Source organism: Sphingopyxis sp. GC21 (assembly GCF_025727575.1).
Taxonomy (GTDB): Bacteria; Pseudomonadota; Alphaproteobacteria; order Sphingomonadales; family Sphingomonadaceae; genus Sphingopyxis; species Sphingopyxis terrae_A.
On sequence record NZ_CP095845.1, the window covers coordinates 3,361,410 to 3,415,754 of the forward strand.

Consider the following 54,345-nt stretch of genomic DNA (forward strand, 5'->3'; position numbering starts at 1 on the left):
CCGCGACAGCAGCGACCGCCCCGAAATCTGGCTGATATAATGGACATCCTCGTCGATCTGCGATTCTTCACGCAACCGGTCGCCGAGATAGGAGATGCCCGGATTTTCGATACCCGCGGTAAAATCGAGCAGCACCGCATTAGGCCCGAAATCGGCGCCGTCGAGGTCGAGATCCTCGACCGACGGATAGGCGCGGTCGGCAAGCAGCGATGCCCAATGATTATAGGCGCGCACCTGCATCCGCCGTTCGTCGACACCGACAGCCGGCGGCGCATCGATCGCGCCATCGTCCTGATCGTGGCTGCCCGAAAGCAGTCCGCGCATGCTGTCCATCATTTGTCCCCAGTCGCAAACATCGGGGATGTCATGCACCGACAGTGGTAAAAGTGGCGTAAACGATGCGCTCCGCAGGCACCGCGCGCCGCGCCGTCAGGCGAGCATGGTGGCGATCGGCAGCCCGGCCTTAAGCGTCAGCGTGACCGGCGTGCGCTCGGCAATGTCGGCCATGCGCACGCGTTGTTCGTTGTCGAGCCCGACGATCGCCAGCGTGCGGTCGATCCGCTTCTCCTCGCGCCCCGACAGGCGCAGGCCGACCTCGACCGATTCGAGCGGCCAGCCCTTGCGGTCGGCATACATGCGCAGCGTGATCGCGGTGCACGCGCCCAGGCTCGCGAGCAGCAGATCGTAAGGCGCGGGTCCAACCCCGCCGCCGCCGAGCGCGGGCGGCTCGTCGGCGATCAGCGCATGGCCGCCGACATCGATCTCGGTGCGATAGCGGTCCTTGCCGATTCGCGCGCTGCCCTGCGCCATGCCACCCTCCTGCATCCTGCGTCGCGCGCAGCCTATCAGATGCACCGCCCGTTGCCAGCCACCATGCGCGGCTGGCATAGACGGCCCCGCAGGGGAGGCGAGGATGCAGACAAGAATGGGAGCAGGACCGCTGCTCGACGCGCGCGGGCAGCTCGCCGAAACGGGCTGGGCGACCGCCGAGGTGCGCCGCTACGACCGTGTGCGGATCGCGGCCGGCAAGCTGCGGATCAAGGAGTGGGACTATTATTGCATCCTCACCGACGCCTTCGGGATCGCGCTGACCGTCGCTGACAATGGCTATCTGGGCTTCCTCGGCGTGTCGTGGATGGATCTGGCGGCTCGAACCGCGATCAACGACGGCGCGGTGATCCCCTGGCCGATGGGCCGCATGCGGCTGCCCGAAAGCGCCGATGCGGGCGATATCGAACAGCGCCGCGGCGGCATGCTGCTGCGCTTCCGGCACGAACCGGGCGGCCGGCGGCTGACGGTCGAGGCCCCGAACTTCGGCGGCGGACAGGGCCTCGCGGGCGAATTATGGCTCGCGCAGCCGCCGATGGACCGCATGGTAATCGCCACGCCTTTCTCGGGGGCGCCACGGGCCTTCTATTATAATCAGAAGATCAATTGCCTCGCCGCCGAGGGCGAGATTCGGGTGGGGAACACCCTCCATTGCTTCAGCCCCGACCGCGCCTCTGGCGTGCTCGACTGGGGGCGCGGCGTCTGGACCTACGACAATGTCTGGTATTGGGGATCGGCCTCGGGAATGGCGGACGGACGCCGCATCGGCTTCAACATCGGCTACGGCTTCGGCGACACGGCGGCGGCATCCGAGAATATGGTGTTCGTCGACGGCACCGCGCACAAGCTCGACCGCATCGCCTTTCATATGCCGGCGGGAGGACCCGACGCAGGGCCGTGGCGCTTCACGAGCAACGACGGCCGGTTCGAAATGACGATGGACCCGATCGTCAATCGCCACCACAGCACCAACCTCGGCCTGTTCAGGACGGTGCAGGATCAGGTTTTCGGCCGCTTTTCAGGGCGCATCATCCTCGACGACGGCAGCGCGCTCGACATTGCCGGGCTCACGGGCTTTGCCGAAGAAGTGCGCAACCGCTGGTAGTCGGTGCTGTGCGCCTGCGCACAGCAATCCACACCCTTGCGCCCTATCCCCGAATGCGAGACTATCGCGGTCCATCGGGGGAGACATCCGGGGTCGCGGTTCAGCCATTGGGTGGAGACCGACTATGACAGGGAATGACCAGCAGCCGCGCTCGATTATCGATCGCGTGAAGAATATCTTGCTCCAGCCCGCGCGCGAGTGGGAGGTAATCGACGGCGAAGCCGAAACGATCGGCGGCCTTTATCGCCGCTATATCATCCCGCTGGCGGCGATTCCCGCTGTGGCGGGGCTGATCGGCATGCTCGCCTTCGGCTTTTCGGTAATGGGCTTCACCTATCGCCCCTCGGTCGGCTCGGCCGTCGCATCGGCCGTCGTGCAATATGCAACGACCTTGATCGGGGTCTTCATCCTCGCGCTCATCATCGACGCGCTCGCCCCCAGCTTCGGTGCGACACAGAACCGCGTCCAGGCGTTCAAGGTCGCGGCCTATTCGGGCACCGCGAGCTGGGTCGCGGGCATCTTCGCGATCCTGCCCGCACTTTCCTGGCTGTCGCTGCTCGGCCTCTACGGCCTCTATCTCCTTTACCTCGGCCTGCCCCGCCTGATGCGCGCGCCGCAGGAAAAGGCGATGACCTACACGATCCTGATCGTCGTCGCGGCGATCGTCGTCGCACTCGTCATCGGCGCGATTACCGCCCCGATCACCGCGACCTTCATGCGGGGGTTCTAGGCAAGAAGGCGGACCGGCGAGGGCGGGGGCGGTGCGATCGCCGCCTCCCGCCGTCAGTCCGCCAGTTGCTCGAGCGCCCATCGCGCGGCGTCGGCGACCATCGGCGATGCGTCGCTTGCCAGCGCCATCAGGCGCGGCCGCAAACTGCGATCGCCGCTGTTGCCCGCCGCAATCGCGGCGTTGCGTACCATGCGGCCCCGCCCGATCCGCTTGATCGGCGAGCCTGAAAAGACCTGCCGGAACCCCGTATCGTCGAGCGCGAGCAGATCGGCGAGCGCCGGCGCCGCCAGTTCGCCGCGCGGCAGAAACGCCTGGTGCCGCGCCGCGGTGTCGGCAAACTTGTTCCACGGACACACCGCCAGACAATCGTCGCAGCCATAAACGCGGTTGCCGATTGCGCGCCGGAATTCGGTCGGGATCGGTCCATCATGCTCGATCGTCAGATAGGAGATGCAGCGGCGGGCATCGACGCGATAGGGCGCGGGAAAGGCCGCGGTCGGGCATGCCTGCTGACAGGCGGTGCAACTGCCGCACCGGTCGCGTCCGGGAACCGAAGGCACGAGATCGAGCGTGGTGTAGATCGCGCCCAGAAACAGCCAGCTGCCATGCTCGCGGCTGACCATATTGCTGTGCTTGCCCTGCCAGCCGAGCCCGGCAGCGGCGGCGAGCGGCTTTTCCATCACCGGCGCGGTGTCGACAAAGACCTTCACCTCGGCGCCCGGCGCCTCGGCGACGAGCCAGCGCGCGACATGCTTCAGCGCCTTTTTGACGACGTCATGATAGTCGGCTCCCTGCGCATAGACCGAGATGCGGCCGCGGTCGGATGCCCCAGCGAGCGCCAGCGGATCGGTGCCGGGGGCATAGCTCATGCCGAGCGCGATCACCGACCGCACCTCGGGCCACAGCCCTTGCGGCGATCCGCGCTGTTCGGCGCGGCTTTCCATCCAGATCATGTCGCCGTGGCATCCGTCGGCGAGCCATTGCGCCAGCCGCGCCGCGGTTTGCGGCGCCGCGTCGGCGCGCGCGATGCCGAACGCCGCGAAGCCATGCGCGCGCGCGGTGGCCGCGAGCCGCTCTTCGATCGGGGGCAAGGCATTGGAAAGCATTGCGCCCCTATACGACAGGCGGCGGGCCGTGCCATAGAGCGATGATACAGTGATGATATGCAGGCCGATTCAGCGAGCGGGGACCAGCGTTTGACCGATTATTGCGTGGAGGCGCGCGGCCTCACCAAATATTTCGACGAATTCAAGGCAGTCGACCATGTCGACCTCGAGGTACCGGTCGGCAGCATCTATGGCGTTCTCGGTCCCAATGGCGCCGGCAAGACCACCAGCCTGCGCATGACGCTGGGCATCATCGATCCCGACGAGGGGACGAGCCGCCTCTTTGGCAGCCACAAGCCGCAATCGGTGCGCCACCGCATCGGCTATCTGCCCGAAGAACGCGGCCTCTATCCCGGTATGAAGGCGCGCGAGGCGATCGCCTTCATGGGGGCGCTGCGCGGGCTCGACTGGGGCGAAGGTCGCCGCCGCGCCGCGACCTTCATGGCCGAACTCGGGCTCGAACGCGTCATCGACGAAAAGATCCGCAAGATGTCGAAGGGCATGGCCCAGATGGTTCAGCTCATCGGCTCGATCGTCCATGCTCCCGACCTGATCGTACTCGACGAACCCTTTTCGGGACTCGACCCGGTCAATCAGGAGCGGCTTGAAACGCTCGTGCGGCGCGAACGCGATCGCGGCGCGACGATCCTTTTCTCCACCCATGTGATGGCGCATGCCGAGCGACTATGCGACCGGCTCGCGATCATCGCGCGGTCGCAACGCCGCTTCGAGGGCACGGTCGACGAGGCGCGCGCGCTGCTGCCGATGCAGGTGCGCTACGCACCGCGCACCGGCGCCGACGATGACGTGATCGCGGCGCTGCTGCCCGCCGATGCGCAGCGGCGCGGCGACGCTTGGCATTTTGCGATCGACGACGCGGGGGTTGAACCGCTGCTCGCGCGGATCACCGCCAGCGGGCATGGCGTCGCCGGCCTGTCGATCGCCCGCCCCGGCTTGCACGATGCCTTCGTCCATATCGTGCGCCAGGTCGACGCGGGCTTCGCCGCCGACGCCGCCGAAGAAGCCGCTGCGGAGGCAAGCGCATGACTCCCTTTCTGAAAAATATGGCTGTCGTCGCGCGCCGCGACTTTCTTGCGATCGTGGCGACGCCGACCTTTCTCCTCTTCCTGCTCGCACCGCTGTTCATGCTCGGCATGAGCCTGGTCGGCGGCCTCGGTGCATCGCAGCTCGCCGACAGCGCGCGCGGCGCAGGGCGGATCGTCGTTGTCGCCGACGCCGGCGATGTCGCGGCGCTGCGCAGCGCCGACACACGCTTGCGCGACGCGCTGGGCGGCCGCGGTCCCGCGACGCTCGACGTGCGGATCGCCTCGCCGAAGGGCGATGATCCGCTGGTCATCGCGCAGGAAAAGGGCGCCGACACCTATGCGGTGATGGTCGGCCCGCTCGCCGCGCCGCGCATCGTCGAACGCGAGGAGGGTAGCCGCTCGGGCCGCTATCTCGCGCTGCTCGCGGAAGAGGTGTTGCGCGACCGCGCCGCCGGCGCGGTGCCGCCGGTCGCACCGCATTTCGAATCGATCCGCAGCGGCGGGACGAGCATCGCCGTGCAGCAGTCGATGGGCTTCGGCGCGGTCTTTGCGATCTTCCTGATGACGCTGCTGCTCGCGGGGCAGACCGTCAGTTCGCTGGCAGAGGAAAAGGGCAACAAGGTCATCGAAATCCTCGCCGCCGCGGTGCCGCTCGAAAGCGTCTTTCTCGGCAAGTTGCTCGGCATGCTCGGCGTCGCGGTGCTGTTTATCGCCTTCTGGCTTGCGATTGCGGCAGGAGGCGGGTTGATCGCGGCAACCCAGATCGACCCGGCCACGCTCTCGGCGGCAGGCGCGGGCAAGCCGGTCGCGGCGATGCTCGCGGTGCCGGCTACCGGCTGGGGCTTTTTCGTCGGCATCTGCTTCGTCTATTTCATCATGGCTTTCCTGCTGCTCGGCGCGGTGTTCCTCGGTGTCGGCGCGCAGGCAGGAACGGTGCGCGAAATCCAGATGCTCAGCCTGCCGATCACCATCTTTCAGGTCGGCATGTTCAGCCTCTCTTCGGCCGCCGCGAGCGCGCCGGGCAGCCCGCTCGCGCGCTTCGCCGAAATCTTTCCCTTTTCGTCGCCCTTCGCGATGGCGGCGCGCGCCGCGACCGACGATGCGAAGGCGGTCCATCTGCTTGCGCTCGGCTGGCAGCTGCTCTGGGTCGCGCTCGTCATCTTCCTCTCGGTCCGGATGTTCCGCGCCGGGGTGCTGAGCGGCAAGGCGGGCTGGAAATTCTGGAAACGGCGGCAACCCGCGTGACCTCGGGCGACCGTTGCCATTTCTAGGGTGATCGCCCCAAAGCCTCATTGACAAAACTGTAAATAGTGGCATTCTGCAACCCAATCGGCCGCGCCCGACGGCCTTGAGAGGAGTTGCCCCCAATGGCCACCCAGATTCGCGTCGAACCCGAAACCGTCAATCCGCTCGACGTCAGCCGCGCCGACATGTGGCGCGAGGATCGCTGGCAGCAGCCGATGGCGCAGCTGCGCGCCGAATCGCCGATCTATTATTGCGACGATTCGAAATTCGGTCCCTATTGGTCGGTGACGACCTACAAGCCGATCCAGCATATCGAGGCGCTGCCCAAGATATTCTCCTCCTCGTGGGAATATGGCGGCATCACCGTCGCAGGCGACGGCATCGAACATCTGCAGGAGGGCGAAATCCCGATGCCGATGTTCATCGCGATGGACCCGCCGCAGCACACGGCGCAGCGCCGCACCGTCGCCCCGGCCTTCGGCCCCTCCGAAATCGAACGGATGCGCGCCGACACGCTGCGCCGGACAAGCGAAGTGCTCGATTCGCTGCCGATCGGCGAAACATTCGACTGGGTCGAAAAACTGTCGATCGAACTGACGACGCAGATGCTCGCCATCCTGTTCGACTTTCCCTTTGAAGAACGCCACAAGCTGACTGCCTGGTCCGACGCGCTCGGCGACATCGAAAGTTTCAATACCCTCGAAGAACGCCAGGCCCGTCTCGCGATCGCATTCGAAATGGGCGCCGCGTTCAAGGAATTGTGGGACCGCAAGGCGCAGAATCCCGGTACGCACGACCTGATTTCGATCATGCTCCAGTCGGATGCGATGAGCCACATGAGCCATGAAGAATTCATGGGCAACCTCATCCTGCTGATCGTCGGAGGCAATGACACGACGCGCAATTCGATGTCGGCCTACGCCTACGGCCTCCATCTTTTCCCCGAGGAGCGCGCGAAGCTGGAGGCAAATCACGATCCCGAACTCGCGGTCAACGCGATGCACGAGATCATCCGCTGGCAGACCCCGCTGGCCCACATGCGCCGCACCGCGACCGAAGACACCGAATTGTTCGGGCACCAGATCAAGAAGCGCGACAAGATCGCGCTGTGGTACGCGTCGGCGAACCGTGACGAGAGCATCTTCCCCGACGGCGACCGGATCATCGTCGACCGCGAAAATGCGCGGCGCCACCTCGCCTTCGGTTACGGCATCCACCGCTGCGTCGGCGCACGCGTCGCTGAGCTTCAGCTTACCGCGCTGATCTCCGAAATGCAGCGGCGGCGGCTGCGCGTGAATGTGGTCGGGGAACCCGACCGGGTGAACGCCTGCTTCGTCCACGGCTATCGCCACCTGCCCGTGGTGCTCGAGAAATATTGACGCGGCGTTGAAACCGGGAGCAGACCGGCATCGTATCTAGAAGGCAGAGGAGCCTGCCATGATCGAACGTCGTTATCTGCTTTCCGGCCTCGCCTTGGGCGGCGCGATGATTGCCGCGCCGATGCTCTTCGCCAAGCCCGGCAAGCGCCCGCTGGCACAGTCGGGCTGGCGCCTCACCGATGCCGAGTGGAAAAAGCGCCTCTCCGCGACGCAATATGCGGTGCTGCGGGAGGCCGCGACCGAGCGCCCCTACACCAGCCCGCTCAACAAGGAGCATCGCGCCGGCACCTTTGCCTGCGCGGGCTGCGCGCTGCCGCTGTATTCGAGCAAGACCAAATATGACAGCGGCACCGGCTGGCCGAGTTTCTGGGCGCCGCTGCCGGGCGCGATCGCAACGTCGGTCGATCATGAGCTAGGCTATCCGCGGACCGAGGTGCATTGCCGGCGCTGCGGCGGCCACCTGGGTCATGTCTTCGACGACGGCCCGAAGCCGACCGGCAAGCGCTATTGCATGAACGGCGCCGCGCTCCTCTTCATTCCCGCCTGACCACGCGCCGATTGGTGCACGCTCCAAACGAAAAGGCCCGGCGGATCGCTCCGCCGGGCCTTTGCCGTTCCGATGCGCCGCCGCTTAGTCGCGGCTGCCCATCAGGTTGAGCAGGAAGGTGAACATGTTCACGAAGTCGAGGTAGAGCGTCAGCGCGCCCATCACCACCGACTTGCCGACGAAGTCGGTACCGCGGACATAGAAATACATGCTCTTGATCTTCTGCGTGTCATAGGCGGTGAGGCCGGCGAACAGCAGCACGCCAATCACGCTGATCGCGAGGTTGAGCGCGGTCGACTGCACGAAGAGGTTGATCAACATCGCAACGAGGATGCCGACGACGCCCATGATCAGGAAAGTGCCGAAACCCGACAGATCCTTCTTGGTCGTGTAGCCATAGAGGCTGAGACCGAGAAAAGCCGCTGCGGTCGCGAAGAAGGTCGTCGCGATCGAGGTCTGGGTGAAGGCGAGGAAGATCGTCGACATCGACAGACCCATGATCGCCGCATAGCCCCAGAACAGCGCCTGCGCCGCGCCGGTCGACAGCTTGTTGATCCCGAAGCTGAGCACCATCACGAAAGCGAGCGGTGCGAGCATGACAACCCACATCAGCGGGCTGCCGATCAGCGACAGGGTGAACCCCGTCGAATAGGCGAGCATCGCGACGATGCCGGTAAGCAGCACGCCCGAACCCATATAGTTATAGACCGACAGCATGTACGACCGCAGGCCGGCATCGACGGCCTGATCCATCGCGCTCGCGCTGCCAGGAAAGCCGGACGCCGCCATATTGGGGTCGTTCCAATTAGCCATTTTCAAATCTCCATCACCGGCCAGCCCATACCGGCCGTACTCCCAATATCAGTATTTTCGCCCTCCGTTTCAAGCGAAACCGGTCCGGGCGCCTTCGGCGCTGTCGCGCGCGGTGCAAAAGCCCTATGACGGGGCGCACCATGTCCACGCACCGCCTGTTCGTCGCCCTGCGCCCGCCGCGGCCGATTCGCGCCCGGCTGATCGCTGCAATGCATGGCATTTCGGGCGCACGCTGGCAGGATGACGATCAACTTCACCTGACCTTGCGCTTCATCGGTGAAGTCGATCACCACCGGGCCGAGGATGTCGCCGCGGCGCTCGGCGCGTTGCACGCCCCCGCCATCGCCGCACGCATCGCGGGGGTCAGCCTGTTCGAGCGTCATGGGCGGCCGCACATGGTGTGGGCGGGGGTTGAGCCCGCCGAACCGGTCGCGGCGCTGCACCGCAAGGTCGACCAATTGCTGATGCGCGTCGGGATCGAGAGGGAGACGCGCGCCTTTCTGCCGCATGTCACGCTGGCGCGGCTCAATCGCGGATCGGGGCCCGTCGCACCCTTTCTTGCCCTGAACGGCGATCTGGCGACGCCCGACTTCGTCTTCGGTCATGTCACCCTTTATGAGAGCGAGCTTGGCCATGGCGGGTCGCGCTATCATCCGATCGCGCGCTATCCGCTCGACGGCCCGGTCGCGGCAACCAGCGCGGCGGCAACCGCGCTGACATCGGCCCAGGTTTCGGCAAAGCCATCGTCGGCGCCATAATAGGGATCGGTCACGCTCTCGCCCGCCCGTCCGGGTACGAGATCGAGCATCAGCATCAGCCGCGCCGTCGCGTCCGCCGGGGCGAGCGCATGCGCGGTCCGCAGATTGTCGGCGTCGGCAGCCAGGATCAGATCGAAGCGGTGAAAGTCGCCGCGCACGAGCTGGCGCGCGCGCAGATCGCCGATATCGACGTCATGCCGCCGCGCCTCCGCCTGCGCGCGGGCGTCGGGCGGGTAACCGACATGCCAGTCGCCAGTCCCCGCGGAATCGAGCCGCACCGCGATTCCGGCGTCGGCAAAGGCGGCACGCGCCGCGCCCTCCGCCAGCGGCGAGCGACAGATATTGCCAAGGCAGAGAAAAAGGATGGCTGGCGCATCGCCCCGGTCGTCGGTCATGTCATGTCCTTCTTCACAAAGTTGAACCGGTTTTCAACTTGCGCTGCCCGGCGGCTCTGCTAGCCATGGCGGCCAACGATAATGACTGAGGGAGCGCGGTGCCAGATGGCTGAGACGAGCAACGATCCGGGGACAGGCTTCGAAAGTGCGGAGACCGAACCGCGCGCTACGGGATACAGCTGGTATGTCCTCGGCGTCCTCGTCGTCGTTTATATCCTCAACTTCATCGACCGCCAGATCGTCAGCATCCTTGCGGTCGACATCAAAGCCGACCTCGGCCTGACCGACGCCGACATGGGCTTCCTCGGCGGTGCCGCCTTCGCGGTCTTCTATGCGCTGTTCGGCATCCCGCTCGGACGCCTCGCCGATAATTGGAACCGCGTGAAGCTGCTGTCGATCGGCCTCGCACTCTGGTCGACGATGACCGCCCTGTCGGGGTTCGCACGCAATCAGGTAACGCTGACCTTTGCGCGCATGGGCGTCGGCGTCGGCGAAGCGACCGCCAGCCCGACCGCCTATTCGCTGATCTCAGACTATTTCCCCAAGCGGCAGAAGGCGACCGCGCTCGCCATCTATTCGTCGGGGCTTTACCTTGGCGGCGGCGTGTCGCTGTTCATCGGCGCCTCGATCGTCGAGGCGTGGAACCGCACCTGGCCGAACGGTGGGCCGATGGGGCTGGTCGGCTGGCACGGCGCCTTTCTGGCTGTCGGCATTCCCGGCCTGCTCGTCGCGCTGTGGGTCGCAACGCTGCGCGAACCCGCGCGCGGCGCGATGGACGGAGTCGCGAGCCACAGTTCGCCCCATCCTTTCCGCGAGTTCTTTCGCGACCTGTCAACGATCGTTCCGCCCTTCACCCTTTTCGGCGCCGCACAGCGCGGCCGGACCGCACTGGCGGTAAACATCGGCTTCGCCGCCGCCATCGCCGCCTTTGCGTGGTGGATGATTCGCCTGACGGGCAATTTCCCGCAATGGTCGGCGGTCGGGCTTGGCTATTACGCCGTCTTTTCATGGGCCTCGACGCTGCGCGCGCGCGATCCTGCGACTTTCCGTCTGATCTGGGGCACGCCCGCCTTCATCTGCACGACGCTGGGTTACGGGCTGGTGAGCCTTGCCGCCTATGCTCTCGCCTTCTGGTCACCGCCCTATGCCGAGCTTGTGCTGAAGCTCCCCAAGCAGGAACTGGCATTCATTCTCGGCGCCAATGGTGCGCTTGCAGGGTTCGTCGGGGTAATTCTGGGCGGCCGCATCGCCGACGCGCTGCGCGCCCGCAATCCGGCGGGCCGCATTCTGACGATCATATTCGGCGTCGTCGCGCCGATCATCCCGATCTGGATCGGCTACACGACCGAAAGCAGCTTCATCTTCTATGCGATGAACTTCCTTGCCGGCATGTTCGGTGCCGCAGCGCTGGGCGCGGCCGCCGCAACCACGCAGGATCTGGTATTGCCGCGCATGCGCGGGACGGCGACCGCCGCCTTCTTCCTCGGCACGACACTGGTCGGCCTGTCGTTTGGTCCCTACATGGTCGGGCAGATTTCGGACCTCGCCGGCACGATAGTCGATGGCAAGCCCGTGGGTGACCTACGGACGGGCATTTTGTCGCTGATCGGCGTCGCGCCGATCGCGCTGGCGCTGCTGATCTATGCTTATCGCACGGTGCCGCAGGCCGAAGCGACGATTTCCGAGCGCGCGGCGAACGCGGCCGCCTGACCGCGCCCGCGCACCGCCGATATACCGCTGCTTATCCGGCCGTGATCACGCCGCAGGCAACACGGCCGCCGCTGTTACCGCTCGGATCCGTCTTGTAATCATCGGGACCGGCGTGGATGACGAACGCCGCGCCGTCGGCATCGAGCAGCCCGCCCTCGCCGGTCAGGCGCGAGCCGACGACCTGCAGCGTCGCGCGGCCGATCGTTCCCGATTCGACGACGAGGTTGGGCAGATCGCCGTGATGCGCGCCCATCGGGTTGTCACGTCCATGCTGGGCATGGGTCGGGTTCCAGTGCGGGCCGGCGCTGGTGAAATCGGGCGGGGTGCATTGGCCGACGGCGTGCAGATGCATGCCATATGTGCCAGGTGCAAAGCCGCGCGCGACCAGTTCGAGGCGCAAGCCCGTTCCGTCCTTGTAGATATCGACGCGCCCACGGTCGGCGCCCGAGGCGTCGTAAAGCTGGGCATGGGCGTCGGATGGGGGCATCGTCGTCGTCGGCCCCTTTGATCCGCTGGCGCAGCCGCCAAGGGCGAGCAGCGACGCTACGCACAGCGCGGCGGTCATCGTCGGGCGAAAAGTGGCGGCAGGCTTCATGGATTGGCTCCCCATCATTGGCGCCGTGCGGCGCGTGCGAAAATCCTACGCCGCAGCGCGGCTTTCGTTCCCAGGCCCGCAGGATGCCCCGTCGAAGCTGCCGCGCCAAGCGCTTTCACGCCCGGCAAAGCAAAAGGGCCGCGGATCGCTCCGCGGCCCTTCAATGGCGCATCGCTGATCTAGCGATCAGAAAACGCGCCCATATTGCTCGTTACCGACAAAACCGAGCTTGCCGACGCCGCTACGCTTCACGACCGCCATTACGCGATCGACCACGATATAGCGGGCGTAGGGGTCCGGCTGGATCTGCAGTTCGGGTTCGACCGGCAGCGCCTTCGTCTGCTCGAGATAATCCGAAAGCTGCGCCAGATCGACCGGAACGCCGTTCCACGTGACCGTCCCCGCGGGGTCGATCATGATCTTGTTCTTTTCCGGGTCGACATTGTTCTTCGAATCGGTCGGAACCGGCAGGTCGATCTTCACCGCGTGGGTTTGGACCGGAATGGTGATGATGAACATGATGAGCAAAACGAGCATGACGTCGATCAGCGGCGTCGTGTTCATTTCCATCATCGGTTCATTATCGTCCCGATCCCCAACAGCCATAGCCATGAGACTATTCCTTCATTCCTTCGCGGACCGCCTTAGAGGCGGCCCAGCGTTGCCGAACCAGGGGCAGGTTCCGAAATGAACCCGATCTTCTGGAAACCGGCATATTGCATCGTGTAGATCACACCGCCGATGCACTGGTACGGCGTATTGATGTCGCCGCGGATATGCACTTCGGGGAAGTTCTCTTCGGTGATATTCTGGGGCCCGCCGATATCGTTGAGAAGCTTTTCAAGCTTGTCTTGACCGCGCTTGAGCAATTCGCGCGAATCGACCGGAGACTGGCCCCAATATACTTCGCAGCTACCGGGGGTTGCGCCCGCTCGAACCGAGATGTTCACATTCTCGGGCTTCGTCGTCGTCGGCTCAAAAGCGACGTCGGGCAGCTTGAGCTCCACCGTCTCCAACACCACGGGAACCGTGATGAGGAAGATGATGAGAAGCACAAGCATGATATCCACGAGCGGCGTCGTGTTGATGTCGGACATCGGGGCATCTTCGCCCTTTGCGCCTGCACTCATCGCCATAGGATTAGCATCCTGTCACAAAATTACTGTCATGGACCTGCGAAAAGCCTGCCGAAGCGCGCCTGTCGCTGTCCAGCGGCCCCGCCGATCGCCTGAGCGGCCGACGGGGCGCGAGAGTCTTAGGCCTTCTTCGGCGCAGCGGCGGGAGCAGCCTTGGCGGGCGCAGCGGCAATCGCCGGCTTCACCTGGCCACCCGACATGATCGAGCCGAGCACGTCGTTCGAGAAGGTCGACAGACGGCGAGCAATCGCCTTGTTGCGGCTCTGGAGCCAGTTGAAGGCGAGAACCGCGGGAACCGCGACGATCAGACCGATGGCGGTCATGATGAGCGCTTCACCGACCGGGCCGGCGACGGTGTCGATCGAGGCCTGGCCCGATGCACCGATCTTCACGAGGGCGCGAAGAATACCGATAACCGTACCGAACAGACCGACGAACGGCGCGGTCGAACCGACGGTCGCGAGGAAGGCGAGGCCGCCGTTGAGCTTCGAGTTGATGTGGTTCTGCGAACGCTCGAGCGTGCCGTGCATCCAGTCATGCGCTTCGACCGGGTCGGTCAGCTTGTTATGCTCTTCGTTGGCGCGCAGACCGTCTTCGACGACCTGACGATAGGCGCTGTTCTTTTCAAGCTTGTTCATACCTTCAGCGAGGGTCGGCGCACGCCAGAAGTTCGCGTCGACTGCCTTGCCCTGGTTGATCACCTTATTCTGTTCGAACAGCTTGGTGAACAGGATGTACAGCGTGCCGATGAACATGATCAGCAGGACGAGGAAGGTGATCTGCGACACGATACCGCCTTCGCACAGCGCCGGGACGAGACCATAGGGGTTCTCGCCCTCTTTCTTGACGCACATCGACGCGGGCATGAGGCTCATCCCGACATCATGGGCACCAGCCGCAGCAGCGGCGTTCGCAATCAGATTGAACATTTCGATATTCCCTCTCAAAAAATCTAAACCGGGGGTCGGCATTGCTGCCGGAAAATTCAGGAAAAACGGCGCTTAGCGGTCGATCTTCCAGGTAAAGCGGCTCGACCAGCTACCCGTCGTGGGATTGCCGTTCCGATCGACGGCCGGAGCGAATTTCGCGCGGCGCATCAGCAGCTTGCACGCTGCATCGTCGAGGTCGGAGTGACCGCTGGACGAAGTGACCGAACAGCCGGTGGGCTTGCCGTCAGTGCCAATGGTCAGACGGAAACCGGTCGTCCCTTCGCGTTCCTGACGCTGCGCGCTCGGCGGATAGTCGTCGTTCGTCACCCAGCGGCCCGGAGACCCCTTCGGCGACGCCCCCTTCGACATGTCGGGGGTCGGCGGCGGAGCCGGCGGCGCGGGCGGCGTATAGACCTGCGGCGGCGGCGCCGGCGGCGGCGTCGGAACCGACTGGATCTGGTTCGCGGTGCTCGGCGGCGGGATCGGCGACGGAGGCGTCACGACCGGCGGCGGCGGCGGCAGCTTGTTATCCGGCGGCGGCGGCGGCGGCGGCTCCTCCGGCGGCGGCGGCTCTTCGACGTCCACCACGTCCAATTTTTCGGCAATTTTCTTGACGATGCTGATATTCAGGCCGTTCACCAGGCCGTAGCCCAGCACTGCCGTCAGCAAGCCCACCAAGACAATTGCCACTACCCTGTTTTTAGGGTCGACATTATCACCATAAGCCATTCAGGGACGACGCTCCTTGCTAGATCATCCTGACACCAAATCCGCACCATCGGGTTCGGTTGCCAATTGCCCGGATATTTTCCGATGCGCTCCGCAGACCCGATGGCTTAGCAACCGGCTTGTTCTGTTTATGCCGGACGCTTCACCGCTCGTCCTATCGCGGTGGCGAGAAGTTCGCAAACCCTTTATCAGCGGTTAATGTGCACTTGTCCATGATGGGCAATTGGCCGCCTTTCGAGGCAGGATAGAACAGAAGGTGGATCGAATATGCGCGCCCTCGCCCTGGCTACCGTGGCCGGCATTGCTTTGTTTACTAATTGTTTTTCAAATGCTTACGCCCAAACTCCGACACCCGCCGCAGGTACCGAAAGTCCCTGGAGCTATGCCGATCTCGCCGATCTGGCGACAGTTGCCCCGATGGTGATTGAGGCGCGTGTCTACAGCACGGCGCTGCTTAAGGCCGAACGGGCACCGGGGCTCGCGGCGGGCTTTGCGCGATTCTATGTCGAGGCCGATGTGGTCAGCCTGATTCGCGGATCGGGGCCGCTGGCGGCGCGGATCAGCTATCTTGTCGACCTTCCGCTCGACGCAAAAGGCAAGCCGCCGAAGCTCAAAAAGAAGCAGCCCGTGCTGCTTTTCGCCCGCCCGGTCGCGGGCGCGGCAGCGGGGAGCAGCAGCACCGGTAGCGTCCAGCTGATCGCGCCCGACGCCCAATTGCCTTGGGACGCTGCGACCGAATCGCGGCTGCGCGCGATCCTGACCGAGCTGGTCAAGCCCGGCGCCCCGCCCGCGATTACCGGAATCGCCAACGGTTTCCACGTCCCCGGCACACTGCCCGGCGAGGGCGAGACGCAGCTGTTCCTCGACACCAAGACCGGCGAACCGGTGTCGATCACCGTCCTGACCGCCGCCGACGGGTCGCGCCGCTGGTCGGCCGCCTTCGGCGAGATCGTCGACGAAAGCGCGCCGATTCCGCGCCAGAACACGCTCGGCTGGTATCGCCTGGCCTGCGGTTTGCCGCGAAGCCTGCCGCTCAGCAAACTCGGCGGCGCCGCTCCCGAAGACCGCAAGAAAGCGGCCGCCGATTATGCCGTCGTCCTTGGCGCGCTCGGTCAATGCACGCGCACCCGCACACCGCCGCCAGGCCTCTGACCCAGCCAAACTGCCGGGCCTGCGGCAACGGGGGGCCTTGTTTCCGGGCGAAAAGCCGATAGGGGCGCAGGCGAATGCGGGCTCCGGCCCGCCCTGCCAAGGAGTTCCTGCATGTCGCCTCAGCCCGCCCCCGCCACCCCGCGCCCGCCGCTGCGTGTCGCGCTCGCCGGTATCGGCGTCGTCGGCGGCGGTGTCGTCCGGTTGCTCGAGGCCAATCGCGACCTGATCGCGCGCCGCGCCGGCCGCGCGGTCGAGATCGTCGCCGTCTCCGCGCGCGACCGCCAGAAGGATCGCGGCGTCGATCTGTCGCCCTATCGCTGGGAAGACGATATGGCGGCGCTGGTCGAGGCCGAGGATGTCGACGTCGTGGTCGAGATGGTCGGCGGCGCCGACGGCCCTGCGCTGACGCTCGCCCGCCAGGCGCTGGGCGCGGGCAAGGCGCTCGTCACCGCGAACAAGGCGATGATCGCGCATCATGGGCTCGATCTGGCGCAGATCGCCGAGGCGCAGGACACGCCGCTCAAATATGAAGCCGCTGTCGCGGGCGGCATCCCGGTCATCAAGGCGATCCGCGAAGGCGCCTCGGCGAACCAGATCGCCCGCGTCTATGGCATTTTAAACGGCACCTGCAATTATATCCTGACGCTGATGGAGCGCGAGGGCGCGAGCTTCGCCGACGCCCTCGCCGCGGCCCAGGCCGAAGGCTATGCCGAGGCCGACCCGACCTTCGACGTCGACGGGATCGACGCCGCACACAAATTGTCGATCCTCGCCGCGCTCTGCTTCGGCACCCGGCTCGACATCGACACGGTGACCGCCGAGGGCATCCGCGGCCTTATCGCCGCCGACATTCGCGAGGCCGCCGCGCTCGGCCACCGCGTCCGCCTGATCGGTATGGCCGAACGCGACGAAAGCGGTCTCTATCAGCATGTCCAGCCGTGCCTCGTCCCCGCCGACCATCCGCTCGCCTATGTCCCCGGCGCGCTCAATGCCGTCGTCGCCGAGGGCAATTTCGTCGGCCGACTCTTTTTCGAAGGCGCGGGCGCGGGCGCGGGGCCGACGGCATCGGCGATCGTCGCCGACATCATCGACATCGCGCGCGACGAATATGGCCCCGCCTTCGCGATGCCGGTCGATGCGCTTGATGCAGCCCCCGCCGCCGATGCGGGCGCGCGCGTCGGCAAACATTATGTCCGCCTGATCGTCGAGGACCGGATCGGCGTCCTTGCCGAGATCGCGACCGCTATGCGCGACGCCGGCGTTTCGATCGAAAGCTTCATCCAGCGCGGCGACGATGCCGAGGGCGGCGTGCTGATCGCGCTCGTCACGCACGAAGGTCCGGGCCGCGCCGTCGCCGCGGCGCTCGCGGCGCTCGCAGCATCGGATCATGTCATCGGTACGCCAATGCATATGCCGATCCTGGCGCTCTGACCCCGCTTGCATTCGCAAATCCCCCTGTTAGCTCTCGCTGAGGGGGTGGGGGGACAGACATGGATATAGCGATCCGGGAGGGATTGGCCGAAGCACGCGCGCTGGCCCGGCAGTATTGGCAAGCGCTGCTGACCTATGTCGGCCTCGGCGTCGTGCTGCCCTTTCTGCTGCTGTCGAGCGAGCCGATCTTCGATCTGCGCACCCTCGTCGCCATCGCTGCCGATCCCTGGACCTATCGCGTCAGCGGATCGATCACCGGGCCGCTCTATCTTCTTGGCATCGTCAGCCTGATCGTAAGCGGCGCGCTGCTTGCGGCCTGGAATGCGCTGCTCGCCGAGATCCGCGAGGGCTATATTTCGGAGATCATGTACGGGCTCGTCGCCGGCGCGGCCTATCTGGTGGTCAATATGATCCTCTATTTCGGCGTCGGAATCATCCTGTCGCTACCGATCCTGCTGCTCGCGGCATTTCAGTCTGTTCAGAGCTATGGAATCGCCCTTGTGATCTTCCGCTATATCGTTTCAGCGCTGCTCGGCTCGTGGATTTATGCGCGATTCTGTCTCGTCGGACCGGTGATGGCGGCGGGCGGGCGGCTCGAGCCGGTATCGGCCTTTGCCGAATCCTGGCGCCGCACGCGAACGGCATGGCCGCGTCTCCTCGGGCTCTATCTTGCCATCTACGTCCTGTCCGGCCTGCTGACGCTGGCGCTGCTCGCACCGCATCTTTTCATTCTGTTCAACAGCGCGCCCGGCAATTTCGCCGAAACGGCGATGAGTATCGGGTGGCTGCTGTTCTGGGCGGCCTATTTCCTGATGCTGCTGCTCGTTCCCGCAGGTCTCTACCGCGCCTCCGAAGATCGCACCACGGTCGAGGTGTTTGCCTAGGGCTCCTCGGGCAGCGCGGGGATTCCCGCTTCGGGATCGGTCGCGCGCTTCGCCATCTCGTAAAGCGGGTTATATTCGGGGCCGGGCTTGTACCGCCCACCGATCGGCATCCAGTTATAGGGCAGCTTGTCGAGGCTCATCGCCTTCGCCTCGGCCCGCGGGATTTGCGGCGATGCATCCTGACCCACCCCGGCGATGGCGCGCAGTTCGGGCGACAGGCGATTGCGGTCGGTATCGGAGCCGCACACCAGAATCTCGCCAGCCTTGATCGGACCGCAGCGGCGCACGGGGTCGGGCAGCACCCGGCTGCGCGCGATCGCACCCTCGGCGTCCTGCGCGGGCGGCGGCGACGCATCCTGAGCGGCGAGCGGCGGCGCTGTCATGCCAATGACGCACGTCAGCGCAATCACGCCCCCGAATCGGGCGAAGCGATCTCGACAAGCGGGGCGCACGACCATATGGCGCCCAGCATGCCGATGGGGCGGAGCAAGTAAAGACGGAGATGTGAGCCGATGGCAAAAAGTGACGGTAGCAACCTCGACCGGGTCCTGGTGCTCGAAATGGTGCGCGTCACCGAAGCCGCGGCGATCGCTGCCGCCAAGCTGATCGGCCGCGGCGACGAAAAGGCGGCCGATGCCGCCGCCGTAGAGGCGATGCGCAACGCTTTCAACACGCTCTATATGGACGGCACGATCGTGATCGGCGAAGGCGAACGCGACGAAGCACCGATGCTCTTTATCGGCGAAAAGGTCGGCAATGCGCCTGGCAAGGGCCCGAAGATCGACATTGCGGTCGACCCGCTCGAAGGCACCACGATCACCGCCAAGGCCGGCCCCAACGCGCTCGCAGTGCTCGCGATCGCCGAAGAAGGCTGCCTGCTCAACGCCCCCGACGTCTATATGGACAAGCTTGCGGTCGGTCCCGGCTATTCGCCCGGGATCGTTAATTTCGACAATAGCGTGCGCGAAAATGTCGAAGCGGTGGCCCGCGAAAAAGGGTGCGCGCCGGCCGACATCATCGTCTGCGTCCTCGACCGCCCCCGCCATGAAGCGATCATCGCCGAACTGCGCGCGATCGGCTGCGGCGTCGCGCTGATCCCGGACGGCGACGTCGCGGGCGTGATCGCTACGACCAATCCCGAAACCAATGTCGATATCTATATGGGATCGGGCGGCGCGCCCGAAGGTGTGCTCGCCGCGGCGGCGCTGCGCTGCGTCGGTGGCCAGTTCAAGGGCCGCCTGCTTTTCCGCAACGACGACGAGCGGCTGCGCGCGAAAAAATGGGGAATCGAAGATCTCGACCGCGTCTACGACCTCGAAGATCTGGCCAAGGGCGATGTAATCTTCGCCGCAACCGGCGTCACCGACGGCTCGCTTCTGCGCGGCGTCAAGCATCGCCGCGGCGGCATTTTGACCACTGAAACCGTGGTGATGCGCGCATCGTCGGGCACCGTGCGCTGGGTGAAGGGCGAACATCGCCTCGGCTGAGGACGCCCCGTCACCCCCAAAGCAGGATCAGGACTTTAGCCGCCGCTTGCTTTCGCGTCGTCGGGCGGTGCCCGCGCGCCGCCCTGTCCCCCGCCGGCGGCGTCCCCGCCCGCCAGCGCGCGCGCCAGCGGCTTCAGCGCCAGCGTTCCGAGCCGAACGCGCGGCGTCTGCTTGCCCGGGACCGCGGATAGCGCAAATGCGGCATCGAGCCGCAGAGCGGCCGCCGATGCTTTCGCTATCCGCACCGTGTAGCGGCCGTAAGCCACGCTTTCAAAAAGGAAATATCCGTCGAACTCGGTCAGAGTGGTTGCGCGCACCCGTCCTTCTGCATCGACCAGCTCTAGCTGCAATCCCTCGATCGCATTGCCGCCGTCGCGCATCGCGACGCCTTCGATTTCGCCGGCCGCGGTCAGCGGCAGCGCAACATGCGTCGCGACGCCGGGCCGCGGCGTGACGACCACACCGGGCAGTGCGGGCTGGATATAGGGGTCGGGCAGGCTTCCGGCATCGATGCCGATCATCACCGGACGAAAGGGTTCGAGACCGTCGATCGTGGCACGGCCATCCTTCGCGGTTGCGCGATCGACAAAGCCATTGCCCGCGGTCAGCGGGACATCGGCGACCGCCGCCTCGCCCGGCTGGCGGATGCCGTCGCCATTATCGTCCATCCACACTTCGGCGAGCACCTGGCCGCGGCTCGCCAGTTTTTCGCTCGACACGCGCCAGCCCCCGCCGCCGCCATCGGCCCGGCTGCGCGGTCCGAAACTGAAGGCAAGCGACAGCGACGCCGCGACCGATCCGTCGCTCGCCACTTCGCCGAAGCCCGAAAGCTGAAACTTGTCGAAACGCCGCGTGTAGCCAATCCCGGCGCGCGCGCGGTCGAGCCCCTTGTCATAGCCCAGTTCGGCGCGCCATTCGGCGTCGCGCTTGCCCGACCATTCGGCAATCGCGGTCAGGCGCGAATCGGCGTTCGATCCCGCCAGCGCAAAGCGCGCCTCACCGCGCAGACGGACGCGCCCGATGCGCGCATTGGCGAGCAGCGTGGCGGTCAGATTGTCAGGCGGGTCGGCGCCATAGGGCACATCCGATCGCGACCAGTCGATCTGCCCGGTCAGCGTCATGGTGCGGAAACTCGCCGAGGCGCGTCCCGAGGCCTCGATGCTCGAAACGCCCGAGGTCCGGTCGATCTTCGCCACATCGACGTGCAACGGCAGCACCGTCTGTCCCAATTTTACCGACTGGTCGATCGACACCGAATAGAGGCCGTTGATATTGTTGATGAAACGGTCCGAAACAAAACCGCCCCCACCGCGCATCGCGTCGGCACGGATATAGGTTTCGCCAAAGCCGGCGAGCCAGCTTGCCCGCAGCGCGTGGCCGCCGTCGTCGGCATAGGCAGCGCCGAACTCGAGCAAGGTCGGGCCGATCGAACGGCGCAGCGCCGCTTCGCCATAGTTGCGGCGGACATTCTCGATCAGCAGGCTGTGGAAATAGGCGGCGATCGAGGTGCGCGTATCGAGGCCGCGCTCGACCCCCGCCGAACCGCGCCAGCCGCGCCGGAAGGCGCCGCCGCGCGGCCCGCCGAACTCGATCAGGTCGGTATCGTCCTGGGCAATCCCGGCCCAATACCAGGTCTTTTGCGGCGGAATCGAATCGAGCCCGACCTGCAACTGCCGGATTTCACGCCGCACTTGCCCCTGCGGACCATAAAGGACGATCTCGAACCGGTTCGATCCATATTGCAGCGGCACGCCCAGAAATTCGTAGCGGCCGTCGCCATTGGGGCTGGTAAAGGCCAGCAACTGCCCGTTGCGATAGAGTTCGGCGTCCCATCCGGCGGGTAGATCGCCGCGGAAATCGGTCTTGTCGAACGCGTCGGGGCGTTCGACGGGGCGATTGGTCAGCACCGCGCCGCGGCCGGGTACCGACTGGGCGACGATCCCTGTCGACAACAGGCTGACATCGCCGACCGCATAATGCGTCGCGTGGAGCGGGCCGAGAAGCTGGCCGGTGGGATCGGTGCGATAGAGCCGCAGGCGCAGGCTGTCGGGGACGCCCTTGTCGTCGGACGACAAGCGCGCATCAAAGCTCTGCTTCAGCAATTCGCCGGCGGCGAAGATTTCGTAACGCGCCTGCGTCGAAGATCCGCCCTGCTTGTCGGACACCACGCCTGCCGAAGCGACAACGTCGAGCGACGGCGTGCTCCACATCCGGTAGGGGCGCGGCGCTTGCGGCAGGCTGGCGAGGTCGAAGCGCGTCTGCGGACGAATCGTCGCAGCGCGCGCGCGGCGCTCGGCGGCGACCTGGAACGGCAGCTTTTCTCTCGAATCGATGCGCAGAACAGCATTCGACAGGTCGGCGCTGATCGGCACCCCGATCCATTTCGACAGGCTGGCAAGGTCGACGCACCACCCCGCCGCCGTGTCGCGGATCATATTCGCGCCGATCCGGAAGCGCTCGCTGCCCGCGCGCACTTCGCCCGCGTCGCGGTCGATCAGGAAGGTGCGGCGCTCGTCGAGCACCCAGCCGGTTGCGCGGCGCAACTTGCGGTCGACGCGCACCGCGAGATCGAGCGCGAGCACGACATCGGCAAGATCGACGCACAGCCCCTGCGGCGTCTGATAACCCCGCACACCGTCGCCGAGCCGATATTGGCCCGAGCGCAGGTCGAACAACCATCGGTCGTCTTCGTTAGGTTTCCAGCTGTCACTAGTAGTTTGATATGTATACGTTTTTTCAGCGGCGTGGGCGCCGGAGGGCAGCAAGCCCACCAGCGCCATCCCGGCGGCGAGCGCCGGCAGCAGGCGTTTCAGGAGGGCGCCGAGCATCGCCGCCTCCGTCCGGTTCCGCGCGCCGTCCGGCTATTTCACCACCCGGTCGGCCTGATCGATCGTCGCACCGCCGACTTCGCGATCCTCCGAATAGCGGATCTGCACCGGCCCCTTCAGCTTCGCCGCGACCTCGGCCGGCACGCGCAGCGAAACGGTGCGATCGCCGACCTCCGGATAAACGGCGATGCCGCGCGCCAGCAGCAGCGGCTCAGCCACACCGGGACGCGTCACTGCGATATCGCCATAGACCGACCGGTTGCCGGTGCGCGTGAGGTGGAAATTGAAGGCAGGTCCGTCGCGCGTATTCTCAACCCAAGCCTCCCCGATCTTTGCGGTCGCGGCAAGGTCGCCGACGCGCACGATGATCGGGATAGTGATGCCATAGATGGGGGTGAGCGCGATCGACACACCGTCGCCCGTCGGCTTGGCAGGATCGGCGACGGGCGGTGCCGCATCGGGAACTGCGCGGAACAGCATATGCGCGCGATACTCACCCGGCGCGAGCCCCTCAGGGATACGCACGCCGATGCGGATCACCTGCGGCTGGTTCGGCGGCAGCGTCACGCGGCGCGGGCTGAAGGCGATCATGTCGAGCGCGGCGCGTTCGGCAGCGTTCGCGTTCGCCTCGTCAATCTCGTCGAGCCCGCCCTCGGCGGTCATCCGCTTGATCTCCAGGCTAACGCGGTAGGTTGCGGGTTCGGCCCCGATATTGTTGAGCACCACCTCGGTGCCGCGCGATCCGTCGAGAATCACGCGCGTCGGCGCTACGAGCAGATCGCCCGCGGCGTGCGCGGACGGCGCGGTGCTGCTGCACGCAGCCGCCGCGAGCAGGCAAAAGCCCTTGAAAAAGCGAAACATAGATACGATCCCCACAATCGTTCGGGGGCCGCGGTCGCCGCCCCCAGGTTGGTCGCCTCCCTGTTGCGCCATCATGGTTGATATTTCGCTAACCATAGCTGGGCACGCGCGCATCGCCCTGCGCCGCGCATACGAAAAAGGGCCGCCGGAGCTGGTATCCGGCGACCCCTTTCGATGGCCGGCACGCCCACAGGCGCGCCGATCCCCCCCACCTGATAATCAGAGTTTACTGGTAGTTGGCAGTGACGTTGAACGTGCCGCTGTAATCGCCAGCCGTCTGGTTGGCGCCAACGCTGAGCGTGCCGCCGACCTGAAAGCTGCCGCCGGTCGCACCGAGCGTGACGTTCGTCGCCGAATAGCTGAGCGTCGAGTTCATCGTGCCGCCAAGCGATCCGTTGAGCGTGACATTCGCGTCGCCACCGACCACGACAACCGCACCATTGGTGCCGGTGATGTCGAAATTGGCCGCCGTCGTGGTGCCGGTGCAGGTCAGTCCGGTACCGCAGGTCACGCCGCCCGCGGTCGACACCGCGACCGTCGAGGCGGTCGCGCCGCTGATGACGGTCGCGAACTGCAGATCGCTGGTGTTGGAGAGCGTGATCTGGCGAAGGATCTTCGCCTTCGCCGTACCCGTGGCCGTCGCCGCATGCGCCGCGGGGGCGTTCATGGCGAGAGCAGCAATCGCGGCGCCGATGAGGGCGCGCTTCATTCCAATGGTGCGCATAAGTTGGTCCCTTGAACAGTCGATAATCGAATGGAAATCCCACCCCATTCGCCGCCCCCTTTAGCGGGCGACCGGTTCAGCTTTTGCCCAACAAGCATGGTTAACAGCGCATATAGAATTGGCCCGCCTTGCAGGATGCAAGCGAGCAAAAACAAGGCATTAAGCCAGTTTTCGGCCAATCCTGGGGATTGCCGTCACCCCTTTAACGGCCCGCAGCGGGACAGATTAAGCGCATCGGACAGAAAAATATCGGCGGCGAATCGCCATGGCCCGGCGCGCGCCGATCAGATCGATTCGCCCGACAGCCGCTGGCAGATCATGTCGAGCTGGTCGAGCGACGCGAATTTCAGGGTCAACGCGCCCTTGCCGCCGCCCGCATAGTGAATCGCAACGCCAATTCCGAGCAGCTCAGACAGATGCCGTTCGACCGCGACGATGTCGGGATCGCGCCCGCCGCCAGCCACGCTCGGGCTTTCGGCGGGCGCCTTGCGGCCGCCCCCCTTCGCCTCGCGCACCAGCGCCTCGACCGTACGCACCGACAAGCCTTCCTGGACGACCCTGCGCGCGATCGCCTCGGCGCCGTCGGCCCCGATCAGCGCGCGCGCATGACCCATCGACAGCGATCCGTCACCGACCAGATCCTGCACTTCGAGAGGAAGGTCGAGCAGGCGCATAAGATTCGCAACATGGCTGCGCGACTTGCCGACCAGCTTTGCCAGCGCTTCCTGGCTGTGACCGAAATCCTCGATCAGCTTGCGATAGGCGCTCGCCTCTTCGATCGCGTTCAGATCCTGGCGCTGGATATTCTCGACCAGCGCAATCTCATAGGTCGCAGCGTCGTCGAGTTCGCGCACCAGCGCCGGGATCTGGTGCAGCCCCGCGCGCTGCGCTGCGCGCCAGCGGCGTTCGCCGGCGACCAACTGGTACCCCTCGCCTCCCGGCGCGCGCCGGACGATGATCGGCTGCAACAGGCCGCGCGTCCCGATCGAATCGGCAAGCTCGGCAATCGCATTTTCATCGAAGTGGCGGCGCGGCTGGCCGGGAAGCGGGCGAATCGCGCCCACCGCGATATGCTGCACCGAATCGCCAGCAGGTGCCGTCGTCGCCGGGCGGGCGGCACCGGGACTCGCGAGTACCGGAGCTTCTGCCGCCACGTCGCCGAACAGCGCGTTCAGCCCGCGGCCGAGTCCCGACGGGCGTTTGCGCGGCGCAGATGGTCCAGTTTCGTCTTTATTATCAGCCATTTATGCAGCCTTGCGAACATTGGGCAGGCGGTCAATCAATTCGCGCGCGAGCGCGATATAGGCGGCCGATCCAGCGCAGCGATGATCATAGATCAGCGCCGGAAGACCGTGGCTCGGCGCTTCCGACAGTCGCACGTTGCGCGGAATGACGGTCTGAAAGACCACCGGCCCCAGCACTTCGCGGACATCGTCCGAAACCTGGTCTGTCAGCCGGTTGCGGCGATCGAACATCGTCAGCGCGACGCCCAGAATCGACAATTTCTGGTTGAAGCGACCGCGCACGCGCTCGACCGTAGTGAGCAGCTGGCTCAAACCCTCGAGCGCAAAAAATTCGCACTGCAACGGCACGATCAGCGATTCGGCGGCAATCAGCGCGTTGAGCGTCAGCATGCCGAGCGACGGCGGACAATCGATCAGGCAGATATCCCACTGCCCCGCCTCGGCACTCGTCAACGCCTGCTCAAGGCGATGGAGCCGATCGGCAAATTCGATCAGTTCGATCTCGGCGCCCGACAAATCGACCGTCGCCGGGACAATATCAAGCCGCGGCACTGCCGTCGGGACGGCACAATCGGCCAGCTGTGCATCGCCGCGCAGCAATTCATAACTCGAAAATTCGCGCTGCGACTGCGCGATTCCGAGCCCCGTCGAGGCGTTGCCCTGCGGATCGAGGTCGATGATCAGCGTGCGCCAGCCCGTCGCCGCAAGCGCGGTCGCCAGATTGATCGCGGTCGTCGTCTTGCCGACTCCGCCCTTCTGGTTCGCCACGGCGATACGGATCATCGCTTTCCTCGCTGCTTTCCACCGATCGTCCCCACGCCCACCAATATCTGGCTGTCGGCGTCGGTCCGGCTCTGTTCCACGTGAAACATTCTCTGCCATGGCTGCGGCAGAGATGCCAGTTCCTTAACTGCGTTTCGCCCCTTTGGCAGCAGCCACCGCGTCGATTCGGTGGAAAAACGCGTGGATAAGGCGATCAGCTTGTCGAGCGGCGCAAAGGCTCGCGCGCTGATCGTCGCGGCGGGGCGCGTCGCGATGCGTTCGAGCGGCGCTTCGACAACCTCGACATGCGCAAGGTTAAGTTCACCCGCGACCGCCCGCAAAAAATCGCAGCGCCGCCGCCGCGATTCGACAAGCAGCATCGGTCGGGGCGACAGGATAGCGATGACCAATCCTGGCAACCCTGGTCCACTGCCCAGATCGATCCAGAGCCCCTCGCCCGCATCGTCGAGCCCCAGCAACTGCGCGCTGTCGGCGATATGCCGAACCCACAAGGTCGGTATTGTCGATGCAGCAATCAGATTCTGCTGGGCGTTCTCCTCCACCAGCATCGCGGCAAAGCGATCAAGCTGCGCCCATTGTTGGTCGGTTGGCGCGAAGGCCGCCCCGATCCAACTGCGTGCTTCCGCTTCGCTTGTCAGCAATTCAACCGTCATGCGTAAATTGTCCTGTCGATCAATGGCCGTCGACCTCACCCCGCCCTGGTGCCTTGCGAGCGGTATTCGAGTCCCGCGGCGCGGGCGCGAGGCCTTTCACACGGACCTGGTTCATTGCCAGCCAGCTGGGGGAAGCGCCGAGAAGCATCCGTCACCTGACCGATCACCCCTGGGAGAATTGTCGGCTACGCACACCTCACGCCGCCCGTCGCCGACTATGCACCATGATCGCAGTCAGTGCAGCGGGGGTCACGCCGTCGATGCGACCCGCCTGGCCCAGCGTTTCCGGCCGCGCTTTGGTAAGCCGCTCGACCATTTCTCGCGACAAGCCGCCGATCGCAGCATAGTCGAGCGCGGGGTCAAGCAGGATGGCCTCATTCGCCGCGAGCGCACGCAGTTCAGCCTCTTGCCGCGCAATGTAGGGCGCATAGTGGGCGTCCTCAGCCAGTTCGGCGAGCAGGGTCGGGTCGATGTTGGCAAGCTCCGGCGCGAGCACCGCAAGGTCGCTGATCGCGACTCCCGAATAGCGCAACAGGTCAATTCGCGTCCGCGGCGCCCCGTCGCCCGGCAATGCCAGGCCGATAGCGGCATAATCGGAGCTCGTTACCGGCGCTGACAACAGCTCCGTTGCTCTCGCGCGTTCCGCCATGCGCGCTTCGAACTGCACCGCCGTCGCGGGTCGCACCAGCCCCAACGCGATTCCCTTCGGCGTCAACCGCGTCGCGGCGTTGTCGGCCCGCAGCCGGAGACGATATTCGGCGCGCGCGGTGAGCATGCGATAGGGCTCGGTGACACCCTGCAAAACCAGATCGTCGACCATCACACCAATATAGGATTCGGACCGATCGAGGATGAGCGGCTCGCGGCCCTGCACCGCAAGCGCGGCATTCGCACCCGCAACCAGACCCTGTGCCGCCGCTTCCTCATATCCGGTGGTGCCGTTTATCTGGCCCGCGCACCACAGACCGGCAATTGCACGCACCTGCAGACTGCGATCGAGCGCCCGCGGATCGATATGGTCATATTCGACCGCATAGCCGGGCACCGTCATCTCGACGCGTTCCAGACCCTCCATCGTGCGCAGCATCGCGAGCTGGACATCGGCAGGTAGCGAGGTCGAAATGCCGTTCGGATAGACGAGCGGCGAATCGAGCCCCTCGGGTTCGAGAAACACCTGATGCCCCTCGCGGTCGGCGAAGCGGTGGATCTTGTCCTCGATCGACGGACAGTAACGCGGCCCAGCCGCCCCGATCGCACCGGTGAACAGCGGCGAGCGGTGGAGATTGTCGGCGATGATGCGGTGCGATTCGGCATTGGTGCGCGTAATCGCGCAGAAAATCTGCGACACTGTCCGCTCGCTGTTCCACGTGGAACAGGTCCAACGCGCGCCTTCAGTGCTGTCCGAGGGTTGCTCCTCGAGCCGCGCCCAATCAATTGTGCGCGCGTCGAGCCGCGGCGGGGTTCCGGTCTTGAGCCGCGCCATCGGCAAAGCCGCGGCACGCAATTGCTCGGCTAGCCGATGTGCGCCGGCTTCGTCGACCCGCCCGCCCACCATGCGCTCCTCGCCCCGAAACAGGCGTCCGCCGAGGAAGGTGCCCGTCGCAAGCACCACAGCCGGCGCGACGAGCCGCGTCCCATCGCCCAGTTCAATGCCTTCGACACGGGCACCGCCTTCGCGAAGCACCAGCGACGCGGCCTCGCCGGCCACGACGCAAATCGCCTCCTCCGCTGCAAGCAACGCCTGGATCGCATCGCGATAGAGTTTCCGGTCGGCCTGGATACGCGGGCCTTGCACCGCAGCGCCCTTCGACGCATTGAGCATCCGATAGTGAATCGCGGCGGAATCGGCGGCGCGCGCCATCCAGCCATCGAGCGCGTCCACCTCGCGCATCAGATGGCCCTTGCCGAGTCCGCCGATCGCAGGGTTGCACGACATTGTCCCGATCAGCGCCGGGTCGAAACTGACGAGCGCAACGCGCGCGCCGAGCCGTGCAGCGGCCCCCGCGGCTTCGGTCCCGGCGTGTCCCCCGCCGACGACAATCACGTCGAAAATCTTGCTGCTGTCCATGATTGCCGCGCCTTTAGCCGATTCGGCGGGGTCGGTCTACGGCGCCCGCACGCATGCCGGCTGCACGAGCTGTTCCACGTGGAACATCATTTGCCGATGCAGAAGCGTCCGAACAATGCATCGAGCATATCCTCGACGCCAGCACGCCCGGTGATCCGGTCGAGCACACCTGCGGCAAGCCGCAGGCGCTCGGCAATAAGAATGAGGTCGCCCGCCTCGCGCGAGAGCGGGTCGATGCCAAGCCATTGTTTCGCGTCGGCGATTGCAGCGCGTTGACGCTGGCGTAGCGCCGCTTCGCCTTCGCGGGGCAGCAGCGTTCGCGCCATGTCGACGATCATGCCATGCAACGCCTCCATCCCTTCGCCCGTCGCCGCCGACAGGATCAGGTCGCAGCGCGCCGCATCGGCTTCGGCAGCGGCGTCGCCGCGCCAGCGGTCGGCTTGCGCCGCAATCAGGATACAGCGGGGATGGTCGGGGGCGTCACGCGGCGGGCCGAGCCACAGGACGATGTCTGCGGCCTCCACCGCGGCGCGTGCGCGATTGATACCGATCGCTTCGACGACATCGGCGCCTTCGCCGCGCAATCCCGCGGTGTCCGAAAAGCGCATCGCAATGCCATCGAGCGCCAGCGGGGTTTCGATGACGTCGCGGGTCGTCCCAGCGACGGGCGATACGATTGCCAACTCACGCTGCGCCAATGCGTTGATAAGTGTAGACTTTCCGGCGTTCGGCGGCCCGGCGATCACCACCGACAGTCCGTCTGCAATCACTTCGGCCGCCGGTCGCGCCAGCCACTCGCCCAACTCGGCCGCCAGCGCCGCCATTCCCGCAACCAACCGTGGGGCAGCGCCTTCGTAAACATCGACGTCATCCTCGTCGGCAAAGTTCAACTCGGCCTCGGCCGCCGCCATCAACGCCAGCAAGCGTTCCTGCCACGCGGCCACCGCGCGCGACACATGGCCGCTGGCTAGCCCGAGCGCCTGCACCCGCTGGCTTTCGGTTTCGGCGGCAAGCAAATCGGCAAGCCCCTCGGCCTCGGAGAGATCGATCCGGCCATTCAGAAAAGCGCGCCGTGTGAACTCGCCGCCCTCGGCGCGGCGCAGCCCAGGAAGCGCTGTCAGCGCCGCTTCGACCGCTGCGACGACTGCACGGCCGCCATGCAGATGAAACTCGGCCAGATCTTCGCCCGTCGCCGTATTCGGTCCCGGAAACCAGAGGATGAGCGCCCGATCGAGCGGCGCTCCCGTTGCATCCTTGAGATCGGCAAGCGACGCATGCCGCGGCGGCGGCAGACGCCCCGCTAACGCCCGCACGGCATCGGCGGCGTGCACACCGCTGACCCGCACAACCGCGATCGCGGCCGGCGGCATCCCGCTCGACAGGGCAAAAATTGTTTCGCTTGCCGGCGTGTTGATCAGCGCTTGCTTCCCCGCGCCGGCTTGTCCTCGTCATCCTTGGCCGCGGGCTTCGCCGCCGCCCCCATCAGCCCGCCACCGAATTGACCGAGCAGCGACTGAACCAGGTTCAATCCACTCTCGCCCATCGGGACCCAGCTCTTGACCATCGACTGGACCATGTCGGGCGTGATCCCCTTCGCCATCAGTTCCTTGACGCGGCTGAGGTAGATGTCGTGCAGCGGCTCGAGGTCGGGAAGTCCGAACAAGCGCCGCGCCTCTTCGGGCGTGCAATCGACCTCGATGTTGAACTTCATTGTTTTCCGCCCTTTCCGCGCTTGAGCGTCGCCCTGTCGGCGGCTAGCTTCGCGCTTTCACAGCCAATAAGCAAGAGTCAGGAGAGCCCCTCATGTCGCCAACCAACAGCGAAATCGCCGCACTCGACGGCGAAGGCCGGATTCCCGCCTATGTCGCGCGGCCCGATGCCGACACGACGCGCGCCATCATCGTAATCCCGGAGATCTTCGGCGTGAACGAAGGCATCCGCAAAAAGGCCGACGACTGGGCGGCGCTCGGTTATCTGGCCATCGCCCCCGACATTTTCTGGCGGTTCGCGCCCGGTGTCGAACTCAGCCCCGATATCGAGGCCGAATTTCAGGAAGCGCTTGGCTATTTCGGCCAATATGATGCCGACCTGGGCGTCAAGGATATCGAGGCCGCGATCCGCTGGCTGCACAGCCAGGGCGCGACCAAGGTCGGCTGCGTCGGCTTCTGCCTTGGCGGACGGCTGGCCTATATGGCGGCGACGCGAACCGATATCGACGCTTCGGTCGGCTATTATGGCGTCATGATCGACACGATGCTGAACGAGGCGCACGCGATTGCCAAGCCGCTGATGCTCCACATTCCGACCGAGGATCATTTCGTCGATCATGCCGCGCAGGCAAAGATCCACGAAGCGCTCGATCCCAATCCCAAAGTTACGCTCCACGATTATCCCGGCCTAGACCATGGCTTCGCAGCAACGATGGGCAATCGCCGCAACGACGATGGCGCGCAGCTTGCCGATAGCCGGACGCGCGATTTCTTCGCCGAGGCTCTTGCATGATCGCCGGGTCCGGCGTCCATCCCGGACTTGCCGCCTGGCACGCCTATATGGCGGCGGGCGGCGATCCGGAAGCCTTGCGCGCGATGCTGGCTGACGACGCGGTATTCCATTCGCCCGTCGTTCACTCGCCGCAAGAAGGCCGCGACAAGGTGTTCGCCTATCTGCACGCCGCGAGTCATGTGCTCGGCGGTGAAAATTTTCGCTATCTGCGCGAAATCGCCGACGGCAACCAGGCTTGCCTCGAATTTTCAACCGAACTTGAGGGAATCCACATCAACGGCATCGATATAATTCGCTGGAACGACGACGGAAAGATACAGGATTTCAAGGTTATGGTTCGCCCGCTCAAGGCGATCAACAAGGTTTGGGAGAAAATGGCGGCGATGCTTGCAGCGCAGGCGGGCTGACCGCGTTTCCCTGTCATGCGCCGATGGATCGTCATTCCCGGCCTGATCGCTGCGATTGCGCTGGCGCTATGGTGGGCGCCCGCGCGCTGGAGCTTGCTGATCTGGACGCCGTTGCTGCTCGTGGCGCTTTACGACGTCATGCAGTCGCATCATTCGCTGCGCCGCAACTATCCACTGATCGCGCGCATCCGCTGGCTGTTCGAGGCATTGCGGCCTTTTCTTTACGCTTATGTCGTCGAAAGCCCGCTCGACGGCCGTCCCTTCGCGCGCAACGAACGCGATCTGGTCTATGCCCGCGCCAAGGGGCAGCTCGACAGCCATCCCTTCGGAACCGAACTCGACGTCTATTCGGACGAATATGAATGGATGAGCCACAGCATTGCGCCCGCAGAAGCGCATGACCGGACGCGGCGGGTCCGCGTGGGAACCGCACAATGCGCACGGCCTTATGATGCAGCGCTCCTCAATATTTCGGCCATGAGCTTTGGGTCGCTCGGCGCCAAGGCGATCGAGGCGCTCAATCTTGGCGCCAAGGCAGGCGATTTCTACCACGATACCGGCGAAGGCGGCTTCAGCCCCTATCACCGTGTCCACGGCGGCGACATCGTCTGGGAATTGGGCAGCGGCTATTTTGGTTGCCGCGATGATGAAGGTCGTTTCGACCCCGATCGCTTTCGCGATGCCGCGCAACATGATCAGGTCAAGATGATCGAAATCAAGCTCAGCCAAGGCGCGAAGCCGGGGCATGGCGGCGTCTTGCCAGGCCCGAAGGTGAGCGCCGAGATCGCTGCGACGCGCGGCGTTCCCGAAGGCAAGGATTGCGTGTCGCCGGCCGCGCATTCCGCTTTCTCGACGCCGATAGAAATGGTCGAATGGGCGGCGAAGCTGCGCGATCTCACCGGCGGAAAGCCGGTCGGGATCAAGCTCTGCGTCGGCCAGCCGCACGAAATCTATGCCGTCATGAAGGCCATGCTCGAGACGGGAATCCGCCTCGACTATATCGTTGTCGACGGCGCCGAAGGCGGCACCGGCGCTGCTCCGGTTGAATTTTCGAACCGCGTCGGCATGCCGCTTCGCGAAGGCTTGATCTTCGTCCGCAACGCGCTTGTCGGCTGCGGGCTCAAGGAAGAAATCCGTCTCGCCGCCTCGGGCAAGGTGCATTCGGGCGCCGGGCTCGCGGTCAATTGCGCCCTCGGCGCCGACTGGTCCAACGCGGCGCGCGCTTTCATGTTCAGTCTCGGCTGCGTCCAGTCGCTCAAATGCCACACCGACGAATGTCCGACGGGAGTGGCAACGCAGGATGCCGGACGCCAACGCGGTCTGGTCGTCGAGGACAAGGCCGAACGGGTCCGCCGGTTCCAGGCGTCCACCGTGTCGGCGCTATGGGATATCAGCTGCGCAATGGGGCTCGACGATCCATGGCAGATAAGGCCGCACCATCTCCACGAGCGGCTGAATTCGGCACGCTCGGATTCGATCGACCGCATCTACAGCTTCTACCCGCGTTCCATTCTGCTCGACGATCCGGGATCGGTCGCCAGCGCGCGCTATTGGGCCATGGCGCGTGCCGACAGCTTTCGCGCCGCGATCGAAGGCACGCCCGGTGAGCGCTAGATCAGGCTGATCGCCGCCAATTCGCGATAGAGCTCGGGCGGCAGATCGCCGATTCCGCTCGCGCCATCCGCAGTCTTGGGCGCATCGGCCTCGCTCAGATAACGCCAGCCCTGGTGCGCACGCTTGGGCTGCGGATGAACGGGTTCGAGCCTGGCCGCACACACAATATCGACCCGCCCATCATCCCGATCGTCAAAAGCCAGGATTTCGACGCGCCCGACGATCATGTGACGAATGATGAAATGCAATCTTCCGCCGATCAATTCGTCCGCACGTTTCGGCTTGAACCGCGTCATGAACCGCACTTCGCCCTGCTCTGCACGTGCGGCAATCCGCGCATCCAGCGACGGATAGTCGGGACAACCCACAGCAACACGGGTGAGATGGAGCTTTGCCATATCCTCCAAATGGGGATTCCGCCGCTAAAAGAAAAGCCGGCCTCTCACGAGACCGGCTTTTGTTCAGCCGAACAATGTTCCTAGCCCGACCGCGGGGTCGATCCAGCCTTCGTGGATCATCTTGACCGCGACATAGAGGATGACGGCAAGGCCGACATAGGCGATCCAGCGATAGCGCTCGATATATTTGGCGATGATATTCGCCGCGATACCCATCAGTGCGACCGCGAAGATCAGCCCGACGATCAGGATGCCCGGATGCTCGCGCGCCGCGCCGGCAACCGCAAGCACATTGTCGAGACTCATGCTGACGTCGGCGATCGCGACCGCCCAGGCGGCGGCGGCAAAGCTTTTGGCAGGCTTCAACCCCGAATGTTCGTCGCCCTCAATCTCGGGTGATCCGGCCGAATGCGCGCCTTCGCGCAGTTCGCGCCACATCTTCCAGGCGACCCAGATCAGCAGCAGACCGCCGACGAAGATCAGACCGACGATCTGCATCAACTGCGTGACGACAAGGGCAAAGGCAATGCGCAGGACGAGCGCCGCCAGAACGCCGATCAGGATCACCTTCTTGCGCTGATCGGCGGGCAGACCTGCGGCGAGCGCGCCGACGACGATGGCATTGTCGCCGGCCAGCACGATGTCGATCATCAGCACCTGCACGAAGGCAGCGAGCGCGGCGGGTTCAGTGATGTTCGAAAAATCGGCGACGATGTGCGACCAGATTTCGCCGAACCCACCGGGCCCGGCAGTGGCCGCCGCCTGCGTCAACATGTCCAAAATCACACAGCGTCTCCGAAATAGCTCACCCCCGGCACGGGGTCGTAAAAGCGATGCAGCAGCGCCCGCCACCGTTCATAGCGGCCGGATCGACGAAAACCATCGCGATGATCCGCGACCGTTCGCCATTCTGCCAACAACAGATAGGGCTGTCCGGTTCCCAACGGCCGACGAAGGGTCAGCGAAATGAAGCCGGGCGAGGCTTCGATCAGTGGCCGCGCTTTGGCGATGGCCGCTTCGAATTCCACTTCCATTCCAGGCCGGACCGGCAGCAAGGCATGCTCGATCACGGCCATCGCGGCTTACTGGTTCATGCTGTCGAAGAAATCTTCGTTGGTCTTGGAATCCTTGATCTTGTCGAGCAGGAATTCCATCGCATCGACCGTGCCCATCTGCATGAGGATGCGGCGCAGCACCCACATTTTGCTGAGCTTGTCCTTCTCGACGAGCAGTTCTTCCTTGCGGGTGCCCGACTTGCCGACGTCGAGCGACGGGAAAATGCGCTTGTCGGCGACCTTGCGGTCGAGGACGATTTCGCTGTTACCCGTGCCCTTGAATTCTTCGAAGATGACTTCGTCCATGCGGCTGCCGGTATCGATCAGCGCGGTCGCGATGATCGACAGCGATCCGCCTTCCTCGATATTGCGCGCAGCACCGAAGAAGCGCTTGGGACGCTGAAGCGCGTTCGCATCGACACCGCCGGTCAGAACCTTGCCCGAGCTCGGCACTACGGTGTTGTACGCGCGGCCGAGGCGGGTGATCGAGTCGAGCAGGATGACGACATCCTTTTTGTGCTCGACTAGCCGCTTCGCCTTTTCGATCACCATTTCGGCGACCTGGACGTGGCGCGTCGCGGGCTCGTCGAAGGTCGAGGAGACGACCTCGCCATTGACGCTGCGCTGCATGTCGGTGACTTCCTCGGGCCGCTCGTCGATCAGCAGGACGATCAGATAGACCTCGGGGTGATTGTCGGTGATCGCCTTCGCGATATTTTGCAGCAGCACCGTCTTGCCCGTGCGCGGCGGCGCGACGATCAGCGCGCGCTGGCCCTTGCCCTGCGGGCTGACGAGATCGATCACGCGCGCCGACTTGTCCTTGACGGTCGGATCGATCGTATCGAGCTTGAGCTTCTGGTTCGGATAGAGCGGCGTCAGATTGTCGAAATTGACGCGGTGGCGCACGACCTCGGGATTGTCGAAATTGACGCTGATCAGCTTGGTCAGCGCGAAATAGCGTTCGCCGTCCTTCGGCGCGCGAATTTCGCCCTCGACGGTGTCGCCGGTGCGCAGACCATATTTGCGGACCTGATTGGGCGACACATAGATGTCGTCGGGACCGGCAAGATAATTGGCTTCGGGACTACGCAGAAAACCGAAGCTGTCGGGCAGAACCTCGATCGTTCCCGATCCGATGATTTCCTCGCCCTCTTCGGCGAGCTCCTTGAGGATCGAGAACATCAGATCCTGCTTGCGCAGCGTCGAGGCGCCCTCGACGCCCAGCTCTTCAGCCATTTCGACGAGCTGCGCGGGCGATTTTGTCTTGAGTTCTTTAAGATGCATGGATGGATTCCAGGTAACAGAAATATAGGAAAATTCGTTCGATACAGCGCACCAGGCGGTGCCTATCCGGCCGGGGGACGACCGTTCACGATAGCTTCGGCGCCAAGATCGCGCCGCCGACGGAAAGCCGGGTTGATCGGCCCCTAAGCCGCCGATTTCGTCAAGTCAATCGGCTGTCGCCGAGACGAGAGGTCAAAAGGGCCGGACGACCGCCAGAATGACGATGATCGCCGCGGCTACGCCCGGTACCTCGTTGAGCATCCGCAGGCGCTTTTCGGACAGTGGTCGTTCGCCGCGCTTCAGCTTCTTGAAATAGCCGATCGTCCAGCCGTGATAGCCCGACAGAAGCAGGACAAGCAGGAGCTTGGCGTGAAACCAGCCCTGCGACCAATAGCCACCATTGAAAGCGAGCATCAGACCCAGGATCCAGACGAGGACGAGCGAGGGATTGAGGATGATCTTCCGCAGGCGATCTTCGCGCTCGATCCATTTTCTGTCCTCGTCCGACCCCACCGCACATTGGTGATGATAGACGAAAAAGCGCGGCATCATGAAAAGACCCGCCATCAGGAAGATGACGAAAATCACATGCGCCGCTTTCACCCACAACATTGTGACCCCCAGAAATCCAGTCCAGTCTGCCATCCCGCTACTCGCCTCGCACGCGCCTGATCAGATGTTCGACATGGGCTATGGGCGTGTCGGGCACGATACCATGGCCGAGATTGAAGATATGGGGCCGTTCGGGGAAAGCTGCAAGGATGCGATCGATCGCAGCGTCAAGAGCCGGGCCGCCGGCGACCAGCGCGAGCGGATCAAGATTGCCCTGCACCGGTAGATGATCGGGAAGATCATCATTGGCCCAAGCGGGATCGACCGTTTCGTCAAGACCGATCGCATCGGCGCCGACCCTGCGGGCATAAGCCGCCAGCTTGCCGCCCGCGCCCTTCGGGAAACCGATGATCGGCGTGTGGGGATGGAGCGCCTTCAGTTGCCGGACGATTTCGGCATTGGGGGCGATCACCCAGCGTTCGAACTCGGCAGGCGACAGGCTTCCTGCCCAGCTGTCGAACAACTGAACCGCCTCGACCCCCTGTTCGATCTGCCCCGACAAATAGGTCACGCTGAGGTCGACGATCGCATCGATGATCGCGCCGAATGCCGCCGGATCAGAGAGCGCCATGCGCCGGGCGGCCGCCTGGTCCTTCGATCCCTGGCCGGCGACCATATAGGTGGCGACCGTCCAGGGACTGCCGGCAAATCCCAGAAAGGTCGTCTGGGGCGGCAAGGCAGCTGCCACGCGCGCTACGGTTGCATAGACCGCGTCGAGCCGCTCAGGCGCCGCCTCAAGCGACGCCAGAGCGCTATCGACGAGTGGCGGGGCCAGCCGCGGCCCCTCACCCGTCTCGAACCACAGCCGCTGCCCCAGCGCATGCGGCACGACCAGAATGTCCGAAAAGAGAATGGCACCGTCGAATCCGAACCGGCGGATCGGCTGCAATGTTACTTCGGCCGCAGCTTCTGGATCATAGCATAGTTCCAGAAAGCCGCCCTTCGTCGCCCGCAACGCACGATATTCGGGAAGATAGCGACCGGCCTGGCGCATCAGCCACAGGGCGGGCCGTTCCTGCCGCACCCCACGCAGCGTTGCCAGCAAGCTCTTCGATGACGCCTTCACGCGGCCCCTCTTTCTCTCTTCATAATATATATAAATGATTGTGGTGGATTGTTGGCGGGCGGATAAGCGCGCTTTAGGCGCAGCCGCCGTTTTTGCCAACAGCTTGACTCCGGCTGGTCCGCCAAACGCCACGGAGTCGTTGGCTCTCATCCCCGCTATTCACAGCCTGTGGATAAGACTCGTCCCTTGTGGATAAGCGGTGGGGCGGAATCGACGCGGCCGGGGATGGAATCGCCCTGCCGATTTCATCCCGGGGCTTGTCCGCGAACTTATCCACAGCCTCGGAATCTCGCTTCACGGCTTGCCTTTTCGCATCGCAAGGCGGCAAGAGAGGTGATGGACCGCCTCCACCTTCACCTGATATCCGATTCCACCGGCGAAACGCTCGAAAATATCGCCAAGGCGGCGATCGCACAGTTCGACGATGTCGAAGTCGTACGCCATTTCTGGCCGATGGTGCGCTCGGAATCGCATCTCGACCGGATCATGGCGGAGGTCCAGGCGAGCCCCGGCATGATCCTCTTCACCCTCGTCAACGGTGAGTTGCGCGCCAGTCTCGAGCGCCGCGCCGAGGCCCAAGGCCTGCCGCTTGTTCCCGCGCTCGACGCCGTAACCGATGCCTTGTCGCGCATGCTCGGGCAGGAAGCCAAGGCGCGGCCGGGTCGTCAGCATGCGCTCGATGCCGCCTATTTCGCGCGCGTCGAGGCGATCCAGTTCACCGTCGCGCATGACGACGGGATCGGCTGGGAAAATTGGGAACAGGCCGACATCCTGCTCGCTGGAGTCTCGCGAACCTCCAAAACGCCGACGAGCATCTATCTGGCGAACCGGGGGTACAAGACGGCCAATATTCCGATCGTTCCCGAATCCCCGCCACCCGACGCCCTCTATCATCTGAAGCGTCCGCTCGTCGTCGGGCTGACCACCAGCCTCGACCGCCTCGTCCAGGTGCGCCGCAACCGTCTGCTCTCGCTCAATCAGGCGCCCGAAACAGCCTATGTGGACGATGAACGCGTGAAAGCCGAAATCGCTTATGCCCGCCGCATGTTCGCCGACAATGACTGGCCGGTGATCGACGTGACGCGCCGTTCGATCGAGGAAACGGCGGCTGCGGTGATCAAGCTGGTCGAGGATCGCGGGGGCCGGACGGCGTGAAGCAGATCGTCCTTGCATCGCAGAGCAGCGGCCGCGCAGCGATGCTGCGCGCTGCCGGAATCGCGTTCGAAGCGACCGCGGCGCATGTCGATGAAGAAGCGCTGACGGCCGGTCTCGTTACCGCCGGGCAGACGGCGCGCAACATTGCCGATGCGCTGGCGGAGGCCAAGGCGATCAAGATTTCTTCTCGGCTGCCTGGCGTTACCGTAATCGGTGCCGATTCGACGCTCGCGCTCGCCGATGGAACAATGCTCGCCAAGCCCGCGAGCCCCGATGAGGCGGCAGACCATCTGCGCCGCATGGCGGGGACGCGGCACAAATTGTTCAGCGCGGTCGTTGCAGCGCGCGACGGCGCGCCGGTCTGGCGCGCGATCGGCGAGGCGCGGCTGTGGATGCGGCCCTTGTCGGACGCCTTCATCGCCGACTATGTGGCGCAACATTGGGACAGCATCCGCTGGACCGTCGGCTGTTACGAAATCGAGGGGGCGGGCGTGCAATTGTTCGATCGGGTCGAAGGCGATCCCTGGACGATCATCGGCATGCCGATGCTGCCGTTGATGGCATGGCTGCGCGCCACCGGACTGGCGCCGCAATGACCGCTGCCGAGCCCGCGCCTTATGCCGAGGTGATCGGCGATCCGATTGCCCAGTCGAAATCGCCGCTGATTCATCGCTTCTGGCTCGATGCGCTGGGAATGAAGGGCGACTATCGGCCCGCGCATGTGAAACCTGACGATCTCGCCGCCTATATCGCCCAGCGCCGGACCGATCCCGCCTGGCGCGGATGCAATGTTACCATCCCGCACAAGATCGCGGTGATGGATCTGGTGGATGATCCGGGCGACATTCGCGGCACGATCGGTGCGATGAACACGATCGTGCGGCAACGCGACGGGTCGCTTATCGGGACCAACACCGACGCCGCGGGCTTTTATTCCCCGCTCGCCGAACTCGATCTCGAAGGCGCGCCGGTCGCGCTAATCGGCGCCGGGGGCGCGGCGCGAGCGGTGCTTTTTGCGCTCGCGCGCGCGAAGGTGGGGCATGTCACCATCCTCAACCGTTCGCCGCTGAAGGCGATGGGCCTGCTTGCCACATTTGGCCTCAAGGGCGATGTCGTCGCGCTCGATGTCCCGCTTCCGCCGGCCGCGTTGCTCGTGAATTCGAGCAGTCTTGGCATGACGGGGCAGCCGCCGCTCGATCTCGACCTGTCACCGTTGCCCGACGATGCGATCGTATACGATCTTGTTTACGCGCCGCTAATGACAGGGTTGCTCCGCGCTGCGGACGCGCGCGGGCTGGACATCGTCGATGGGCTCGACATGCTGATCGGTCAGGCGGCCTTGGCGTTCGAGCTGTTTTTCGGCGCGTCGCCGCCCGAAGGTCGCGACGAGGAATTGCGCGCGATTCTCACCGCATGACGCATTACAAGCGCCCCGGATCGCGGCTTCGCCGACCGTTCATTCTCGGCCTGACGGGTTCGATCGGCATGGGGAAGTCGACCGCGGCAACGATGTTCGAACGCGAAGGGGTGCCGGTGTTCGACGCCGATGCCGAAGTTCACCGCCTGCAAGGTCCCGGCGGTGCCTTGGTCGCCGCGATCGAGGCGCGCTTTCCCGGCACCACCGGTCCGCGCGGCGTCGATCGCCAGGAACTCGGCCGCCGCGTGCTCGGCAACCGCCACGAGCTTGCCGCACTCGAAGCGATTGTCCATCCCGCAGTCGGCCGCGCGCAGAAGAAATTCCTTGCCCGTCACCGCGCGCGCGATGTCGTCGTGCTCGACATTCCGCTCCTGTTCGAAAAAGGGGGCTGGCACCGCGTCGGCGCAGTCGCCGTCGTCACCGCACCGATGTGGATCCAGCGCAAACGCGTGCTGCGCCGGCCCGGCATGACCAACGCAAAGTTCAAGGCGATCCGGGGCCTGCAGGTTCCCGATCGCGTCAAGCGTGCGCGCGCCGATTTCCTGATCGAAACCGGCCGCCCGAAAAGCGAGACCCATCGTCAGATTCGGCGGATCGCCTCTTGTTTCCATGCGCAATAGGGTCCAGATTGTTTGAAAGATGCGTGAGATAATCTTCGATACGGAAACCACGGGCCTCGACCCCAGAACGGGGCACAGGCTGGTCGAAATCGGGTGCATCGAATTGATCGACCGCCGCGAATCGGGGCGGACCTTTCACGCCTATTTTCATCCCGAACGCGATATGCCCGCCGAGGCCGAGGCGGTGCACGGGCTTTCGATCCAGTTTCTGTCCGACAAGCCGCTCTTTGCCGCGCGCGTCGACGAATTGCTCGACTTTCTTGGCGATGCGCCGATGGTGGCGCACAACGCCGCTTTCGACTTCGGCTTCGTCAACGCCGAGCTGGCGCGCGTCGGCCGGCCGCCGCTCGATATGGCGCGCATGTGCTGCACCGTGCAGATGGCGCGCAAGCTTCATCCGGGCGCCAAGCACAGCCTCGATGCGCTTTGCACGCGCTACGGCATCGACCGCAGCCACCGCGTCAAGCACGGCGCGCTGCTCGACGCCGAACTGCTGGCGCACCTTTATATCGAAATGACCGGCGGGCGGCAGATCGGGCTGGGGCTCGCCGCCGAACCCGCCGCCGCGGCGCGGGGTGCCGCACCGGCACCCGTCCGATCCGTCGCCCCCACCCGCCCGTTTCGCGAACCGCGCCCGCACGGTGCAACCCCGGCCGAACTGGCGCGTCATGCAGAATTCGTCGCCACACTCAATCAACCTCTGTGGCACGATAGTCCCTGATCGCGGCTCCCCCGCGATCCCGTGGACATGACTGAAGGAGAAGAAAAATGGAAATCCGCGTCTCTGGCCACCAGATCGAAACCGGCGAAGCGCTGCAGGCGCATGTGTCGGACCGGATGAACGCGATTGCCGACAAATATTTCTCGCGCGCGATCGGGGCGCACGCGACCTTCGGAAAGGGACCGCACGACAGTTTCCAGTGCGACATTGTCGCGCATGTCATGCAGGGTCTGGTCCTGAAAGGCCATGGCCAGGCGCAGGACGCGCATGTTGCGTTCGAGGGCGCGGCCGACCGTATCGAAAAGCAGCTGCGCCGCTATATGCGCCGGCTGAAGGATCGCAACAATGGCAATGGTGCGCAGTTGGTGACGATCGAGACGATCGAGGACAATGCCAGCTATGTCGTTTTCGACGGCGGCACCGATGATGAAGATGCAGGCGATGCGCCGGCGATCATCGCCGAAACCCGCGTCGATATCCCGACGAGCAGCGTGTCCGATGCGGTCATGATGCTTGATTTGCGTGACACCAATGCGCTGCTTTTCGTCAACAGCAAGACGGGGTCGCACAACATGGTCTATCGCCGCCGCGACGGCACGATCGGCTGGGTCGAGCCGCGCTAGCAGACAATAGGGCTGGATTTTCTCTGCCGTTCGGCCTAAGGGCCGCGCCCAACAAAGCCCGAAAGCCGGACGGCGGGGGCCAGCCTAGTACGCTCAAGCGAACCAACGCCAACAGGATGACCCGCGTGGCGTCGCCTTGCGGCCATGCAGATTTGACCAGACCAATGAACCTATCCTCCCTCCTTTATCCCGCCACCGTGCGCGCCAATGTGCAGCTCGATTCCAAAAAGGCGCTGTTCCCCTATGTCGGCGAACTGGCGGCGCGGTCGCTGGGACTCGACGCGGGCGAAGTGAGCGAGGCGCTGCTCGAGCGCGAGCGGCTCGGTTCGACCGGCTTTGGTCGCGGCATTGCCTTGCCGCATGCCAAGATGGCCGATCTCAACGGCGTGCGCGGCATGTTCCTGCAGCTCGCGCGGCCGATCGATTTTCAGGCGGTCGATGGTTTGCCGGTCGATCTTCTCTTCATACTGCTGTCGCCGCTCGACGCGGGCGCCGACCATCTGAAGGCCCTCGCCGGCGTATCGCGTATGCTGCGCAATGAGAGCATTGCCGAACGATTGCGCGGCGCGAAGAATGACGAAGCGCTCTATGCCATGCTCGTCGATGCCGAAGCGCGCGACGCGGCCTGACCTTCCGGGGCGGATGCTCCGATGACGCGCTTCACCAGCCGGTTCCTCGTCGATCTTCTTATCCGCGAAACCGAGGCCGCGGGCGGATTCGCTGCGGTTCTTGCCGCGGGCGACGATCATTCCGGCTCGATCCTCGTCCAGTGCAGCGACCGAGGGGTGGCGGGGCCGCTGCTCGAACGCCGCTTTGCGATGACTGGCAATTATGTATGGGAAGCGGTCGGACCCGATCCCGCGAGCGATGGTGAAGAACGCGCAAACTATCAGGACCGGCGGCGAAAAGCCGATCCCGACTTGTGGATCGTCGAACTGGATATCGCAGATGCGCCACGTCTCGTCGCGGAGTGGGGCGCGTTAACTTGACTCTGTTGCGGCGCACAATAGGTGCCCGGCCACTTGATAACGCGTAGGTCGTATCGCGGGTTGCATCCGTCTTTTCGGACGGGCCCGATTTACCGATATGGACACGCAGTCGGATGACGACCGCAGGTGGTTCAGGATCAACGATCCCCCAGCCTGTTAGATTTAGGTTCGTCAGCCGCCCTTTTGACGGATTAGATGAGTCGTATTCTGAACGCTGCCAGCGTGGCCGCCGTGGGCATGACTGCCTTTGCCGCGCTGTCGTTGGCCGAACCCGGCTTCGCCAGTGATCTGGCCGCCGACGCCAACATTCCCGCGATCACGCTGCCCGCCGCCGATGTTCCGGCCGACAGCGATGCGGCAGCTCCGTCGACCGAAGCCGAAACGCCGGTCGAGACCGCCACCGAAGACAGCGCTGTTGCCGATACATTGGCCCAGTTGGTCGCGGCGACCCCGAAGCCCGAGACGATCGATCCCGAACTGCGCTGCCTCGCGCAGGCGGTCTATTTCGAATCGCGCGGCGAATCGCTCGCGGGGCAGCTCGCGGTCGCACATGTCGTGATCAACCGCGCGAAGTCGGGCCGCTTCCCGACGAGCCTGTGCGGCGTCGTCCATCAGCCGAGCCAGTTCAGCTTCGTTCGCCGCGGCAAGATGCCCGCCGTGCGCAATGCCGGCCAATGGTCGAATGCGATCGCCATCGCGCAGATCGCGCGCGACGGCAGCTGGCAGAACAAGGCGCCAGGCGCGCTGTTCTTCCATGCGCGCTACGTCTCGCCCGGCTGGCGCAAGACGCGCATAGCGCAGATCGACAATCATATCTTCTATCGCTGAATTCGAGGGTGCGGGGGCCACGCCCCCCACCTCGTTCATTGCCAAGCCATTTTTGCTGGCGCATGATGCGGGCATGACGCGTCAATTTTCCGTCGCCCTGCTCGCGGCAGTGGCGCTTGCGCTCGGCGGCTGTGCCACGGCGGTTCCCCCTGTCGAGGTTACCCGCTTCCATAACAATGCAACCGCCGGCCTGGCCCCAGGCACGCGCTATGCCGTCGAAGTGCTGCCGCACGGCGATGCCTCGGCGACGGGCGGCGCGGCGCAGCCGTCACTCGAATGGAACAGTTATCGCATCGCGGTGGAGCGTCAGCTGCAGTTGCTGGGCTTCGTCGCTGCGCCCGAAGGAACGGCCGCGCCGCTCAAGGTTCGCATAGCCTTCGACCGCAGCGATCGCATGCCGCTTGCGAAGCGTTCGCCGGTTTCGGTCGGCGTTGGCGGATCGACCGGCAGCTATGGCTCGGGGGTGGGCCTCGGTATCGGCATCAATCTTGGTGGCGGGCCGAAACAGATGCAGGATCTGCAGCTGTCGGTGCGTATCGATGACGCGGCCACGGGCCAGGCCGTGTGGGAAGGCCGGGCGCTCAGCGCGGTGCCGGTGAAGGCGCCTGCGGCACAACCATCGATTGCTGCGGCGAAATTGGCCGAAGCCCTATTCAAGGACTTCCCCGGCGAATCGGGACGCACTATCAGCGTTCCATGACAATCAGCATCAACGCCGCTTTCGACAGCGGCAATATCGTCGTGGATTCGATCGATGGCACGCGTGCCCGCCTTTCGATCCGCAAGGATCGCGAATCCGATTTCTTCCAGTGGTTTCATTTCCGCGTGGGCTGCGCGGTGGGCGATGAACTTGAACTGGCGATCGCCGGGCTCGGCGATTCGGCCTATCCCGATGGCTGGCCCGGCTATGCCGCCTGCGCCAGCTATGACCGCGAAAACTGGTTCCGGCTCGACACCGGCTACGAAGCCGGGACGCTCACCATCAACCACAGCGCCGAAGGGCAGCTTCTGTGGATCGCCTATTTCGCGCCCTATTCGATGGAACGGCATCACGACCTGGTCGCCTCTGTCGCTGAATGCGACGGCGTTTCCTATCGCTGTCTCGGCACAAGTCTTGAGGGGCAGCCGATCGACTGCCTCGAAATGGGCACCGGGCCGGTCCAGGTGTGGCTGTATGCGCGCCAGCATCCGGGCGAGAGCATGGCCGAATGGTGGATGGAAGGCGCGCTTGAGAAGCTCACCGATCCGGCCGATCCCCATGCCCGGTCGCTACGGCAGAAATGCCGTTTCCACCTCGTCCCGAACATGAACCCCGATGGGTCGCGCCGCGGTCATCTGCGCACCAACTATGCCGGGGTGAATCTCAACCGCGAATGGGACAATCCGACTGCCGATCGCAGCCCCGAAGTGCTCGCGGTGCGCAATGCGATGGACGAAAGCGGCGTCGATTGGGCGATGGACGTTCATGGCGACGAGGCGATTCCGGCGGTGTTCCTCGCGGGTTTCGAGGGCATCCCGTCGTTGAAGGACGAGCAACAGGCGCGCTATCTGGCCTTCCAGTCCGCCCTTGCCGCCAACACGCCCGATTTCCAGACCGCGCTCGGCTATGAAAGCTCAGCGCCGGGCAAGGCCAATCTGTCGATGTCGACGACGCAGCTCGCCGAACGCTTTGGTGCGGTGTCGATGACGATCGAAATGCCGTTCAAGGACAATCGCGATCTGCCCGATCCCGTCGCCGGCTGGTCGCCCGAACGCTCGAAGCTGCTCGCGCACGCGTGCCTCGCGACGCTGGACCAGATGCTTTGACCGATGCTGCAGGTCGGGACGGCTGGCATATCGTCGAGGGCGATCTGTCAGGCGCCCCGATCCGCGCGCTGCTCGAACGGCATTTTGCCGGCATGCTCGCAAACTCGCCCGAGGAAAGCTGCCATTTTCTCGATTTCGAGGGACTGAAGGCTCCCGGTGTTACCTTCTGGTCGATTCATTGCGGCCCCGATCTGGCGGGTTGCGGCGCGCTGAAGCGGCTCGATGGCCGGCACGGCGAGATCAAGTCGATGCGCACCGCCGACGCCTTTCTGCGCCGCGGTGTCGCCGCCCGGATGCTGAGCCACATTATCGAAGAGGCCCGCGCGGCCGGGCTTGAGCGGCTCAGCCTCGAAACCGGGTCAGGCGCTGCCTTCGAACCGGCGCTCGCGCTCTACCGGCGACATGGCTTCACGGATTGTGGGCCATTCGCGGATTACAGGCCCGATCCATTCAGTCGCTTCATGACGCGCGCAATCTAGCAACGCCGAGCAGAAACGGGGCCCGGAAGGGACAGCCGGACCCCGTTCGTACGGCCCATTCGGACCGGCGTTAGCCACTGGCTTACGCGGCTTTCTTGGCTTCGATCGCCGTGGGCTGCGTGCCGCCGATGGCAATCTTGTGCGGCTTCATCGCTTCGGGCACTTCGCGGACCAGGTCGATGATCAGCAGCCCGTCGGCGAGGTCAGCGCGATCGACGCGCACGAAATCGGCAAGCTGGAAGCGGCGCTCGAAGGCGCGCGTCGCAATACCGCTATACAGAAGCTGGCGCGTTTCGCCTTCCTTCGCGGGCGCCTTGCGGCCGCTGACGGTCAGCATATTCTGCTGCGCGGTGATGTCGATCTCGTCGCTCTTGAAACCCGCCACCGCGACAGTGATGCGGAAATGGTCGTCGGCGACCTTCTCGATATCGAAGGGCGGATAATTTTCGGCCGAACCGCTGTTTTCCAGAAAGTCGAACAGACGATCGAAACCGACGGTCGAGCGGCGATAGGGGGTCCAATCAAAGCTGTTACGCATGGGTCATTCCTTCCTTGCAAAGCGAAGTCATCGGGCCGCGGCATGGCCTGCCGCGGCTTCCATCCGGCCCCGTTTTGGCGACCGGATGTTCCGAATCTGGGATGGCGCCGACCCTTTTCAAGAGGGGCGGTGGCCCTTGCCCGAAAGCCGCGCTATGGCGCCCCCGAATCGCCCGCGCGGGCGCGCCCTTTGTCGAAAGGACAGATCATGCCGCAGCTCATCCTCATCCGTCACGGCCAGTCGCAGTGGAATCTGGAAAACCGCTTCACCGGCTGGTGGGACGTCGATGTCACCGAAAAAGGCGCGGCAGAGGCGTGGGCGGCGGGCGAACTGATGAAGGAAAAGGGCATCGCACCCGACACCTGCTTCACCTCGGTCCAGACGCGCGCGATCAAGACGCTCAACCTCGCGCTCGAGGCGATGGGGCGGCTCTGGCTGCCGGTGACGAAGGATTGGCACCTCAACGAACGCCATTATGGCGGGCTCACCGGCCTCGACAAGGCGGAGACCGCGGCCAGGCATGGCGAGGATCAGGTGAAGATCTGGCGCCGCAGCTTCGACACCCCGCCGCCGCCGCTTGAGGCCGGCTCGCCATACGATCTGTCGGGCGATCCGCGCTATGCGGGCATCGCGATCCCGGCGACCGAAAGCCTGAAAGACACCATCGCGCGCGTTCTTCCCTATTATGACAGCGCGATTGCGCCGCAGCTGCGGGACGGCAAGACGGTGCTGATCTCGGCGCACGGCAACAGCCTACGTGCGCTGGTGAAGCATTTGTCGGGCATTTCCGACGCTGACATCACCGGCCTCGAAATCCCCACTGGCCAGCCGATCGTCTATGATCTGGACGACGATCTGACGGCGCGCGAGCGCTATTATCTCAACGAGCGGTGAGCCACCCCGTCATTGGTTCGCTTTGCTCGCAATGACAATTATCCGGGAGGCGATCAGTCGCGCAGCAGTTCGTTGATGCCCGTCTTCGCGCGCGTCTGCGCATCGACGCGCTTGACGATGACGGCGCAATAGAGCGACGGGCCCGGCGTTCCGTCGGGAAGCGGCTTGCCCGGAAGCGAACCCGGGACAACGACCGAATAAGCCGGAACCTCGCCGATGAAGACCTCACCGGTCGCGCGGTCGATAATCTTGGTCGATGCGCCGAGATAGACGCCCATCGACAGGACCGCGCCCTCGCGCACGATCACGCCCTCGGCCACTTCGGCGCGCGCGCCGATGAAGGCGCCGTCCTCGATCACCACGGGTCCGGCCTGCAGCGGTTCGAGCACGCCGCCGATCCCCGCGCCGCCCGACAGGTGGACGTTCGCGCCGATCTGCGCGCAGCTGCCGACGGTGGCCCAGGCATCGACCATCGATCCCTCGCCGACATAGGCGCCGATGTTGACGAAGCTCGGCATCAGCACGGCGCCCTTGCTGATGAAGGCGCCGCGGCGGACGATCGATCCGGGAACGGCGCGGAAGCCCGCATCGCGGAAGCGGTTCTCGCCCCAGCCGGCGAATTTCGACGGAACCTTGTCCCACCAGGTCGCGCCGCCGGCGCCGCCCTCGATAATCTCCATGTCGTTGAGGCGGAAGGAGAGCAGCACCGCCTTCTTGAGCCACTGATTGACCTGCCACGTTCCGCCGGCATCGCGCTCGGCAACGCGGAAGCTGCCGTCATCGAGGCCCGCGAGTGCCGCCTCGACCGCGTCGCGCACCGCGCCGGTCGTCGTCAGACCGAGCGTCTCGCGTGCATCCCAGGCGGCTTCGATCGTCGATTGCAGGTCGGTGCTCATGAAATTCCCCAAGGTTACGGCCCAAAATGTTCCGGAAGCGCATCAAGCCAGTCGGCGATGTCGTTCACATGAAAATCGACATGGTCCGGCAGGTGGTCGCGATGGCCGCTTTCGCTGCCATTGTCCAGCCATACGGTCGTCATTCCCAGCGCCTTGGCGGGGGTCAGATTGCGCGCCATATCCTCGACGAACAGGCTCTTCGCCGGATCGATTCCGAGATGGCCGATCATCATGCGATAAGCTTCGGCCTCGGGCTTCGGCGTATAGCGCGTCGAGCGAATATCGCAGATGCCGTCGAACAGATCGGCGATGCCCCGCGCGCCGAGCACGCGCGCCGCATAATCGGCATCGGCGTTGGTGAAGATCAGACGGCGGCCGGGCAGGCGCTCGAGTCCGGCGCGCAGCCGCGCATCGGGCGCCAACCGGTCGAGCGGAATATCGTGGACGTCGACTAGGAAATCTTCGGGATCGACGCCGTGGTGGCGCATCAGCCCCGCCATCGTCGTGCCGTGATCGTGGAAATACTGCTTTTGTACACGCCGCGCTTCGACGGCATCGACGTCCATCAGACGCATGATGAAAGCGCCCATGCGCGCGTCGATCAGGTCGAACAGCCGCGCCGACGGATGGTAGAGTGTGTTGTCGAGATCGAAGATCCAGCAGTCGATATGATCGATCGGTACCGTCATGACGCCGCGCGCCATAGGACGCGCCGCCCGCGACGGCAAGGTAGCCGTGGCACACTTTGCGGTTCCCATGTTACCCCGCTAAGCAGGCTGCTACTCGGCAGCAGGGGACAGACTTATGAAATCGACGATGCTTCTTCCGCTCGCGCTGGCAGGCGCGCTGCTTTCGGCGCCGGTTGCGGCGCAGGCGCCGACGCGCACGGTGATCCACGCCGGCAAATTGATGGCGGAGCCCGGCAAGCCGGTGCGCGGCGCGACGACGATCATCGTCGAAAATGGCAAGGTCGTTGCGATTCTCGACGGCTACCAGCCGGCCGATGCCGGCGCGGTGCTGATCGATCTCAAGGACAAATATGTCCTGCCCGGCCTGATCGACAGCCACGTCCACCTGACCAGCGATGCTGGCGGTCTGGCGGGCCAGCTCGAGGAAGTGACGCTCAGCCCTGCGGCCCAGGCCTTCAATGCCGAGGTGAACGGCCTGAAGACCCTGCGTGCGGGCTTCACCACGGTGCGCAATCTGGGCGATGGCGACGGGGCCACGCTGGCGCTGCGCGACGCGATCCTGGCGGGGAAGGTGCAGGGGCCGCGCATCGTCGATGCGGGCAACGCGATTTCGGGTAGCGCGGGGCATATGGACGGATCGCTCGGCTATCGGGACGAACTGCGCCCCTATTTCCAGGGAGCGGGGAACACCTGCAACGGTGCCGACGATTGCCGCCGTGCCGTCCGGCTTCAGGTCGGGCGCGGCGCCGACGTGATCAAATTCGCCTCGACGGGCGGCGTCAACAGCCGCATCGGCGCCGGGCTGGGCAAGCAGATGTTCGACGACGAAGCCAAGGCGATCGTCGATACCGCGCATATGTTCGGCAAAAAGGTCGCGGTCCATGCGCACGGTGCCGACGGCATCCGCCTGGCGCTCGACGCCGGCGCCGATTCGATCGAGCACGGCACGATCCTCGACGAAGCGACGATCGCCGCCTGGACGAAGTCGAAGGCTTATTATGTTCCGACCCTGTCGACCGTGAACGGCTACAAGGAGCGGCTGGCGGCGAACGCCAATGCCTATGAACCCGATGTGCTCGCCAAGATTCGCTGGCGCATCTCGATCACCGGCAAAAGCCTCGAGCAACTCGTCCCGCGCGGCGTGCGTGTCGCCTTCGGCACCGACGCCGGCGTGTCCAAGCATGGCCGCAACGCCGACGAATTCGAACTGATGGTCCAGCACGGCATGACGCCCGTTGAGGCGCTGAAGGCTGCGACGGTCAACGCCGCGGATCTGCTGGGCCTGTCAGACGAAATCGGCACGATCGCGCCGGGCAAGAGCGCCGACATCATCGCGGTGGCGAGTGACCCGGTTGCCGATGTGACGGTGCTGAAAAAGGTCGACTTCGTGATGGCGCGGGGGGCAGTGGTTGATTGACCCGCAGCGTCATCGCGAGGAGCGAAGCGACGCGACAATCCAGTGTTGCATCGACCAGCTCCGGATTGGGCCGCTTCGCCCGCAATGACGCGCTCTATTATGCCAACGCCGCGCGCAACCGCAGCCACCGCTCCAGCTTCGCCGCATAGCCCACCGTATTCGCCGCGCTGCTTGATGGCAGATCGACGAGCGCGACGCCCTCAAGCCCGGGCACTTGCCTTCGCCCGATCGCTGCGGCCTTGTTGCCGTTGAAGGCGATCATGCGCAGATCGGGCAGTGCCGCGATCAGGGCGCCAAGATCGTGCGCCTCGGCCTCGCGGATCAGCGAATCGCTGCTCGTAAGCCGCTCGGCCGAACGGATCACGTCCCCTAGCCCGATCTTCGCATCCGCGAGCGCGCCCAGCCGCTCGTCATAGGTCAGGACGGCTAGCGGCCGGTCGATCGCGGCGCCTACCAGCCGCCAGAACTGGTTCGTTGGATGCGCATAATAGCGCCGTTCGGCGAGGGAGCGCGCGCCGGGCAGGCTGCCGAGAATCAGCAGGCGCGTGTCGGGCGCGACGTGCGGTGCGAAGCTGGCGTGGCGGACCGGAGGCATTTACGGGGCGCTACCGGCCGGAAATCCGCGGCGCAAGCCGCTTGACGCTTGACCACAAAGGGAATCACCGCTAGGGGCGCCCCCGATCGAAAGCGGCGGACTTTTCGCCAAACTCGTTCACAACAGCGCTTGAACATTGCTGGCGCGGATGGAGCCTCCGGAGGACGAATGTGTCCGCCGGGGTCTTTTGCTGTTATAAGGTCGGGGCATTTCGATGCCCCGGAGCTTCATCCACCGCGGTAGAGTAACCGTTCGCTCCGATGGGCGGACACTTGAAGGTGAAGCATTCATGCCCACGATCAACCAGCTGGTCCGCAAGGGCCGGACTCCGCAGAAAGTGAAGTCCAAGGTCCCGGCGATGGAAGCAAACCCGCAGAAGCGCGGCGTTTGCACCCGTGTCTATACGACGACCCCGAAAAAGCCGAACTCGGCGCTCCGCAAGGTTGCGAAGGTCCGCCTGACCAACCAGCGCGAAGTCATTTCCTACATCCCCGGCGAAGGCCACAACCTCCAGGAACACAGCGTCGTGCTGATCCGCGGCGGCCGTGTGCGCGACCTTCCCGGTGTCCGTTACCACGTCCTGCGCGGCGTTCTGGACACCCAGGGTGTGAAAGACCGCAAGCAGAGCCGTTCGAAATACGGTGCGAAGCGTCCGAAGTAAGGACGGCTTTTTCGGCTATTTGATCATCCCGCGGGCGCGTTGCGCCGGGATGCTGTTGTAAAAGGAATTACCTATGGCTCGTCGTCGTCGTCCTGAACGCCGCGAAATCCTGCCCGATCCCCGTTTCGGGGATGTCGTGCTGTCGAAGTTCATGAACAGTGTCATGCTCGACGGTAAGAAGTCGGTCGCCGAAAGCATCGTCTATGGTGCACTCGAAGCGGTCGAAGCCCGCGCCAAGAAGGAGCCGCTCGGCGTGTTCCATGAGGCGCTCGCCAACATCCGTCCGAATATCGAAGTCCGCAGCCGTCGCGTCGGCGGTGCGACCTATCAGGTTCCGGTCGAAGTCCGTCCGGACCGCGCGCAGGCGCTCGCGATCCGCTGGCTGATCACCGCGGCGCGCAACCGCAGCGAAACCACGATGGCCGCGCGCCTGTCGGGCGAACTGCTCGATGCGTCGAACAATCGCGGCAACGCGGTCAAGAAGCGCGAAGACACGCACCGCATGGCCGAAGCGAACCGCGCTTTCAGCCACTACCGCTGGTAATTTGCGAGGGCGCCCCCCGGCGTCTCGCAATCGCAACAAAACTTCCTATATCGGGGGCGGCTCCAAAGGCTTCCCCCAAAAACCGAGGAAAAGATCATGGCACGCAGCCATCCGCTCGAACGCTATCGCAATTTCGGTATCATGGCGCACATCGACGCCGGCAAGACCACGACGACCGAGCGCATTCTCTATTACACCGGCAAGTCCTACAAGATCGGCGAAGTCCACGACGGCGCTGCCACGATGGACTGGATGGAACAGGAACAGGAACGCGGCATCACGATCACGTCGGCTGCCACCACCTGCCTGTGGAAGGCCGATGAAGGTCAGGGTCCGGAACACCGCCTGAACATCATCGACACCCCCGGCCACGTTGACTTCACCATCGAAGTCGAACGTAGCTTGCGCGTCCTCGACGGCGCCGTCGCCGCGTTCGACGGCGTTGCGGGTGTCGAACCGCAGTCGGAAACCGTGTGGCGCCAGGCGGACAAGTACAAGGTTCCGCGGATGTGCTTCATCAACAAGCTCGACCGCACCGGCGCCAATTTCTATTACTGCGTTCAGACGATCATCGATCGTCTGGGTGCGGTGCCGGCCGTCCTGTACCTCCCCATCGGGGCGGAATCGGACTTCAAGGGCCTCGTCGACCTCGTCAACGAACGCGCGATCATCTGGAAGGATGAAAGCCTGGGCGCCGAATTCTTCTACGAAGACATCCCGGCCGACCTCGCCGACAAGGCTGCCGAATATCGCGAAAAGCTCGTCGAACTCGCCGTCGAACAGGACGACGATGCGATGGAAGCCTATCTCGAAGGCACGCTGCCCGACGTGGCGACGCTGAAAGCGCTGATCCGCAAGGGCACGCTCGGTCAGGCGTTCGTTCCGGTCCTGTGCGGCTCGGCGTTCAAGAACAAGGGCGTCCAGACGCTGCTCGACGCGGTTGTCGATTATCTGCCTTCGCCGCTCGACATCCCCGACGTCCAGGGCATCAACCCCGACACCGAGGAAGCCGATTCGCGTCCGACGTCGGACAGCGCACCGCTGTCGATGCTCGCGTTCAAGATCATGAACGACCCGTTCGTCGGCTCGCTCACCTTCGCGCGCATCTATTCGGGTACGCTCTCGAAGGGCACCTATCTGAACTCGGTGAAGGACAAGAAGGAAAAGATCGGCCGTATGCTCCTCATGCACGCCAACTCGCGTGAGGACATCGAAGAAGCCTATGCGGGCGACATCGTCGCGCTCGCCGGCCTCAAGGAAACCACGACGGGCGACACGATCTGCGCGAGCAATGCGCCGATCATCCTCGAACGGATGGAATTCCCCGAGCCGGTCATCGAGCTGTCGGTCGAACCCAAGACCAAGGCCG

The 54,345-nt window shown here is 64.7% G+C and carries 62 protein-coding genes (2 of these 62 running past the window's edge); 32 read left to right on the forward strand and 30 right to left on the reverse strand.

Annotated features, from left to right (window positions below; translation table 11 throughout):
• Together MU856_RS16165 and MU856_RS16170 are read right to left on the reverse strand one after the other, a co-directional pair.
• Positions 1 to 333, reverse strand: partial view of a hypothetical protein gene (locus MU856_RS16165; protein WP_263588988.1) — the 5' end (the start) only. The gene continues 1,068 nt to the left of window position 1, outside the view; 333 of the gene's 1,401 nt are visible here — the first part of the coding sequence; it begins with the start codon at positions 331 to 333; its stop codon lies off the left edge, out of view.
• A 96-nt stretch (positions 334 to 429) separates the two neighbouring features.
• Complete coding sequence (locus MU856_RS16170; RefSeq protein ID WP_263587933.1) at positions 430 to 810, reverse strand: OsmC family protein; 381 nt, start codon at positions 808 to 810, stop codon at positions 430 to 432.
• Positions 811 to 925: 115 nt separating this feature from the next.
• Between MU856_RS16170 and MU856_RS16175 the strand changes: the two genes are divergently transcribed.
• Both MU856_RS16175 and MU856_RS16180 read left to right on the forward strand, forming a co-directional pair.
• Positions 926 to 1,933 (forward strand): DUF2804 domain-containing protein, encoded by a 1,008-nt coding sequence (locus tag MU856_RS16175; RefSeq protein WP_263587934.1) that lies wholly within the window; start codon positions 926 to 928, stop codon positions 1,931 to 1,933.
• A 124-nt stretch (positions 1,934 to 2,057) separates the two neighbouring features.
• Positions 2,058 to 2,663, forward strand: coding sequence for a Yip1 family protein (locus tag MU856_RS16180; RefSeq protein ID WP_263587935.1), 606 nt, complete (start codon positions 2,058 to 2,060; stop codon positions 2,661 to 2,663).
• A 53-nt stretch (positions 2,664 to 2,716) separates the two neighbouring features.
• On the opposite strand, the gene queG is transcribed toward MU856_RS16180, so the two are convergent.
• Complete coding sequence (gene queG / locus MU856_RS16185; RefSeq protein WP_263587936.1) at positions 2,717 to 3,769, reverse strand: tRNA epoxyqueuosine(34) reductase QueG; 1,053 nt, start codon at positions 3,767 to 3,769, stop codon at positions 2,717 to 2,719.
• A 57-nt stretch (positions 3,770 to 3,826) separates the two neighbouring features.
• Here queG and MU856_RS16190 point away from each other — a divergent pair, with 57 nt between their 5' ends.
• The 4 genes from MU856_RS16190 (at position 3,827) to msrB (ending at position 7,986) form a co-directional block, all read left to right on the forward strand.
• Positions 3,827 to 4,816 (forward strand): ABC transporter ATP-binding protein, encoded by a 990-nt coding sequence (locus MU856_RS16190; protein WP_263587937.1) that lies wholly within the window; start codon positions 3,827 to 3,829, stop codon positions 4,814 to 4,816.
• Positions 4,813 to 6,060, forward strand: a complete 1,248-nt coding sequence (locus MU856_RS16195) for an ABC transporter permease (RefSeq protein ID WP_263587938.1) — start codon at positions 4,813 to 4,815, stop codon at positions 6,058 to 6,060. The genes MU856_RS16190 and MU856_RS16195 overlap by 4 nt, the downstream gene beginning before the upstream one ends.
• A gap of 122 nt (positions 6,061 to 6,182) precedes the next feature.
• Complete coding sequence (locus MU856_RS16200) at positions 6,183 to 7,439, forward strand: cytochrome P450 (protein WP_003042048.1); 1,257 nt, start codon at positions 6,183 to 6,185, stop codon at positions 7,437 to 7,439.
• A gap of 58 nt (positions 7,440 to 7,497) precedes the next feature.
• A complete protein-coding gene (gene msrB / locus MU856_RS16205; RefSeq protein WP_263587939.1) occupies positions 7,498 to 7,986 on the forward strand; it encodes a peptide-methionine (R)-S-oxide reductase MsrB in 489 nt (162 codons plus the stop codon).
• 84 nt (positions 7,987 to 8,070) lie between these two features.
• Here msrB and MU856_RS16210 read toward each other — a convergent pair whose 3' ends face one another.
• A complete protein-coding gene (locus MU856_RS16210) occupies positions 8,071 to 8,799 on the reverse strand; it encodes a Bax inhibitor-1/YccA family protein (protein ID WP_003042056.1) in 729 nt (242 codons plus the stop codon).
• 140 nt (positions 8,800 to 8,939) lie between these two features.
• On the opposite strand from MU856_RS16210, the gene thpR reads away from it, so the two are divergent.
• Positions 8,940 to 9,557, forward strand: coding sequence for an RNA 2',3'-cyclic phosphodiesterase (gene thpR, locus MU856_RS16215; protein ID WP_263587940.1), 618 nt, complete (start codon positions 8,940 to 8,942; stop codon positions 9,555 to 9,557).
• On the opposite strand, the gene MU856_RS16220 is transcribed toward thpR, so the two are convergent.
• Positions 9,464 to 9,952, reverse strand: coding sequence for a low molecular weight protein-tyrosine-phosphatase (locus MU856_RS16220; protein ID WP_263587941.1), 489 nt, complete (start codon positions 9,950 to 9,952; stop codon positions 9,464 to 9,466). The genes thpR and MU856_RS16220 overlap by 94 nt on opposite strands.
• Before the next feature lie 105 nt (positions 9,953 to 10,057).
• Between MU856_RS16220 and MU856_RS16225 the strand changes: the two genes are divergently transcribed.
• Entirely contained in the window at positions 10,058 to 11,662 is a 1,605-nt protein-coding gene (locus tag MU856_RS16225; RefSeq protein WP_263587942.1) for a spinster family MFS transporter, read from the forward strand.
• A 31-nt stretch (positions 11,663 to 11,693) separates the two neighbouring features.
• Here the strand turns inward: MU856_RS16225 and MU856_RS16230 are convergent, their stop codons facing one another.
• The 5 genes from MU856_RS16230 to MU856_RS16250 form a co-directional block, all read right to left on the reverse strand.
• Positions 11,694 to 12,257, reverse strand: a complete 564-nt coding sequence (locus MU856_RS16230) for a superoxide dismutase family protein (protein ID WP_263587943.1) — start codon at positions 12,255 to 12,257, stop codon at positions 11,694 to 11,696.
• 186 nt (positions 12,258 to 12,443) lie between these two features.
• Complete coding sequence (locus MU856_RS16235; protein ID WP_062901424.1) at positions 12,444 to 12,869, reverse strand: ExbD/TolR family protein; 426 nt, start codon at positions 12,867 to 12,869, stop codon at positions 12,444 to 12,446.
• Positions 12,870 to 12,901: 32 nt separating this feature from the next.
• On the reverse strand, positions 12,902 to 13,393 hold the full coding sequence (locus MU856_RS16240) for an ExbD/TolR family protein (protein ID WP_062901423.1): 492 nt from the start codon (positions 13,391 to 13,393) through the stop codon (positions 12,902 to 12,904).
• A 119-nt stretch (positions 13,394 to 13,512) separates the two neighbouring features.
• The gene (locus MU856_RS16245) at positions 13,513 to 14,268 is read right to left on the reverse strand and encodes a MotA/TolQ/ExbB proton channel family protein (RefSeq protein WP_062903069.1); all 756 of its coding nucleotides are present in this window, start codon (positions 14,266 to 14,268) and stop codon (positions 13,513 to 13,515) included.
• A gap of 126 nt (positions 14,269 to 14,394) precedes the next feature.
• Positions 14,395 to 15,051, reverse strand: a complete 657-nt coding sequence (locus MU856_RS16250) for an energy transducer TonB (protein WP_062901422.1) — start codon at positions 15,049 to 15,051, stop codon at positions 14,395 to 14,397.
• A gap of 417 nt (positions 15,052 to 15,468) precedes the next feature.
• Between MU856_RS16250 and MU856_RS16255 the strand changes: the two genes are divergently transcribed.
• From MU856_RS16255 to MU856_RS16265, 3 genes are all read left to right on the forward strand, one after another.
• Positions 15,469 to 16,203, forward strand: a complete 735-nt coding sequence (locus tag MU856_RS16255) for a hypothetical protein (protein ID WP_263587944.1) — start codon at positions 15,469 to 15,471, stop codon at positions 16,201 to 16,203.
• Between the two features lie 111 nt (positions 16,204 to 16,314).
• Positions 16,315 to 17,634: a homoserine dehydrogenase gene (locus MU856_RS16260; protein ID WP_263587945.1), complete on the forward strand. Its 1,320-nt coding sequence runs from the start codon at positions 16,315 to 16,317 to the stop codon at positions 17,632 to 17,634.
• Positions 17,635 to 17,693: 59 nt separating this feature from the next.
• Positions 17,694 to 18,518: a hypothetical protein gene (locus MU856_RS16265; RefSeq protein ID WP_263587946.1), complete on the forward strand. Its 825-nt coding sequence runs from the start codon at positions 17,694 to 17,696 to the stop codon at positions 18,516 to 18,518.
• On the opposite strand, the gene MU856_RS16270 is transcribed toward MU856_RS16265, so the two are convergent.
• Entirely contained in the window at positions 18,515 to 18,901 is a 387-nt protein-coding gene (locus MU856_RS16270; RefSeq protein WP_234180464.1) for a hypothetical protein, read from the reverse strand. The two genes, MU856_RS16265 and MU856_RS16270, sit on opposite strands and share 4 nt — an antisense overlap.
• A 129-nt stretch (positions 18,902 to 19,030) precedes the next feature.
• Here MU856_RS16270 and glpX point away from each other — a divergent pair, with 129 nt between their 5' ends.
• The gene (gene glpX / locus MU856_RS16275) at positions 19,031 to 20,005 is read left to right on the forward strand and encodes a class II fructose-bisphosphatase (RefSeq protein WP_062901417.1); all 975 of its coding nucleotides are present in this window, start codon (positions 19,031 to 19,033) and stop codon (positions 20,003 to 20,005) included.
• A gap of 35 nt (positions 20,006 to 20,040) precedes the next feature.
• Here the strand turns inward: glpX and MU856_RS16280 are convergent, their stop codons facing one another.
• The 9 genes from MU856_RS16280 to MU856_RS16320 all read right to left on the reverse strand — a co-directional run bounded on the left by MU856_RS16280 (position 20,041) and on the right by MU856_RS16320 (position 30,877).
• Positions 20,041 to 22,833 (reverse strand): collagen binding domain-containing protein, encoded by a 2,793-nt coding sequence (locus MU856_RS16280; RefSeq protein WP_263587947.1) that lies wholly within the window; start codon positions 22,831 to 22,833, stop codon positions 20,041 to 20,043.
• Positions 22,834 to 22,866: 33 nt separating this feature from the next.
• A complete protein-coding gene (locus MU856_RS16285; RefSeq protein WP_263587948.1) occupies positions 22,867 to 23,694 on the reverse strand; it encodes a molecular chaperone in 828 nt (275 codons plus the stop codon).
• A gap of 226 nt (positions 23,695 to 23,920) precedes the next feature.
• Positions 23,921 to 24,418, reverse strand: a complete 498-nt coding sequence (locus tag MU856_RS16290; protein WP_058810817.1) for a DUF4402 domain-containing protein — start codon at positions 24,416 to 24,418, stop codon at positions 23,921 to 23,923.
• A 284-nt stretch (positions 24,419 to 24,702) separates the two neighbouring features.
• Entirely contained in the window at positions 24,703 to 25,662 is a 960-nt protein-coding gene (locus MU856_RS16295) for a ParB/RepB/Spo0J family partition protein (RefSeq protein ID WP_263587949.1), read from the reverse strand.
• Positions 25,663 to 26,445: a ParA family protein gene (locus MU856_RS16300; protein WP_003042095.1), complete on the reverse strand. Its 783-nt coding sequence runs from the start codon at positions 26,443 to 26,445 to the stop codon at positions 25,663 to 25,665.
• On the reverse strand, positions 26,442 to 27,098 hold the full coding sequence (gene rsmG / locus MU856_RS16305) for a 16S rRNA (guanine(527)-N(7))-methyltransferase RsmG (protein ID WP_263587950.1): 657 nt from the start codon (positions 27,096 to 27,098) through the stop codon (positions 26,442 to 26,444). The genes MU856_RS16300 and rsmG overlap by 4 nt, the downstream gene beginning before the upstream one ends.
• A gap of 196 nt (positions 27,099 to 27,294) precedes the next feature.
• Complete coding sequence (gene mnmG / locus MU856_RS16310) at positions 27,295 to 29,166, reverse strand: tRNA uridine-5-carboxymethylaminomethyl(34) synthesis enzyme MnmG (RefSeq protein WP_263587951.1); 1,872 nt, start codon at positions 29,164 to 29,166, stop codon at positions 27,295 to 27,297.
• 86 nt (positions 29,167 to 29,252) lie between these two features.
• The gene (gene mnmE / locus MU856_RS16315) at positions 29,253 to 30,557 is read right to left on the reverse strand and encodes a tRNA uridine-5-carboxymethylaminomethyl(34) synthesis GTPase MnmE (protein WP_263588989.1); all 1,305 of its coding nucleotides are present in this window, start codon (positions 30,555 to 30,557) and stop codon (positions 29,253 to 29,255) included.
• A 23-nt stretch (positions 30,558 to 30,580) separates the two neighbouring features.
• A complete protein-coding gene (locus tag MU856_RS16320) occupies positions 30,581 to 30,877 on the reverse strand; it encodes a DUF6489 family protein (protein WP_263587952.1) in 297 nt (98 codons plus the stop codon).
• 92 nt (positions 30,878 to 30,969) lie between these two features.
• Between MU856_RS16320 and MU856_RS16325 the strand changes: the two genes are divergently transcribed.
• From MU856_RS16325 to MU856_RS16335, 3 genes are read left to right on the forward strand one after another with little or no spacing between them, the layout of a single operon-like run.
• Entirely contained in the window at positions 30,970 to 31,668 is a 699-nt protein-coding gene (locus MU856_RS16325) for a dienelactone hydrolase family protein (RefSeq protein ID WP_186401464.1), read from the forward strand.
• Positions 31,665 to 32,075, forward strand: coding sequence for a nuclear transport factor 2 family protein (locus tag MU856_RS16330; RefSeq protein WP_263587953.1), 411 nt, complete (start codon positions 31,665 to 31,667; stop codon positions 32,073 to 32,075). The genes MU856_RS16325 and MU856_RS16330 overlap by 4 nt, the downstream gene beginning before the upstream one ends.
• 15 nt (positions 32,076 to 32,090) lie before the next feature.
• Positions 32,091 to 33,689, forward strand: a complete 1,599-nt coding sequence (locus MU856_RS16335; protein ID WP_062901406.1) for an FMN-binding glutamate synthase family protein — start codon at positions 32,091 to 32,093, stop codon at positions 33,687 to 33,689.
• Here MU856_RS16335 and MU856_RS16340 read toward each other — a convergent pair.
• From MU856_RS16340 to hemE, 6 genes are all read right to left on the reverse strand, one after another.
• Complete coding sequence (locus MU856_RS16340; protein ID WP_263588990.1) at positions 33,686 to 34,087, reverse strand: DUF1489 domain-containing protein; 402 nt, start codon at positions 34,085 to 34,087, stop codon at positions 33,686 to 33,688. The genes MU856_RS16335 and MU856_RS16340 overlap by 4 nt on opposite strands.
• A 63-nt stretch (positions 34,088 to 34,150) precedes the next feature.
• Complete coding sequence (locus MU856_RS16345) at positions 34,151 to 34,861, reverse strand: TerC family protein (protein ID WP_062901404.1); 711 nt, start codon at positions 34,859 to 34,861, stop codon at positions 34,151 to 34,153.
• 8 nt (positions 34,862 to 34,869) lie between these two features.
• A complete protein-coding gene (locus tag MU856_RS16350) occupies positions 34,870 to 35,163 on the reverse strand; it encodes an antibiotic biosynthesis monooxygenase family protein (protein WP_263587954.1) in 294 nt (97 codons plus the stop codon).
• A gap of 6 nt (positions 35,164 to 35,169) precedes the next feature.
• Positions 35,170 to 36,426, reverse strand: a complete 1,257-nt coding sequence (gene rho / locus MU856_RS16355; RefSeq protein ID WP_003042126.1) for a transcription termination factor Rho — start codon at positions 36,424 to 36,426, stop codon at positions 35,170 to 35,172.
• 192 nt (positions 36,427 to 36,618) lie between these two features.
• Positions 36,619 to 37,071, reverse strand: coding sequence for a CopD family protein (locus MU856_RS16360; RefSeq protein WP_062901402.1), 453 nt, complete (start codon positions 37,069 to 37,071; stop codon positions 36,619 to 36,621).
• Between the two features lie 4 nt (positions 37,072 to 37,075).
• Positions 37,076 to 38,104 carry a uroporphyrinogen decarboxylase gene (gene hemE / locus MU856_RS16365; protein WP_263587955.1) on the reverse strand — a complete coding sequence of 343 codons (1,029 nt, stop codon included), beginning with the start codon at positions 38,102 to 38,104 and terminating at the stop codon, positions 37,076 to 37,078.
• Positions 38,105 to 38,440: 336 nt separating this feature from the next.
• Here hemE and MU856_RS16370 point away from each other — a divergent pair, with 336 nt between their 5' ends.
• The 12 genes from MU856_RS16370 to MU856_RS16425 all read left to right on the forward strand — a co-directional run bounded on the left by MU856_RS16370 (position 38,441) and on the right by MU856_RS16425 (position 46,742).
• Entirely contained in the window at positions 38,441 to 39,259 is an 819-nt protein-coding gene (locus MU856_RS16370; RefSeq protein WP_062901400.1) for a pyruvate, water dikinase regulatory protein, read from the forward strand.
• A gap of 41 nt (positions 39,260 to 39,300) precedes the next feature.
• Complete coding sequence (locus tag MU856_RS16375) at positions 39,301 to 39,855, forward strand: Maf family protein (protein ID WP_412072833.1); 555 nt, start codon at positions 39,301 to 39,303, stop codon at positions 39,853 to 39,855.
• Positions 39,852 to 40,676 (forward strand): shikimate dehydrogenase, encoded by an 825-nt coding sequence (aroE, locus tag MU856_RS16380; protein WP_263587957.1) that lies wholly within the window; start codon positions 39,852 to 39,854, stop codon positions 40,674 to 40,676. Before MU856_RS16375 ends, aroE begins: the two co-directional genes overlap by 4 nt.
• Complete coding sequence (gene coaE, locus MU856_RS16385; protein WP_058810830.1) at positions 40,673 to 41,296, forward strand: dephospho-CoA kinase; 624 nt, start codon at positions 40,673 to 40,675, stop codon at positions 41,294 to 41,296. Before aroE ends, coaE begins: the two co-directional genes overlap by 4 nt.
• Before the next feature lie 19 nt (positions 41,297 to 41,315).
• Positions 41,316 to 42,017 (forward strand): DNA polymerase III subunit epsilon, encoded by a 702-nt coding sequence (gene dnaQ, locus MU856_RS16390; protein WP_062901397.1) that lies wholly within the window; start codon positions 41,316 to 41,318, stop codon positions 42,015 to 42,017.
• 47 nt (positions 42,018 to 42,064) lie between these two features.
• The gene (gene hpf, locus MU856_RS16395; protein ID WP_003042145.1) at positions 42,065 to 42,640 is read left to right on the forward strand and encodes a ribosome hibernation-promoting factor, HPF/YfiA family; all 576 of its coding nucleotides are present in this window, start codon (positions 42,065 to 42,067) and stop codon (positions 42,638 to 42,640) included.
• 164 nt (positions 42,641 to 42,804) lie between these two features.
• On the forward strand, positions 42,805 to 43,269 hold the full coding sequence (locus tag MU856_RS16400; RefSeq protein WP_062901396.1) for a PTS sugar transporter subunit IIA: 465 nt from the start codon (positions 42,805 to 42,807) through the stop codon (positions 43,267 to 43,269).
• A 21-nt stretch (positions 43,270 to 43,290) separates the two neighbouring features.
• The gene (locus MU856_RS16405; protein WP_058810834.1) at positions 43,291 to 43,629 is read left to right on the forward strand and encodes a DUF1491 family protein; all 339 of its coding nucleotides are present in this window, start codon (positions 43,291 to 43,293) and stop codon (positions 43,627 to 43,629) included.
• Between the two features lie 195 nt (positions 43,630 to 43,824).
• Positions 43,825 to 44,457 (forward strand): cell wall hydrolase, encoded by a 633-nt coding sequence (locus MU856_RS16410; protein ID WP_263587958.1) that lies wholly within the window; start codon positions 43,825 to 43,827, stop codon positions 44,455 to 44,457.
• Positions 44,458 to 44,530: 73 nt separating this feature from the next.
• Complete coding sequence (locus MU856_RS16415; RefSeq protein ID WP_263587959.1) at positions 44,531 to 45,157, forward strand: DUF4136 domain-containing protein; 627 nt, start codon at positions 44,531 to 44,533, stop codon at positions 45,155 to 45,157.
• Entirely contained in the window at positions 45,154 to 46,263 is a 1,110-nt protein-coding gene (locus MU856_RS16420) for a M14-type cytosolic carboxypeptidase (RefSeq protein ID WP_062901393.1), read from the forward strand. The genes MU856_RS16415 and MU856_RS16420 overlap by 4 nt, the downstream gene beginning before the upstream one ends.
• On the forward strand, positions 46,260 to 46,742 hold the full coding sequence (locus MU856_RS16425) for a GNAT family N-acetyltransferase (protein WP_263587960.1): 483 nt from the start codon (positions 46,260 to 46,262) through the stop codon (positions 46,740 to 46,742). The genes MU856_RS16420 and MU856_RS16425 overlap by 4 nt, the downstream gene beginning before the upstream one ends.
• Before the next feature lie 82 nt (positions 46,743 to 46,824).
• On the opposite strand, the gene MU856_RS16430 is transcribed toward MU856_RS16425, so the two are convergent.
• Entirely contained in the window at positions 46,825 to 47,280 is a 456-nt protein-coding gene (locus MU856_RS16430; protein WP_062901391.1) for an Hsp20 family protein, read from the reverse strand.
• A gap of 207 nt (positions 47,281 to 47,487) precedes the next feature.
• Between MU856_RS16430 and gpmA the strand changes: the two genes are divergently transcribed.
• Entirely contained in the window at positions 47,488 to 48,174 is a 687-nt protein-coding gene (gene gpmA / locus MU856_RS16435) for a 2,3-diphosphoglycerate-dependent phosphoglycerate mutase (RefSeq protein WP_263587961.1), read from the forward strand.
• A 53-nt stretch (positions 48,175 to 48,227) separates the two neighbouring features.
• Here gpmA and dapD read toward each other — a convergent pair whose 3' ends face one another.
• Together dapD and MU856_RS16445 are read right to left on the reverse strand one after the other, a co-directional pair.
• Positions 48,228 to 49,070 carry a 2,3,4,5-tetrahydropyridine-2,6-dicarboxylate N-succinyltransferase gene (gene dapD / locus MU856_RS16440; protein ID WP_003042169.1) on the reverse strand — a complete coding sequence of 281 codons (843 nt, stop codon included), beginning with the start codon at positions 49,068 to 49,070 and terminating at the stop codon, positions 48,228 to 48,230.
• A 14-nt stretch (positions 49,071 to 49,084) separates the two neighbouring features.
• On the reverse strand, positions 49,085 to 49,759 hold the full coding sequence (locus MU856_RS16445) for a pyrimidine 5'-nucleotidase (protein ID WP_263587962.1): 675 nt from the start codon (positions 49,757 to 49,759) through the stop codon (positions 49,085 to 49,087).
• Between the two features lie 115 nt (positions 49,760 to 49,874).
• Here MU856_RS16445 and MU856_RS16450 point away from each other — a divergent pair, with 115 nt between their 5' ends.
• On the forward strand, positions 49,875 to 51,176 hold the full coding sequence (locus tag MU856_RS16450; protein ID WP_263587963.1) for a metal-dependent hydrolase family protein: 1,302 nt from the start codon (positions 49,875 to 49,877) through the stop codon (positions 51,174 to 51,176).
• A gap of 97 nt (positions 51,177 to 51,273) precedes the next feature.
• Here MU856_RS16450 and MU856_RS16455 read toward each other — a convergent pair whose 3' ends face one another.
• A complete protein-coding gene (locus MU856_RS16455) occupies positions 51,274 to 51,771 on the reverse strand; it encodes a DNA-deoxyinosine glycosylase (protein WP_263587964.1) in 498 nt (165 codons plus the stop codon).
• Positions 51,772 to 52,060: 289 nt separating this feature from the next.
• On the opposite strand from MU856_RS16455, the gene rpsL reads away from it, so the two are divergent.
• The 3 genes from rpsL to fusA all read left to right on the forward strand — a co-directional run.
• Positions 52,061 to 52,432 carry a 30S ribosomal protein S12 gene (gene rpsL / locus MU856_RS16460; protein WP_003042180.1) on the forward strand — a complete coding sequence of 124 codons (372 nt, stop codon included), beginning with the start codon at positions 52,061 to 52,063 and terminating at the stop codon, positions 52,430 to 52,432.
• Positions 52,433 to 52,505: 73 nt separating this feature from the next.
• Positions 52,506 to 52,976 carry a 30S ribosomal protein S7 gene (gene rpsG, locus MU856_RS16465; protein ID WP_003042192.1) on the forward strand — a complete coding sequence of 157 codons (471 nt, stop codon included), beginning with the start codon at positions 52,506 to 52,508 and terminating at the stop codon, positions 52,974 to 52,976.
• Positions 52,977 to 53,072: 96 nt separating this feature from the next.
• Positions 53,073 to 54,345 carry the 5' portion of an elongation factor G gene (gene fusA / locus MU856_RS16470; RefSeq protein WP_003042194.1) on the forward strand. 821 nt of this gene lie beyond the right edge of the window, so the window shows 1,273 of its 2,094 coding nt (coding positions 1–1,273); its start codon is at positions 53,073 to 53,075; its stop codon lies off the right edge, out of view.

Coding starts and splice junctions, on each gene's coding strand:
- MU856_RS16210 (WP_003042056.1), bottom strand. CDS start 8,799: ATGGCTAATTGGAACGACCCCAATATGGCGGCGTCCGGCTTTCCTGGC.
- MU856_RS16370 (WP_062901400.1), top strand. CDS start 38,441: ATGGACCGCCTCCACCTTCACCTGATATCCGATTCCACCGGCGAAACG.
- gpmA (WP_263587961.1), top strand. CDS start 47,488: ATGCCGCAGCTCATCCTCATCCGTCACGGCCAGTCGCAGTGGAATCTG.
- MU856_RS16295 (WP_263587949.1), bottom strand. CDS start 25,662: ATGGCTGATAATAAAGACGAAACTGGACCATCTGCGCCGCGCAAACGC.
- MU856_RS16280 (WP_263587947.1), bottom strand. CDS start 22,833: ATGCTCGGCGCCCTCCTGAAACGCCTGCTGCCGGCGCTCGCCGCCGGG.
- MU856_RS16175 (WP_263587934.1), top strand. CDS start 926: ATGGGAGCAGGACCGCTGCTCGACGCGCGCGGGCAGCTCGCCGAAACG.
- MU856_RS16420 (WP_062901393.1), top strand. CDS start 45,154: ATGACAATCAGCATCAACGCCGCTTTCGACAGCGGCAATATCGTCGTG.
- MU856_RS16340 (WP_263588990.1), bottom strand. CDS start 34,087: ATGGCAAAGCTCCATCTCACCCGTGTTGCTGTGGGTTGTCCCGACTAT.
- coaE (WP_058810830.1), top strand. CDS start 40,673: ATGACGCATTACAAGCGCCCCGGATCGCGGCTTCGCCGACCGTTCATT.
- MU856_RS16260 (WP_263587945.1), top strand. CDS start 16,315: ATGTCGCCTCAGCCCGCCCCCGCCACCCCGCGCCCGCCGCTGCGTGTC.
- rpsL (WP_003042180.1), top strand. CDS start 52,061: ATGCCCACGATCAACCAGCTGGTCCGCAAGGGCCGGACTCCGCAGAAA.
- MU856_RS16350 (WP_263587954.1), bottom strand. CDS start 35,163: ATGGCCGTGATCGAGCATGCCTTGCTGCCGGTCCGGCCTGGAATGGAA.
- MU856_RS16255 (WP_263587944.1), top strand. CDS start 15,469: ATGGTGATTGAGGCGCGTGTCTACAGCACGGCGCTGCTTAAGGCCGAA.
- MU856_RS16415 (WP_263587959.1), top strand. CDS start 44,531: ATGACGCGTCAATTTTCCGTCGCCCTGCTCGCGGCAGTGGCGCTTGCG.
- rpsG (WP_003042192.1), top strand. CDS start 52,506: ATGGCTCGTCGTCGTCGTCCTGAACGCCGCGAAATCCTGCCCGATCCC.
- MU856_RS16250 (WP_062901422.1), bottom strand. CDS start 15,051: ATGGCTTATGGTGATAATGTCGACCCTAAAAACAGGGTAGTGGCAATT.
- dapD (WP_003042169.1), bottom strand. CDS start 49,070: ATGAGCACCGACCTGCAATCGACGATCGAAGCCGCCTGGGATGCACGC.
- MU856_RS16225 (WP_263587942.1), top strand. CDS start 10,058: ATGGCTGAGACGAGCAACGATCCGGGGACAGGCTTCGAAAGTGCGGAG.
- MU856_RS16360 (WP_062901402.1), bottom strand. CDS start 37,071: ATGGCAGACTGGACTGGATTTCTGGGGGTCACAATGTTGTGGGTGAAA.
- MU856_RS16235 (WP_062901424.1), bottom strand. CDS start 12,869: ATGGCTATGGCTGTTGGGGATCGGGACGATAATGAACCGATGATGGAA.
- MU856_RS16180 (WP_263587935.1), top strand. CDS start 2,058: ATGACAGGGAATGACCAGCAGCCGCGCTCGATTATCGATCGCGTGAAG.
- MU856_RS16335 (WP_062901406.1), top strand. CDS start 32,091: ATGCGCCGATGGATCGTCATTCCCGGCCTGATCGCTGCGATTGCGCTG.
- MU856_RS16375 (WP_412072833.1), top strand. CDS start 39,301: ATGCTGCGCGCTGCCGGAATCGCGTTCGAAGCGACCGCGGCGCATGTC.
- MU856_RS16455 (WP_263587964.1), bottom strand. CDS start 51,771: ATGCCTCCGGTCCGCCACGCCAGCTTCGCACCGCACGTCGCGCCCGAC.
- MU856_RS16400 (WP_062901396.1), top strand. CDS start 42,805: ATGAACCTATCCTCCCTCCTTTATCCCGCCACCGTGCGCGCCAATGTG.
- MU856_RS16265 (WP_263587946.1), top strand. CDS start 17,694: ATGGATATAGCGATCCGGGAGGGATTGGCCGAAGCACGCGCGCTGGCC.
- MU856_RS16245 (WP_062903069.1), bottom strand. CDS start 14,268: ATGAGCCTCATGCCCGCGTCGATGTGCGTCAAGAAAGAGGGCGAGAAC.
- aroE (WP_263587957.1), top strand. CDS start 39,852: ATGACCGCTGCCGAGCCCGCGCCTTATGCCGAGGTGATCGGCGATCCG.
- dnaQ (WP_062901397.1), top strand. CDS start 41,316: ATGCGTGAGATAATCTTCGATACGGAAACCACGGGCCTCGACCCCAGA.
- MU856_RS16270 (WP_234180464.1), bottom strand. CDS start 18,901: ATGACAGCGCCGCCGCTCGCCGCTCAGGATGCGTCGCCGCCGCCCGCG.
- MU856_RS16170 (WP_263587933.1), bottom strand. CDS start 810: ATGGCGCAGGGCAGCGCGCGAATCGGCAAGGACCGCTATCGCACCGAG.
- MU856_RS16330 (WP_263587953.1), top strand. CDS start 31,665: ATGATCGCCGGGTCCGGCGTCCATCCCGGACTTGCCGCCTGGCACGCC.
- rsmG (WP_263587950.1), bottom strand. CDS start 27,098: ATGACGGTTGAATTGCTGACAAGCGAAGCGGAAGCACGCAGTTGGATC.
- MU856_RS16445 (WP_263587962.1), bottom strand. CDS start 49,759: ATGACGGTACCGATCGATCATATCGACTGCTGGATCTTCGATCTCGAC.
- MU856_RS16240 (WP_062901423.1), bottom strand. CDS start 13,393: ATGGCGATGAGTGCAGGCGCAAAGGGCGAAGATGCCCCGATGTCCGAC.
- rho (WP_003042126.1), bottom strand. CDS start 36,426: ATGCATCTTAAAGAACTCAAGACAAAATCGCCCGCGCAGCTCGTCGAA.
- thpR (WP_263587940.1), top strand. CDS start 8,940: ATGTCCACGCACCGCCTGTTCGTCGCCCTGCGCCCGCCGCGGCCGATT.
- mnmG (WP_263587951.1), bottom strand. CDS start 29,166: ATGGACAGCAGCAAGATTTTCGACGTGATTGTCGTCGGCGGGGGACAC.
- MU856_RS16320 (WP_263587952.1), bottom strand. CDS start 30,877: ATGAAGTTCAACATCGAGGTCGATTGCACGCCCGAAGAGGCGCGGCGC.
- MU856_RS16220 (WP_263587941.1), bottom strand. CDS start 9,952: ATGACCGACGACCGGGGCGATGCGCCAGCCATCCTTTTTCTCTGCCTT.
- MU856_RS16410 (WP_263587958.1), top strand. CDS start 43,825: ATGAGTCGTATTCTGAACGCTGCCAGCGTGGCCGCCGTGGGCATGACT.
- MU856_RS16345 (WP_062901404.1), bottom strand. CDS start 34,861: ATGTTGACGCAGGCGGCGGCCACTGCCGGGCCCGGTGGGTTCGGCGAA.
- MU856_RS16430 (WP_062901391.1), bottom strand. CDS start 47,280: ATGCGTAACAGCTTTGATTGGACCCCCTATCGCCGCTCGACCGTCGGT.
- MU856_RS16230 (WP_263587943.1), bottom strand. CDS start 12,257: ATGAAGCCTGCCGCCACTTTTCGCCCGACGATGACCGCCGCGCTGTGC.
- MU856_RS16195 (WP_263587938.1), top strand. CDS start 4,813: ATGACTCCCTTTCTGAAAAATATGGCTGTCGTCGCGCGCCGCGACTTT.
- MU856_RS16405 (WP_058810834.1), top strand. CDS start 43,291: ATGACGCGCTTCACCAGCCGGTTCCTCGTCGATCTTCTTATCCGCGAA.
- hpf (WP_003042145.1), top strand. CDS start 42,065: ATGGAAATCCGCGTCTCTGGCCACCAGATCGAAACCGGCGAAGCGCTG.
- MU856_RS16200 (WP_003042048.1), top strand. CDS start 6,183: ATGGCCACCCAGATTCGCGTCGAACCCGAAACCGTCAATCCGCTCGAC.
- MU856_RS16450 (WP_263587963.1), top strand. CDS start 49,875: ATGAAATCGACGATGCTTCTTCCGCTCGCGCTGGCAGGCGCGCTGCTT.
- MU856_RS16190 (WP_263587937.1), top strand. CDS start 3,827: ATGCAGGCCGATTCAGCGAGCGGGGACCAGCGTTTGACCGATTATTGC.
- glpX (WP_062901417.1), top strand. CDS start 19,031: ATGGCAAAAAGTGACGGTAGCAACCTCGACCGGGTCCTGGTGCTCGAA.
- queG (WP_263587936.1), bottom strand. CDS start 3,769: ATGCTTTCCAATGCCTTGCCCCCGATCGAAGAGCGGCTCGCGGCCACC.
- MU856_RS16285 (WP_263587948.1), bottom strand. CDS start 23,694: ATGTTTCGCTTTTTCAAGGGCTTTTGCCTGCTCGCGGCGGCTGCGTGC.
- MU856_RS16300 (WP_003042095.1), bottom strand. CDS start 26,445: ATGATCCGTATCGCCGTGGCGAACCAGAAGGGCGGAGTCGGCAAGACG.
- MU856_RS16325 (WP_186401464.1), top strand. CDS start 30,970: ATGTCGCCAACCAACAGCGAAATCGCCGCACTCGACGGCGAAGGCCGG.
- msrB (WP_263587939.1), top strand. CDS start 7,498: ATGATCGAACGTCGTTATCTGCTTTCCGGCCTCGCCTTGGGCGGCGCG.
- MU856_RS16290 (WP_058810817.1), bottom strand. CDS start 24,418: ATGCGCACCATTGGAATGAAGCGCGCCCTCATCGGCGCCGCGATTGCT.